The organism is Pseudoalteromonas sp. Xi13, assembly GCF_003952205.1.
Lineage (GTDB): Bacteria > Pseudomonadota > Gammaproteobacteria > Enterobacterales > Alteromonadaceae > Pseudoalteromonas > Pseudoalteromonas atlantica.
The window spans coordinates 1,984,382-2,042,052 of the sequence record NZ_CP034439.1 but is presented as its reverse complement, the minus strand read 5'-3'; the positions used below and the strand labels follow the sequence as shown (position 1 = coordinate 2,042,052).

Annotated in this window: 56 protein-coding genes and 3 tRNA genes (2 of these 59 running past the window's edge); 23 read left to right on the top strand and 36 right to left on the bottom strand. The window is 40.6% G+C overall.

Annotation, left to right across the window (positions count from 1 at the left end; all coding sequences use genetic code 11):
* Positions 1-720, top strand: the 3' portion of a protein-coding gene (locus EJ103_RS09210; RefSeq protein WP_126007273.1) for a ThuA domain-containing protein. It extends 186 nt beyond the left edge of the window; only the last 720 of its 906 coding nucleotides appear in the window; its start codon lies off the left edge, out of view; the stop codon is at positions 718-720.
* A gap of 229 nt (positions 721-949) precedes the next feature.
* Here EJ103_RS09210 and EJ103_RS09205 read toward each other — a convergent pair whose 3' ends face one another.
* From EJ103_RS09205 to EJ103_RS09195, 3 genes are read right to left on the bottom strand one after another with little or no spacing between them, the layout of a single operon-like run.
* Positions 950-2,878 carry a CRTAC1 family protein gene (locus EJ103_RS09205; protein WP_126007271.1) on the bottom strand — a complete coding sequence of 643 codons (1,929 nt, stop codon included), beginning with the start codon at positions 2,876-2,878 and terminating at the stop codon, positions 950-952.
* 12 nt (positions 2,879-2,890) lie between these two features.
* Positions 2,891-3,106 carry a hypothetical protein gene (locus EJ103_RS09200; protein ID WP_126007269.1) on the bottom strand — a complete coding sequence of 72 codons (216 nt, stop codon included), beginning with the start codon at positions 3,104-3,106 and terminating at the stop codon, positions 2,891-2,893.
* Positions 3,107-3,111: 5 nt separating this feature from the next.
* A complete protein-coding gene (locus EJ103_RS09195; protein WP_126007267.1) occupies positions 3,112-3,816 on the bottom strand; it encodes a hypothetical protein in 705 nt (234 codons plus the stop codon).
* Between the two features lie 406 nt (positions 3,817-4,222).
* Here EJ103_RS09195 and EJ103_RS09190 point away from each other — a divergent pair, with 406 nt between their 5' ends.
* Positions 4,223-6,586, top strand: a complete 2,364-nt coding sequence (locus tag EJ103_RS09190; protein ID WP_126007265.1) for an alkaline phosphatase D family protein — start codon at positions 4,223-4,225, stop codon at positions 6,584-6,586.
* Positions 6,587-6,950: 364 nt separating this feature from the next.
* On the opposite strand, the gene EJ103_RS09185 is transcribed toward EJ103_RS09190, so the two are convergent.
* The 5 genes from EJ103_RS09185 to EJ103_RS09165 form a co-directional block, all read right to left on the bottom strand.
* Positions 6,951-7,035: transfer RNA gene (locus EJ103_RS09185), tRNA-OTHER, on the bottom strand.
* A 45-nt stretch (positions 7,036-7,080) separates the two neighbouring features.
* Positions 7,081-7,157 (bottom strand) — tRNA-Val (locus EJ103_RS09180).
* 45 nt (positions 7,158-7,202) lie between these two features.
* Positions 7,203-7,279: transfer RNA gene (locus tag EJ103_RS09175), tRNA-Val, on the bottom strand.
* A 113-nt stretch (positions 7,280-7,392) separates the two neighbouring features.
* The gene (locus tag EJ103_RS09170; RefSeq protein ID WP_126007263.1) at positions 7,393-8,439 is read right to left on the bottom strand and encodes a DUF3080 family protein; all 1,047 of its coding nucleotides are present in this window, start codon (positions 8,437-8,439) and stop codon (positions 7,393-7,395) included.
* Positions 8,432-9,781: an MATE family efflux transporter gene (locus EJ103_RS09165; RefSeq protein ID WP_024033477.1), complete on the bottom strand. Its 1,350-nt coding sequence runs from the start codon at positions 9,779-9,781 to the stop codon at positions 8,432-8,434. Before EJ103_RS09165 ends, EJ103_RS09170 begins: the two co-directional genes overlap by 8 nt.
* 128 nt (positions 9,782-9,909) lie before the next feature.
* On the opposite strand from EJ103_RS09165, the gene EJ103_RS09160 reads away from it, so the two are divergent.
* The gene (locus EJ103_RS09160) at positions 9,910-10,536 is read left to right on the top strand and encodes a riboflavin synthase subunit alpha (protein ID WP_126007261.1); all 627 of its coding nucleotides are present in this window, start codon (positions 9,910-9,912) and stop codon (positions 10,534-10,536) included.
* Here EJ103_RS09160 and EJ103_RS09155 read toward each other — a convergent pair.
* Positions 10,533-10,736: a CPXCG motif-containing cysteine-rich protein gene (locus tag EJ103_RS09155; RefSeq protein WP_004586763.1), complete on the bottom strand. Its 204-nt coding sequence runs from the start codon at positions 10,734-10,736 to the stop codon at positions 10,533-10,535. The two genes, EJ103_RS09160 and EJ103_RS09155, sit on opposite strands and share 4 nt — an antisense overlap.
* 197 nt (positions 10,737-10,933) lie before the next feature.
* Complete coding sequence (locus EJ103_RS09150; RefSeq protein WP_004586762.1) at positions 10,934-11,797, bottom strand: fructosamine kinase family protein; 864 nt, start codon at positions 11,795-11,797, stop codon at positions 10,934-10,936.
* Positions 11,798-11,906: 109 nt separating this feature from the next.
* On the opposite strand from EJ103_RS09150, the gene EJ103_RS09145 reads away from it, so the two are divergent.
* Positions 11,907-12,599, top strand: coding sequence for a DUF445 domain-containing protein (locus EJ103_RS09145; protein ID WP_126007259.1), 693 nt, complete (start codon positions 11,907-11,909; stop codon positions 12,597-12,599).
* 49 nt (positions 12,600-12,648) lie between these two features.
* Here the strand turns inward: EJ103_RS09145 and EJ103_RS09140 are convergent, their stop codons facing one another.
* On the bottom strand, positions 12,649-13,014 hold the full coding sequence (locus EJ103_RS09140) for a DUF3718 domain-containing protein (RefSeq protein ID WP_054982616.1): 366 nt from the start codon (positions 13,012-13,014) through the stop codon (positions 12,649-12,651).
* A 250-nt stretch (positions 13,015-13,264) separates the two neighbouring features.
* On the opposite strand from EJ103_RS09140, the gene EJ103_RS09135 reads away from it, so the two are divergent.
* The 3 genes from EJ103_RS09135 (at position 13,265) to EJ103_RS09125 (ending at position 16,788) form a co-directional block, all read left to right on the top strand.
* Positions 13,265-14,050, top strand: a complete 786-nt coding sequence (locus tag EJ103_RS09135) for a hypothetical protein (protein WP_126007257.1) — start codon at positions 13,265-13,267, stop codon at positions 14,048-14,050.
* A 100-nt stretch (positions 14,051-14,150) separates the two neighbouring features.
* Positions 14,151-15,533 (top strand): amidohydrolase, encoded by a 1,383-nt coding sequence (locus EJ103_RS09130; protein ID WP_004586758.1) that lies wholly within the window; start codon positions 14,151-14,153, stop codon positions 15,531-15,533.
* Positions 15,534-15,543: 10 nt separating this feature from the next.
* Positions 15,544-16,788 (top strand): amidohydrolase family protein, encoded by a 1,245-nt coding sequence (locus EJ103_RS09125; RefSeq protein WP_126007255.1) that lies wholly within the window; start codon positions 15,544-15,546, stop codon positions 16,786-16,788.
* Between the two features lie 98 nt (positions 16,789-16,886).
* Here EJ103_RS09125 and EJ103_RS09120 read toward each other — a convergent pair whose 3' ends face one another.
* Positions 16,887-19,109, bottom strand: coding sequence for an NADP-dependent isocitrate dehydrogenase (locus tag EJ103_RS09120; protein ID WP_055253781.1), 2,223 nt, complete (start codon positions 19,107-19,109; stop codon positions 16,887-16,889).
* A gap of 449 nt (positions 19,110-19,558) precedes the next feature.
* The gene (gene cspD, locus EJ103_RS09115) at positions 19,559-19,777 is read right to left on the bottom strand and encodes a cold shock domain-containing protein CspD (RefSeq protein ID WP_004586755.1); all 219 of its coding nucleotides are present in this window, start codon (positions 19,775-19,777) and stop codon (positions 19,559-19,561) included.
* A 209-nt stretch (positions 19,778-19,986) separates the two neighbouring features.
* Here cspD and clpS point away from each other — a divergent pair, with 209 nt between their 5' ends.
* Both clpS and clpA read left to right on the top strand, forming a co-directional pair.
* Entirely contained in the window at positions 19,987-20,295 is a 309-nt protein-coding gene (clpS, locus tag EJ103_RS09110) for an ATP-dependent Clp protease adapter ClpS (RefSeq protein WP_004586754.1), read from the top strand.
* A gap of 68 nt (positions 20,296-20,363) precedes the next feature.
* Positions 20,364-22,625, top strand: coding sequence for an ATP-dependent Clp protease ATP-binding subunit ClpA (gene clpA, locus EJ103_RS09105; protein WP_126007253.1), 2,262 nt, complete (start codon positions 20,364-20,366; stop codon positions 22,623-22,625).
* A 244-nt stretch (positions 22,626-22,869) separates the two neighbouring features.
* Here clpA and infA read toward each other — a convergent pair whose 3' ends face one another.
* The 4 genes from infA to trxB form a co-directional block, all read right to left on the bottom strand.
* Positions 22,870-23,088: a translation initiation factor IF-1 gene (gene infA / locus EJ103_RS09100; protein ID WP_002962494.1), complete on the bottom strand. Its 219-nt coding sequence runs from the start codon at positions 23,086-23,088 to the stop codon at positions 22,870-22,872.
* 90 nt (positions 23,089-23,178) lie between these two features.
* Complete coding sequence (locus tag EJ103_RS09095; protein WP_054982611.1) at positions 23,179-23,883, bottom strand: arginyltransferase; 705 nt, start codon at positions 23,881-23,883, stop codon at positions 23,179-23,181.
* Complete coding sequence (gene aat / locus EJ103_RS09090) at positions 23,876-24,592, bottom strand: leucyl/phenylalanyl-tRNA--protein transferase (protein ID WP_004586751.1); 717 nt, start codon at positions 24,590-24,592, stop codon at positions 23,876-23,878. The genes EJ103_RS09095 and aat overlap by 8 nt, the downstream gene beginning before the upstream one ends.
* Before the next feature lie 93 nt (positions 24,593-24,685).
* Positions 24,686-25,636: a thioredoxin-disulfide reductase gene (gene trxB, locus EJ103_RS09085; RefSeq protein ID WP_055253776.1), complete on the bottom strand. Its 951-nt coding sequence runs from the start codon at positions 25,634-25,636 to the stop codon at positions 24,686-24,688.
* A gap of 287 nt (positions 25,637-25,923) precedes the next feature.
* Here trxB and pssA point away from each other — a divergent pair, with 287 nt between their 5' ends.
* Positions 25,924-27,249 (top strand): CDP-diacylglycerol--serine O-phosphatidyltransferase, encoded by a 1,326-nt coding sequence (gene pssA / locus EJ103_RS09080; RefSeq protein WP_004586749.1) that lies wholly within the window; start codon positions 25,924-25,926, stop codon positions 27,247-27,249.
* Positions 27,250-27,364: 115 nt separating this feature from the next.
* On the opposite strand, the gene ald is transcribed toward pssA, so the two are convergent.
* Positions 27,365-28,486 carry an alanine dehydrogenase gene (ald, locus tag EJ103_RS09075; protein ID WP_004586748.1) on the bottom strand — a complete coding sequence of 374 codons (1,122 nt, stop codon included), beginning with the start codon at positions 28,484-28,486 and terminating at the stop codon, positions 27,365-27,367.
* A gap of 142 nt (positions 28,487-28,628) precedes the next feature.
* Here ald and lrp point away from each other — a divergent pair, with 142 nt between their 5' ends.
* The 6 genes from lrp to serS all read left to right on the top strand — a co-directional run bounded on the left by lrp (position 28,629) and on the right by serS (position 35,440).
* Positions 28,629-29,108 (top strand): leucine-responsive transcriptional regulator Lrp, encoded by a 480-nt coding sequence (lrp, locus tag EJ103_RS09070; RefSeq protein ID WP_004586747.1) that lies wholly within the window; start codon positions 28,629-28,631, stop codon positions 29,106-29,108.
* Between the two features lie 154 nt (positions 29,109-29,262).
* Entirely contained in the window at positions 29,263-31,791 is a 2,529-nt protein-coding gene (locus tag EJ103_RS09065) for a DNA translocase FtsK 4TM domain-containing protein (RefSeq protein WP_126007251.1), read from the top strand.
* On the top strand, positions 31,791-32,417 hold the full coding sequence (gene lolA, locus EJ103_RS09060; protein WP_126007249.1) for an outer membrane lipoprotein chaperone LolA: 627 nt from the start codon (positions 31,791-31,793) through the stop codon (positions 32,415-32,417). The genes EJ103_RS09065 and lolA overlap by 1 nt, the downstream gene beginning before the upstream one ends.
* A complete protein-coding gene (locus tag EJ103_RS09055; RefSeq protein ID WP_126007246.1) occupies positions 32,410-33,753 on the top strand; it encodes a replication-associated recombination protein A in 1,344 nt (447 codons plus the stop codon). Before lolA ends, EJ103_RS09055 begins: the two co-directional genes overlap by 8 nt.
* Positions 33,746-34,126: a fluoride efflux transporter CrcB gene (gene crcB, locus EJ103_RS09050; RefSeq protein WP_004586743.1), complete on the top strand. Its 381-nt coding sequence runs from the start codon at positions 33,746-33,748 to the stop codon at positions 34,124-34,126. Before EJ103_RS09055 ends, crcB begins: the two co-directional genes overlap by 8 nt.
* 9 nt (positions 34,127-34,135) lie before the next feature.
* Positions 34,136-35,440, top strand: a complete 1,305-nt coding sequence (gene serS, locus EJ103_RS09045) for a serine--tRNA ligase (protein ID WP_055018482.1) — start codon at positions 34,136-34,138, stop codon at positions 35,438-35,440.
* A 305-nt stretch (positions 35,441-35,745) separates the two neighbouring features.
* On the opposite strand, the gene EJ103_RS09040 is transcribed toward serS, so the two are convergent.
* Entirely contained in the window at positions 35,746-36,426 is a 681-nt protein-coding gene (locus tag EJ103_RS09040; RefSeq protein ID WP_126007244.1) for a hypothetical protein, read from the bottom strand.
* A 347-nt stretch (positions 36,427-36,773) separates the two neighbouring features.
* On the bottom strand, positions 36,774-37,961 hold the full coding sequence (locus tag EJ103_RS09035) for a PQQ-dependent sugar dehydrogenase (RefSeq protein WP_126007242.1): 1,188 nt from the start codon (positions 37,959-37,961) through the stop codon (positions 36,774-36,776).
* On the opposite strand from EJ103_RS09035, the gene EJ103_RS09030 reads away from it, so the two are divergent.
* The gene (locus EJ103_RS09030; protein ID WP_126007240.1) at positions 37,946-38,392 is read left to right on the top strand and encodes a hypothetical protein; all 447 of its coding nucleotides are present in this window, start codon (positions 37,946-37,948) and stop codon (positions 38,390-38,392) included. The two genes, EJ103_RS09035 and EJ103_RS09030, sit on opposite strands and share 16 nt — an antisense overlap.
* Positions 38,393-38,470: 78 nt before the next feature.
* Here the strand turns inward: EJ103_RS09030 and EJ103_RS09025 are convergent, their stop codons facing one another.
* Entirely contained in the window at positions 38,471-39,733 is a 1,263-nt protein-coding gene (locus tag EJ103_RS09025; RefSeq protein WP_126008747.1) for a valine--pyruvate transaminase, read from the bottom strand.
* Positions 39,734-39,972: 239 nt separating this feature from the next.
* Between EJ103_RS09025 and EJ103_RS09020 the strand changes: the two genes are divergently transcribed.
* Together EJ103_RS09020 and EJ103_RS09015 are read left to right on the top strand one after the other, a co-directional pair.
* Complete coding sequence (locus tag EJ103_RS09020) at positions 39,973-41,067, top strand: endonuclease/exonuclease/phosphatase family protein (protein ID WP_126007238.1); 1,095 nt, start codon at positions 39,973-39,975, stop codon at positions 41,065-41,067.
* Between the two features lie 144 nt (positions 41,068-41,211).
* Complete coding sequence (locus EJ103_RS09015) at positions 41,212-41,631, top strand: MAPEG family protein (RefSeq protein WP_029772660.1); 420 nt, start codon at positions 41,212-41,214, stop codon at positions 41,629-41,631.
* Positions 41,632-41,721: 90 nt separating this feature from the next.
* On the opposite strand, the gene EJ103_RS09010 is transcribed toward EJ103_RS09015, so the two are convergent.
* Both EJ103_RS09010 and EJ103_RS09005 read right to left on the bottom strand, forming a co-directional pair.
* Complete coding sequence (locus EJ103_RS09010; RefSeq protein WP_126007235.1) at positions 41,722-43,569, bottom strand: ABC transporter ATP-binding protein; 1,848 nt, start codon at positions 43,567-43,569, stop codon at positions 41,722-41,724.
* Between the two features lie 90 nt (positions 43,570-43,659).
* Positions 43,660-44,499, bottom strand: a complete 840-nt coding sequence (locus EJ103_RS09005) for a hypothetical protein (RefSeq protein WP_126007233.1) — start codon at positions 44,497-44,499, stop codon at positions 43,660-43,662.
* A gap of 198 nt (positions 44,500-44,697) precedes the next feature.
* Between EJ103_RS09005 and EJ103_RS09000 the strand changes: the two genes are divergently transcribed.
* Positions 44,698-45,102: a GFA family protein gene (locus EJ103_RS09000; RefSeq protein ID WP_126007231.1), complete on the top strand. Its 405-nt coding sequence runs from the start codon at positions 44,698-44,700 to the stop codon at positions 45,100-45,102.
* 1 nt (position 45,103) lies between these two features.
* Here the strand turns inward: EJ103_RS09000 and EJ103_RS08995 are convergent, their stop codons facing one another.
* Positions 45,104-45,901: a hypothetical protein gene (locus EJ103_RS08995; protein WP_126007229.1), complete on the bottom strand. Its 798-nt coding sequence runs from the start codon at positions 45,899-45,901 to the stop codon at positions 45,104-45,106.
* 228 nt (positions 45,902-46,129) lie between these two features.
* Between EJ103_RS08995 and EJ103_RS08990 the strand changes: the two genes are divergently transcribed.
* Together EJ103_RS08990 and EJ103_RS08985 are read left to right on the top strand one after the other, a co-directional pair.
* Positions 46,130-47,533, top strand: a complete 1,404-nt coding sequence (locus EJ103_RS08990; protein ID WP_126007227.1) for a M28 family metallopeptidase — start codon at positions 46,130-46,132, stop codon at positions 47,531-47,533.
* 143 nt (positions 47,534-47,676) lie between these two features.
* Positions 47,677-48,123 carry a DUF4826 family protein gene (locus EJ103_RS08985; protein WP_029772653.1) on the top strand — a complete coding sequence of 149 codons (447 nt, stop codon included), beginning with the start codon at positions 47,677-47,679 and terminating at the stop codon, positions 48,121-48,123.
* Positions 48,124-48,169: 46 nt separating this feature from the next.
* Here the strand turns inward: EJ103_RS08985 and EJ103_RS08980 are convergent, their stop codons facing one another.
* The 5 genes from EJ103_RS08980 to mnmA all read right to left on the bottom strand — a co-directional run bounded on the left by EJ103_RS08980 (position 48,170) and on the right by mnmA (position 52,966).
* On the bottom strand, positions 48,170-48,628 hold the full coding sequence (locus EJ103_RS08980) for a GNAT family N-acetyltransferase (RefSeq protein ID WP_121637558.1): 459 nt from the start codon (positions 48,626-48,628) through the stop codon (positions 48,170-48,172).
* A 9-nt stretch (positions 48,629-48,637) separates the two neighbouring features.
* Positions 48,638-49,783 (bottom strand): cupin domain-containing protein, encoded by a 1,146-nt coding sequence (locus tag EJ103_RS08975; RefSeq protein ID WP_126007225.1) that lies wholly within the window; start codon positions 49,781-49,783, stop codon positions 48,638-48,640.
* Positions 49,784-49,860: 77 nt separating this feature from the next.
* The gene (gene purB / locus EJ103_RS08970) at positions 49,861-51,231 is read right to left on the bottom strand and encodes an adenylosuccinate lyase (RefSeq protein WP_024033516.1); all 1,371 of its coding nucleotides are present in this window, start codon (positions 51,229-51,231) and stop codon (positions 49,861-49,863) included.
* Positions 51,232-51,263: 32 nt separating this feature from the next.
* The gene (hflD, locus tag EJ103_RS08965) at positions 51,264-51,866 is read right to left on the bottom strand and encodes a high frequency lysogenization protein HflD (RefSeq protein WP_004586725.1); all 603 of its coding nucleotides are present in this window, start codon (positions 51,864-51,866) and stop codon (positions 51,264-51,266) included.
* The gene (gene mnmA, locus EJ103_RS08960; RefSeq protein ID WP_004586724.1) at positions 51,866-52,966 is read right to left on the bottom strand and encodes a tRNA 2-thiouridine(34) synthase MnmA; all 1,101 of its coding nucleotides are present in this window, start codon (positions 52,964-52,966) and stop codon (positions 51,866-51,868) included. Before mnmA ends, hflD begins: the two co-directional genes overlap by 1 nt.
* A gap of 339 nt (positions 52,967-53,305) precedes the next feature.
* On the opposite strand from mnmA, the gene EJ103_RS08955 reads away from it, so the two are divergent.
* Complete coding sequence (locus EJ103_RS08955) at positions 53,306-54,574, top strand: diguanylate cyclase (RefSeq protein WP_126007223.1); 1,269 nt, start codon at positions 53,306-53,308, stop codon at positions 54,572-54,574.
* Positions 54,575-54,628: 54 nt separating this feature from the next.
* Here the strand turns inward: EJ103_RS08955 and EJ103_RS08950 are convergent, their stop codons facing one another.
* The 7 genes in view from EJ103_RS08950 to EJ103_RS08920 are tightly spaced (at most 55 nt apart) and all read right to left on the bottom strand, a layout consistent with a single transcriptional unit that may run on beyond the window.
* The gene (locus EJ103_RS08950) at positions 54,629-55,072 is read right to left on the bottom strand and encodes an NUDIX domain-containing protein (protein WP_126007221.1); all 444 of its coding nucleotides are present in this window, start codon (positions 55,070-55,072) and stop codon (positions 54,629-54,631) included.
* Positions 55,065-55,751: a pseudouridine synthase gene (locus EJ103_RS08945; RefSeq protein WP_126007219.1), complete on the bottom strand. Its 687-nt coding sequence runs from the start codon at positions 55,749-55,751 to the stop codon at positions 55,065-55,067. Before EJ103_RS08945 ends, EJ103_RS08950 begins: the two co-directional genes overlap by 8 nt.
* A complete protein-coding gene (locus EJ103_RS08940) occupies positions 55,751-56,080 on the bottom strand; it encodes a TusE/DsrC/DsvC family sulfur relay protein (RefSeq protein ID WP_126007217.1) in 330 nt (109 codons plus the stop codon). Before EJ103_RS08940 ends, EJ103_RS08945 begins: the two co-directional genes overlap by 1 nt.
* A gap of 3 nt (positions 56,081-56,083) precedes the next feature.
* Complete coding sequence (gene tusB / locus EJ103_RS08935; RefSeq protein WP_054982589.1) at positions 56,084-56,350, bottom strand: sulfurtransferase complex subunit TusB; 267 nt, start codon at positions 56,348-56,350, stop codon at positions 56,084-56,086.
* Entirely contained in the window at positions 56,347-56,703 is a 357-nt protein-coding gene (locus EJ103_RS08930) for a DsrE family protein (RefSeq protein ID WP_126007215.1), read from the bottom strand. The genes tusB and EJ103_RS08930 overlap by 4 nt, the downstream gene beginning before the upstream one ends.
* Positions 56,700-57,053 (bottom strand): sulfurtransferase complex subunit TusD, encoded by a 354-nt coding sequence (gene tusD, locus EJ103_RS08925; RefSeq protein WP_004586717.1) that lies wholly within the window; start codon positions 57,051-57,053, stop codon positions 56,700-56,702. Before tusD ends, EJ103_RS08930 begins: the two co-directional genes overlap by 4 nt.
* A 55-nt stretch (positions 57,054-57,108) precedes the next feature.
* Positions 57,109-57,671, bottom strand: the 3' portion of a protein-coding gene (locus EJ103_RS08920) for a Bax inhibitor-1/YccA family protein (protein WP_004586716.1). It continues 103 nt past the right edge of the window; the window shows 563 of its 666 coding nt (coding positions 104-666); the start codon falls outside the window, past its right edge — the gene reads right to left on this strand; it ends in the stop codon at positions 57,109-57,111.

Sequence of the window (57,671 nt, the reverse complement as noted above, 5' to 3'; positions counted from 1 at the left end):
CGAACCGCAAAAACGTGGAATGGTGGCAAGTTGCAGGAGCAATTTCCTGCTAATGATGGAAGAAAGCATCAAGATTTCGAACAGCCTGTAACAGACGAAACATTTTCACCTAACTTTGCTGATTATGATGTAGTGATTTCTAACTTTGGTTGGAAAGCGGCACCTTGGCCGAAACAAACAAGATTAGCGTTCGACAAATTTATGAAAAATGGTGGTGGTTTTGTATCTGTTCACGCTGCTAACAACTCGTTTCCTGAATGGTTTGAATACAATCAAATGATTGGACTGGGTGGTTGGGGCGGTCGTAACGAGAAGAGTGGCCCTTACATTTATTTTGATGAACAAGGACTATTAAAGCGTGATACATCAAAAGGACAAGGCGGTGGACACGGTAAAGAGCATGCATTTGAAATCGTTTTAAGGCAGCCGCACCCGATCACAAAATTACTTCCTCAAAACTGGACTCATAGCAAAGACGAATTATACAACCGCCTACGCGGCCCAGCACAAAATTTAACAGTGTTAGCAAGTGCATTTGACGATAAAAAATTCAATGGATTTGGACGCCATGAGCCTGTGCTGATGACGGTCAAGTATCACCAAGGTCGAGTGTTTCACACAACGCTAGGGCATGGCATTGAAGTATTCGAAGATGAGCACTTTATAAATGTTATGCGCCGTGGGGTAGAATGGGCAGCGACAGGCAAGGTAAAAGATTAAACCAATGCATTAATTATGAAATCCAAACTAAAATATTTGATGGTATTTACCTTGTTGTATTAACAAAGGCTCAGCGTAATTTTTATTGGATTAATAGAGACTTAACTATTATCAATAATCGACATCATTGCTTTGAAGGTACTTCAAATTTAAGTTTGAAAACGTGATAACTCTTTATGAGAAAAAACAGTTGTTAAATATTAAAAAGCCCCAAAACTGGGGCTTTTTATCAGTATTTGATATTACCTATATCGATTAAACGGTCTGCGGATTGATTACGCAATACTTGATTGCTGCCATCACGCCAAGTGACATTAATCGCCTTGATGTTAGCATCATTCCCTAAGCCAAAATGGGCAATGTTCATTAAACTTTGTGAGTGGTTTGCACTGTGCGAACCGACAACTTGATATTGGATCGTTTGGGCCGTTTTTATTTCAACCTTTGCCCCTATTGCATCAATCCCTGATGGCGAATATCCGATACGCACTAAGCTGTAATGGTTATTAAGCATCGCTGAGGTGTTTTTATACAAGTGCCAACGACCGTTGTCGTCATCGCCACTGAGCAGATCAAGCTTACCGTCATGGTTGTAATCAAATGCTGCGCCCATATCACCATGAGAATCTTGATTTAACTCGCTGGTGGCTGAATTTAATAGCTGGCTAGTAAATTGGTTATTGCCTTGGTTAATAAGCATCACATCAGCCACGCGTTGCTTTAAATGGCCAAATCGATACACCACGAAATCAATTAAAGTGTCATTATTAAAATCACCCGGCACCACGCCCCAGTTATTATCAATAGTTTGTTTTGGTAATTGCGCTGATATATCCGTAAGTTGACCTTTATCGTTACGTAGTAAAATATCACTTAATGCCAGATTTTGTGGTGTCCAATCTGTGTTATAGCTAGTGACATTTTTGAACGAAGCGCGCACATCCCATGCTAAATTATCCGCTAAATACCATTCTACCCGCCATTTGTTGTTACCTAAATGACCAATATACCAGCCTGTTTTATTGATATTTTTTGCAAATCCTTGGGCTTGATCTGCAGCGATGCTTTGCTCTGAAACTGGCGTGTTTATGGGTACCTGTTCGGCACCTAAAAAGACCGGCATAGCTTTCATTTTTTTGCCCCGAGGAAAATGATAAAAATCACTTAGAATCAAATCCCCCTGTGTTGTTAGGCTCAAGCCATCATGACTTTTATTGCCTTCGTCTCGTAAGTCTAAACGCTTTAGTTGGTCATTGTATGAAATACTATTATTGGCGATGGTGTAATGTAATTTGCCCCTAGCAAGGTAGTAGTCCATATCTCCATCATTATCGATATCGGCATGGGCGAGAGTTAAAGTACCCGTTGTATCGAGTGATTGTGGCAACACCTTAGCTGTGATATCGGTAAAATTAAAATCATTGTTACCTTGTAAAATTACTAACGGGCTGTAACCATTAAAGCCGAAAATATCAGGAATGTTATCGTTATTAAAATCAGTGATCAGCACACGCTCGCTATTTAAATTTTCAAAGACGGGGGAAGGGTGATAATCGAATGTACCATTGCCGTTATTTTCAAATAAAATGTTACGGGGGCTTTGCTCTGTCACCATTTTTTCAGCGTTAACTTGCATAAAGTCCAAGTCGCCATCGTTATCTAGATCAATCCACCGCACAGAACGTCCTCGCGCTCCCATTTCTGATAAGCCAGCTTGCGCTGTAGCATCAGTAAATTGACCTTGGTTGTTTTGTAATAACCGCTGTGGTTGCGGGCTAAGGCCATTACCGCCGCCTAATGATAATAAAATGTCATTATCGCCATCATTATCGTAATCGCCACTGGCCATGCCGTGTAAGTCAACTCGTGGGTAAATATCAGCTTGCTTGGTAAAACTAAAATCACTATTTGATAAGAATAACTGAACAGGCGTAGAGTCATGATTAGTTAGTAATAAATCATAGAGGCCATCATTATTTAAATCAGATAGGGATGGGCCGCCGTACTTCCAGTTTTTATCAGTTGTTAATCCCACTTCAACAGAGACATCGTCGAACATTATTTTAGGTTTAGCTTGCATGCTGGTGTGTTGATTACTGCAAGCTGTGATGCTAAGTGCAATAGATATAGCACTGAGTTTAAATACTGTATTGCTCATAGAAAATACTCCTTATAAGGTGTTGGTTGTGGGCTTAACCAAAGTAAACTCATTAATGTAGCTTTCTAAGTTTTCAACAATATCAGCTAAGTTATCGACCGTTTGTTGGTTACTTTGGATAGTACTTGTTACAGATTGAGCGTAAGTGTTGATTAAGGTTATTTGCTCATTGATGAAATTAGACACTGATGTTTGTTCTTCTGTGGCTGTGGCAATTTGCAGGGCCATGTCGATCAGCTCTTTAAGTACATTTCAATGGTGCGCTGTTGTATGGCTGACACATTTTTAACAACCTCTGGCCAATAAGTGCCAGCGATATTTAGCGGTTTATTGATTGTTTGATAGATGTTTTCACGGGTTTGTAGCGTCACTTCTTCAGACTTTAAATAGCTCACGTTTTGCGTCATTTGAATAAACGCACATTGTGTATTTTCAGTGGCAAAATTATAAAATAGGCCATTATAAGTTTGCACTGCGGTCGCGCTTCTGAAAATTTCGCCGTATATGTATACATCTAATTGTGTATTGCTTGCAGTATTTATAACGCTATCGTGAAATGAGCGTTCGACACTACTGGTGATGACCACAATTTCACTCAATGTCATTAATAGTTTGCGGATGAGATTGTTAATTTCATACATCGTGTTAACTTCTCGACCAAATTGAGCTATGTATGCTTTACTTAGGTGATTTTTTTCATCAGCTACTTGTCTGACTATTTGCAGATCGCTTAATTGTTTATCGATTATTTCTACGTGGTTATTCAAGGTCGGAAATTGCTTAACTGGCTGCTGGTTCTCAGTAATGAATTGTTTAAACTGATTAGTATTTGTTAGCGCGTTTTGTCGATAAGCGAGCCTCTGCTGCTGCGCCAAAGAAGATCGTACTTTTTTAACTGATATAAGCCCTGTAATTAGTAATGGAATAAGCACTAGCATTAAAATTCGTGTCTTTATTTTATAGTTATTTAGGAATGACATAACAAGTTAAGTTTAATGTTAATTGTCAACAATTAACTCAGGTTACATTTTTTTGTGATCAAATAGCAACCATTAATTAGTGCAATAATAAAGCAAAGCATAAAGTTGGGTGCTCAGCGTTTAGTTAAATGTTTTATCTTGGTGCGTGAGTAAATGCCAAACGTTTTAAATATAAGGGACTAAATCAATGTTGAACCGTGTGTTATTGCGGGTGAAATAGGGTCTTCAAAACATGTAATCTTACATTTGAATGAAGTTTTTATAATTTCTTAATGTTTTTCTGAAAACAAATGCTGATATTTTTAACGAAAACATATATTGTTTGTTTACTGTTAACAATATTCAATGTGTGAGATTGAAAATTATGAATAAAAATATATCTCGTCGCTCAGTTCTTAAAATGTTTGCTGCTGGGGTTGTTGCCACTGGCGTCTCTGGCTGTACTCGTCATTTAGGTGCTATGACTTCAACCGTTACTCGCGGTAACAAGGCTCACCGTGATAACTGGTATAAAACGTATAATAGAGTTTGGCTTGGCAAACAGTATTGGGCTAATCCGATGGAAGATTGGCGTGTGAATAACGGTGCGGCTGAATGTATAACTCGTGGGGGGAATCGCAGTGTTCACTCTTTAACTCATCAAATAACGAATATTGACCAAGCTTTTTCCATGTCAGTGGAGGTTACGCGTTTAAAGCAAAATAACAACGATGGTGGCGCGGGTATTCGTCTTGGCGCTAAAAGTGAACTCAATGAATACCGCAGTAACTGTTTTGTTCAACAGGGATATGACCTCGGTATTAAAAATAATGATTTAGTGTTGGGTAGCAACACTGTGCCTTTAAAAATTCCGTTAGAGAATCAAGCCGTTACTTTAACACTTATTGGGACTCCTCAATCAGGTGCTATGGCGTTAGAGCTAACTGCTCGTTTAACATCAACTGAAAATATAATCGGTACGGTTACCCATTTGGTACCTGCATCAGAGCTATTAGGTAATGTCGCGCTAGTGAGTAATTTCTCAATTCCATCTGTTACTTATGAAAATGTGCCTGAAGACAAATTAGGCGCACGTTATAAATTTAGCCACTGGGCTATGCAAGGTGAAGCGTTCTCTGTTACTGATGAACAGTCATTTGGCCCTATTCTTTGGACTATGTATTCATTAAGCGATACATTAAGTCATGACGGTTTTGTGATGAAATTGAGTGCTTACACAGGACCAATAGGTGGGCAAGACAATCAACAATTAGAGCTGCAAGTACAACGTGACAATCAATGGATTGCTATCGACTCACAGCGTATTGACCATGATGGCTGGTTGGCGACTTTTCGTATTGCCAATTGGGATGAGAAACAAGATACGCCTTATCGAGTTGTATATCATGAGAAATTCAGCGATGGTACACACACACCAGATATATATTCAGGGATTATAAAAGCAAACCCAAGCAATAATACGCTACGAATGGCTGCATTGACCTGTCAAAATGATTATGGCTTTCCGTACCAACCTGTTGCGCAAAATGTCGAAAAATTAAACCCCGATTTAGTGTTTTTCTCTGGCGATCAAATTTATGAAAGCCATGGGGGATTTGGTGTTATTCGTACGCCGGATGATTTGGCAATTTTAAACTATTTACGCAAATTTTATCAATTTGGTTGGGCTTTTAAAGAAGTCATGCGTAATCAACCGACAATTTGTTTACCTGATGATCACGATGTACTGCAAGGGAATTTGTGGGGGGAGGGAGGCGCAAAAATGCAAAATATTGCAAAAGACCCTTCAGCAAGTGTTTTAGGCGGTTACATAGATTCTGCGCGGGTGGTTAATATGGTACATAAAACAACGCTTAACCATCACCCAGATCCTTATGACTCTACACCAACTAATGGCATTAGTTCGTATTATGGGGCGATGCTATACGGCGGTGTTGGTTTTGCCATTCTTGCCGATAGGCAATGGAAAAGTGGCCCGGAGCGTATTAATGTTGCTGTGGGAGAAACAGGGCAAGACGAAGATCCGCTTTATTATAACCCGCTATTCAATCCTCTAGGTTTGGATCTGCTAGGAAGTCGCCAAGAGAATTTTCTTAAAGCGTGGGGTAATGACTGGCGCGGGCATAAATTAAAAGCGGTATTAAGCCAAACCGTATTCGCTGCTATTTCTACACATCAGCCTTTGCCAGATCGTTTCTTAAAATATGATTTTGACTCAAGTGGTTGGCCTGCCTCTGCGCGTAACCGTGCAATTGATGCAATGCGTGACTCTATGGCGTTACATATTTGTGGCGATACCCATTTAGGTTCTTTATCGCAATATGGTGTAAATCAACAAAGAGATAGTAATTGGGCTTTTTGTACGCCTGCTATTTCAGCAGGTTGGCCAAGGTGGTGGAAACCTGACTCGATGAATATGCCTTATCAAAACCGCCCTGCACATGGACTTGCCGAAACAGGCGAATATAATGACACCTTTGGCAACAAGATTTATGTCTATGCGGTTGGTAATCCAGAGGTTGGAAAATCAAATAACCGCTATGTGAAAGCACATGAAAAAGGCAGTGGTTTTGGGTTTATTACGTTTGATTGTGACAACCTCACTTACACAATGGATGCCTATCGATTTTTAGTCGATGTTAACGATGGTAAAGCAAGTAATCAGTTCCCGGGCTGGCCTGTAACAATTCATCAGCAAGAGAACAAAGGTAACAACCTGTTAAGTTAATTCAGGTTAAAATTACTCGTGTACTTTTTAAAACGGCGGTTGATATATTCAACCGCCGTTTTTATTGACGCAATTTTAAGTAAAAAATAATGTCTTAACTCTTTCAGTAATGCGGTTCTGAATTCGGCGCGGGGCATAAAGATTAGGAAGCGCGCTAACCAACTGAGTGATGGTTTAACTATTTATAGGAATAGGTTAATTAAATTGATTCAGTGGAATGAATAATTTTGTTACGACTGAGTGGATTCGAACCACCGATTTCGGCGTGGGCATAGAGAGTAGGTAGCGCGCTAACCAATTGAGTTATGGTTTAACTATTAATAGGAATAGGTTAATTAAATTGATTCAGTGGGATGAATAATTTTGGTACGACTGAGTGGATTCGAACCACCGATTTCGGCGTGGGCATAGAGAGTAGGTAGCGCTGTACCCAAATGAGCTACAGTCGTACAAATAGTATCTTAATCATATTTATTCAGAGGGGAGAATAGTTTTGGTACGACTGAGTGGATTCGAACCACCGACCTCTACCATGTCAAGGTAGCGCTCTAACCAACTGAGCTACAGTCGTACAAATAGTATCTTAATTATATTTATTCAAAGGGAAGAATAAATTTGGTACGACCGAGTGGATTCGAACCACCGACCTCTACCATGTCAAGGTAGCGCTCTAACCAACTGAGCTACGGTCGTATTGCTTAATTAAGATGCGATAAATTTAATTATCAGCGGCCGCTAATATATAGCGTGGTGAGTGGTGAATCAAGCAAGTTTGTTGCTTTTACGTTTATTTGCCGTTTTTTTATTCATATTGGGCTAATTTCACACGTTTTATAAAAGTTTTGCCACCAGGTAACATGTTTTTTGGCTGAGCCTTTAAGCTGGTTTAGTAGATTGTTTTGTGAATCCAGCGCTATCAAAGTATTTATTTGCTTATTTGTTATGGCTTGGTCAAACCACAGTTGGTTATACAAAGGTAAAAGTGTTTCAAGGTAGCCTGCTAAATTAGCCTGATAAGGCTGTATTTCTTTGAGGAAATACTTTTGAAACACGTTACTGACGATAGTGGCTATTTTTTTATTTTTTCCTGCTGGGCATATTTCATCGATGGATTGCGATTCGATAAATCGCGTGGCTGAATTATTAAACGCTATTTGCAGCCGTGCAGAATAAATGAGTAATTGGTTAAAACGGTACTTATTAAGCTGCTCTAACGCGTTAAAAATGTCTGCGGAGTTAATTTTTAAGTAGTGTTTATTGAGTATGTGTTGTTTTATGAGTGCAAGCTGCTGCATGGCCGCTACCGTGTCGCTAAACCCTGCAGGGGAAGCAGAAAGCTCTGAGCTGCTAGCTTGCCACGTGTTTTTTAGCTCAAATTCGTTATACAACATTAAATTAAAGTAGTGGTTTAGTGTTTGCTCTTTATGTGTTTTTGCTTTTAATAGGGTTTTATAAACTGCTGAGTTAGGCTCAAGCGTGCTTAAGCACTGCTGTGCATTTTGCACAAACTCTATTTGATACTTTAAAACACCGGCATGTCCGGCCGTTTTACCAAGCTGATTGTTGTGCTCACTAATAAGTAAGCTGAGCTTACAATGGCTTAAGCTGGCAAGTTCAATCAAGCTAATGGTGGTGGTGTTTAAAAGCGTGTTAGGGGGTAAAAGCGGGCTAATTGCTTCAGGTTTACTTAAACCGGGGGCTTGGGTTTCAAGGGGATTACTTAAGCGTGCTGTGTATGTTTGATAAGTGTTGCTAGGCGCTTTTGAACACCCAGCAAACACGGCGCAACACACCGCTAATAAACAACTTAACCATGTTTTGCTTGGTATTAATGTTAGTGCTTTTTTATACAAATGGCGCCTGCTTTAATCGCTTATTAACGGTGAACATAAGCCATACAGCAGCAACGGTTAAGCCAAAAATAATACCTATCCAAAAACCGTGCGGCCCCATGGCGGGCACAATTAAATCTGTTCTTCCCAATACGTAGCCTAAAGCAAACCCGATTAACCAGTAAGATATAAAGGTTATATACGATATAGGCTGCGTATGTTTTAAACCTCTTAAAATGCCGTTCGCAGCGACTTGGAGTGCATCAGGAATTTGATAAATACATGCCAAAATCATAATTGAGGTCGCTAATGCAATAACAGCTGGGCTGTCGGTGTATAGTTGGCTTATTAAATCGCGGCCAATAAAGGTTATAAAAGCTAAAAATAAGGCAATAGCAATGGCTAATATGTAGCTGGTTGATATAGCAGTTTTTAATTGGCTTAAATGGTTTTGACCAAATAAATTACCAATACGAATACTAATGGCGATAGATAAGCTCAGTGGCATCATAAATAATAACGCGGTCACGCTTCCCGCAATTTGATGACCCGACACAGCAACAGCACCTAAGTGTGCAATAAATAATGGTATACACGCAAATAGCGTAATTTCAAAAAAGGTGGCCAACGAAATAGGTATACCTAATTTAGTAATAATTCCAATGGTTTTAATATTGGGCTTTTCAAAATTTGCCAGCAGGGCTTTTGCATCGATTTTTTTACTAAACTGGCAATACGTCACTTGTGCAACAGCCATTACAGTCAGTACCAATGCCGTAGCAATACCACAACCTGCACCGCCGTAGGCTGGTAAGCCAAATAAACCATTTATAAAAATATAGTTAGCCGGAATATTAACGCCAAGGCCCAGTAAGCTGATATAAAAAGCGGGTTTTGTCATCCCCATGCCTTCGGTCATATTGCGATAAACGGTAAAAATTAAAAAACCAAAGGCTCCCCATTTCACAAAATGGATATAGTCGTACGCAAGGCTTGCGATAGCGGGGGTTGTATCGAGTTTTAAAATCACTATATCGGCTAGGTTGGCTATACCAAAACCAATTGCGCTTAAAATAGCGGTTAAATACAGAGCTTGCTGAAAATAATGGCTAATACCTTTTTTATCGTTAGCGCCCGCAAATTGGGCAATAATACCGGTTAACGCGAGCAAAATACCTTGCAGCGCCAGTAATAACGGGTTCCATATACCGGTTGCAATCGACAGCGCAGCCAAATCTGTTGGGCTTACTTGGCCTGCCATAATGGTGTCGACCACCGACATTAAAACGAGTGTTACTTGTGCTAAAAATACAGGTACGGCAAGGGTGATTAAACGTTTGGCTTCCCAGCTACTAAAGGTCATAAAAACAGCTATTTGATAAAACAGGGCGCAATTGTAATCGATTGTGTTTCAAATAAAAATCACTGTAGTGAATGATTTTACGAGTTGATACGTTAAACTAGCACTTTGTAATAATTTTAAGTGATTTTATGTTTACAGGAATCGTTCAAACTCAAGCTACTGTTGTATCTACCACGCATACCGAAGGGGTTTTACGTTTGGTTGTATCGGTAGGTGATGAATACGTTAAACATTTAGATTTAGGCGCGAGCATTGCAATTAATGGCTGTTGTTTAACGGTGGTTAAAGTTGAATTAAGTAACCACGATGTAGTGGCGCAAGTACATTTTGATGTAATTGATGAAACACTATTACTAACGAATTTAGGCAAGCTTGCACTAGGTAGCTTAGTTAATTATGAGCGCTCAGTAACCTTTGGTACTGAATTAGGTGGGCATATTGTGTCGGGGCACATACACTGCACTGCCCGAATTGGGCAAATAGTTAAGCAACAAAATAACTGTAAAATTCAGTTAAGCTTACCTACTAAATGGCAAAAGTATGTTTTGTACAAAGGCTTTGTAGCAATAAATGGCGCAAGTTTAACCGTGGGCGAAATTGACGAGCAGGGGTTTTGGTTACACCTGATCCCCGAAACGCTGGCCATTACAAATTTAGGCAACGCTCAAGTGGGTGATGAACTAAATATAGAAGTTGATCAGCAAACTTATACCATTATTAACACAGTAGAAAATTACTTACGCCACCAAGGCTAAAAAATTTGTTCATCGTCGCTGTCTATGTGTAACTCTAATTTTTTATGAGCATGGTCTATGTGCATGTTTAAATGAATAGGGTTACAACAGGCACTGCATTCTTCTACGTAGTCTTGATCCCCCATACTTGCGTCAATGTCTAGGTGTATGTGGTTGCCACAGTGTGGACACGTGATACGTTGTGATAAAAAATCTTTCATAATCACTCCAATAGTACCAAGGTAAGAATTAACTTGTTGATACGCGTTAATTAAGTTGTGCAGTTATACTAGCAACAAATTGATGGCTCAAAACTGAACTAAACAACAAGGTATTGAGCCTAAATAACATCCTTTTTAAATATAGTGCTGAAGCAACGATTATGACAGTTATTTTACGTCTTATGAGGCGTTATTATTTAAAGCGATAGCAGCTCATCAATATGCTGCTTAGCCTGAGTAAGATAGTGCCCTGCAAATATATTTGCGTGATTTAAAATAGGGTAGAGTTGGTATATTGCTTTGCGCTTTTTATAGTTTTCGCTTAATGGGTATTGCGCGTTATAGGCGTTATAAAAATCATCAGGTAAGGGGGCAAATAGCTCGCTCATTGCAATATCTACCTCGCGGTCTCCGTAATAACATGCGGGATTAAATAAGGTCGGTACATTTTTAATAAAGCCCATATTTCCTCGCCAAAAGTCGCCATGTACTAAAGAGGGCTCCACAATATGGCTGTGCAATTGCTCTTTTACCAGATTAATTAATAGCTCAGGCTCTACAAGCTGGATGCCTTTTTCGGCTAATAGTTGCAGTTGCCAGCCTATGCGCTCTTCTGCGTAAAATAAGTCCCATTTTTTATGCCATTGGTTTGGTTGCACAGTAGTGGCTAGGTAATTATCTACATCAAAGCCAAACATTGCTTGGTCGTGCTTTTGGTGCAGCATAGCCAGTTGTTTACCCATATCGTGCCAATGCGTGTGGGGCTGTTTATCAAGTACTAACCACTCTAGTACAATAAACGAAAATTCAATATTAGCACCTGTTACAATGCAGTCGGGCACCATAAAAACACTATTTTGGGTGAGCTGCTTAAGTCCTATCGCTTCGCTTTCTAGACGATCTAGTTCGCTTTTAAGGGCAATTTTAACCAGGTAATTGTGCTTTCCATCGGTGAGTTGATAGAGTTTATCGGTATTTGTACTTTGCAGCTGACGTTTGTAAGTATGTTTAAAGTCATAATGAATGGCTTGGCTAATGTGCTCGTTTACTGTTTTCCACATATCAATTGCTCGCCTTTTAAACAGATACTTAAACTATGGCAAAAAAGTATTAATTTAACAAACTAATCGTTGTAAAATTAACGATATAAAAAATGCTAATGGAGTAACAATGAACAAAAGTTTTATCACCAATTTGCTCGCTGTCTTGTGCGTAGTTATAGGCTACCTTTTTAACCACGCTATTGTGTTATCGGTGGGGTTATTTGCGCTATCAGGTGCTGTCACAAACTTATTGGCTGTTCATATGTTATTTGAAAAAGTACCTTTGTTATATGGCTCGGGTGTTATTGCTCTAAAATTTGAAAGTTTTAAAGTGGCTATTCGTAATTTAATTTTGACTGAGTTTTTCTCCGAACAAAAAATTAATAACCTACTTAGCAAAGCACAACCTAATATCGACTTTGAGGGCATTATTACTAAGGTTGATTTAAACCCTGCATTCGACAACCTACTTCAAGTAATAGAGCAATCTCAGTTTGGCAGTATGTTAGGTATGTTTGGTGGCACAGCGGCTATAGAGCCAATGCGAGAAAAGTTTATTGAAAAAATGCAGCTATCACTTGCACAAATTAGCCAAACAGACGATTTTAAAGCGCTAGTAAACGATACGTTATCGCAAGGGAATAGCGCACAAAGCTTGCATGCTACGGTACTTAAATTAGTTGATGAGCGTTTAAATGAACTCACCCCTAAAATGGTTAAAGACATTATTCAAACTATGATACGTGAGCATTTAGGCTGGCTAGTAGTATGGGGCGGTGTGTTTGGCGGTTTATTTGGATTAATTGCGGCCATTATTTAATAAATTAAGCCTGCTTACAAAGCAGGCTTAATTTTGTGTTAACTCCATACTATTTTGGCCCTGTGATGATTACTTTTTCTGGGTTGTACGATTTAGCTAAATCTTTAATTGATGTGCGAGTACTGGTATCAATATTTAAATAATTTGCGCTTTTATCAAGGTTATACAAAGTAACAAAATCGCCCATTGATAAGTTATTACAGTGCAGCTTTTTGCTCATTACCGCTTTGCTTATATTTAAATCGCGTGACGCTTTACGTACTACGTACGATTTATTTGCTGCAACAGCCATACAAGCCTGTGTACCTGGCGATGAATCGGCCGCGACAAATTGGGTGGCTAATGCTGGTTTTGCAATTAGTAAAGTTGCGCCTAGTACCATAGTTGTGCATAAAGTAGCTTTTAACGTGTTCATAATTAGTCCTCATTGTTTGTGGTTCAGCTTTATTATTGAGCGATTTAAACTAAAAAGCTGTTAACCAAACGCAACAAGGTGTAAGCAGGTATGTTTAAAAATACACACTTAAGCTAGGTGACTGAATTTAAGCCCTAATAAATGTGTTTTTTGACACACTTAGGCAAAATTATTTTATAGCTACTGACATATTTTCTCAGCCTGCTATTATCGCCCCCATTATTTACGCGCTTAATTTTTAGGAGAACCAGTGAGCAAAACGTTAGCCAGCTATTACCAGCAAGCGTATGCCTGCGAGCACAAGCATTTTAATCAATGTTTTTATTGTGGATGCGAAGCCACAGAGCGCGATCATTGCCCGCCGTTACATATGCTACAGAGCATTATTGATTTAGGCGAAGAGGCCGACTTTGTCTCTATTGCCGCGTGTTATGAGTGCCATGCCTTATTGCATAATGAAAGGCTAATGACGATAGATGAGCGTTTTACAAAACTTAAAAAAAAGCTCTCTAATAAGTACGCTAAGGCGCTGCGTGTTTATAACATGTGGGAAGAAAACGAATTAAGTGAAATGAGTGACGAATTTGCGCACAGCATTCAAGCGGGCATGAAATTAGGTAAAGAGGCATCTGAGCGTTTAGCGTTTACAGGCTTTACATATGCCACCGAAGAAGCCCGCGTGACCGTACGTGAAAAAACCAAAGAGTTTGATGTAGAAGGCACCGTTTTTACAGACTTCAAAGACGCGTTAAATTACTGTATTAACGTACTTAAAGTTCAAAAAAGTGACTTTTATAAAATATTGGTAGAGGATTATAACGGCGACTTTAATAGAGCTCTTAGCCAGTATCGTCATCGCCATGATAAAGTAACAGCAGCAAGCGATGGCAATACATTAATTAAGGATTTTGCTAAGCAACATAAGCAAAACTCAGACTTTGTAACTCGCACCGTAAAACACTTTATAAACAAAGATCCATCGCTTACAACCGAAGGCGCACTTGAAAAGCTGTATAACAATTATATAAAAAAATAATTACAGCCGTTTAACTCATTTAATCGCTTTTTTACCTGTTTTTTTAGCTTTATTACGCCGCTTTAGCTAAAGTAGCAAAAAAACAGGAGAACCTAACAACATGCAAAAATTTGCTCCCTCATTGTTAGCAGTTGGTTTAGCTGCTGCCCTTGTTGGCTGCCAAGAAAACGGCCCACAAGATGCAAAAATCACCATTAATAAAAACCCATACCCAAGCACCTACACACCGCTTGCAAGTAAAAGCACACTAATTACCAATGCAACAGTACTAACTGGCACTGGCGAGCGCTTAGATGACGCCGATGTGTTACTTGTTGATGGTAAAGTACAACAAGTAGGTAAAGACTTATCGGCCAATGCAGATGCAACCATTGATGCACAGGGCAAATGGGTTACCCCAGGTATTATTGACGTACATTCTCATTTAGGTGCTTACCCAAGCCCATCAGTTGAGTCTCATCAAGACGGAAACGAAATGACCAGCCCAAATACTGCTGAGGTGTGGGTAGAGCATTCGGTATGGCCTCAAGATCCTGGCTTTAACCGCGCGCGCGAAGGCGGTATTACTTCATTACAAATTTTACCAGGCTCAGCTAACTTATTTGGTGGCCGTGGCGTAACACTTAAAAACATTCCTGCGCATACCATGCAAGCAATGAAATTCCCTGATGCGCCTAATGGTTTAAAAATGGCCTGTGGTGAAAACCCAAAACGCGTATATGGTCGCCAAGGTACTTTGCCTTCAACCCGTATGGGTAACATGGCCGGTTACCGTATGGCATGGGCAGAAGCACAAGAGTACAAACGTGCATGGGATAAGTACGACGCCGATTATGAAGCAGGTTTAAACCCAGAAGCACCAGTTCGCGATATTAAGCACGATACTCTTCGCGCGGTCATTGAAGGTGAAGTGTTAATTCATAATCACTGTTATAAAGCTGAAGAAATGGCGATGATGATCGACCTTTCAAAAGAATTTGGCTATCACGCAGGTACGTTCCATCACGGTGTAGAAGCTTATAAAATTGCAGATTTATTGGCTGAAAATGGCTCGTGTGCTGCACTTTGGCCAGATTGGTGGGGCTTTAAAATGGAAGCCTACGACATGGTTCAAGAAAACGTAGCTATTGTTGATGCGGTAAAAAATTCGTGTGCCATTGTGCATTCTGACTCAGACACCACTATTCAGCGCTTAAACCAAGAAGCGGGTAAAGTAATGTACCGTGCAAACGAAAATGGCTTTGATATTTCGGAGCAGCACGCGATTAAGTGGATCACCTCAAACGCGGCTAAATCATTAGGTATTGAAGATAAAACTGGTTCGCTTGAAGCAGGTAAGCAAGGTGATGTGGTTATTTGGAACCAAAACCCATTTAGCGTTTACGCAAAAGCTGAACAAGTATTTATTGATGGCGCAAAAGTTTACGATAGAAACGATAGCGCATTTCAAGCACAAAGTGATTTTATGTTAGGTCAACAATAAGGAGCCCAGAATGAAAAATTTATCACGTTCGTTTTCGCTATCTCTGGTTGCTGCCGGACTATTAGCCTCAGGTGCAGCCAATGCACAATCGCTTGCTATTATTAATGCTACGCTGCATACGGCAACCGAGCAAGGCGTTTTAGAAAACGCCAGCATTGTTATGGATAACGGTAAAATTACCGCTATTAATCCACAGCAAGTACAAGCAGATAAAGTTATTGATGCAAATGGGCAAATTGTAACCCCAGGTTTTATTGCTAGCATTAATCAACTTGGCTTAGTGGAAGTAAGTGCAGTTGCAGGCTCACGCGATGCAGGCGAAGAAAAAGCAGGCATTGATTTTGATGTAAGCCTTGCTTATAACGCTCACTCAAGCCTTATCCCGTATGCACGTAAAGGCGGTGTAACCCGCGATGTAATTACCCCGCATGGTGGCGATAGTATTTTTTCGGGCTTAGCAAGCGTTGTTGATTTAAGCGGTGATTTACAAGGCGACATACAAAAACAAGCTGCATTAGTGGTTTATTTAGGTGAGCGCAGTAAGGGCTCGCGCGCATTTACATTGCAAACGCTAATTAATAAGCTTGAAGAGCACCAAACAAAAGCAGCTAAAAAGCCTAAAAAAGACGACGACAGCACCCCAAGTACTGAAGATAAAGTAATGGTTAAAGTACTTAGCGGCAATATGCCACTTGTAGTGGGTGTATCTCGTGCGGCTGATATTATTGAGCTACTTAAAGTTAAAGAGCAATTTGGTATTAATTTAGTGCTCAATGGCGCACAAGATGCTGTTGTTGTTAAAGAGCAGATTGCTAAAGCGCAGGTACCAGTAATTATGAGTGCTATGGATAGCTTACCTTCAAGCTTTGACTCTTTACATGCCAGTTTAGATAACGCAGCCGCGCTTGAAAAAGCTGGGGTAAAAGTTATTTTAACTGTGGGTGGCGATGCCAGTCATAATATTTATCAACTTCGATTTGATGCAGGCAATGCCGTATCATATGGGATGAGCCAACAAGGCGCATTAGAGGCCGTTACATCTAATGTGGCGAGTGTGTTTAATATTAATGCCGGCAGCATTGAAGTTGGTAAAGCCGCTGATGTAGTGATGTGGAGCAACGACCCGTTTGAGCTAAGCTCGCACGTTAGTAAAATGATTATTAACGGTGAAGAAGTATCTACGCAGTCGCGCCAAGATAAACTGCGTGAGCGCTATACCACTGAATCATCTATGCCGCGTGCATATACAAAATAATTAATATAGCTTTAATTATCCAAAATTCAGGTTAATTATTAAAGGCACAAAAAAACCGCTTACTTTAAACGTAAGCGGTTTTTTAATTTAATCTAAAATTATACTAATTTAGATAAAATTTCGTTAAACGTTGCACTTGGGCGCATTGCTTTAAACGCTGCATCATCATTTGGTTGGAAGTAACCACCAATATCCATTGAAGGACCTTGTGCATCGTTAAGCTCGCTTACGATTTGCTCTTTTTGCGTTTCTAAATCGCTCGCAATTTGTGTAAATTGCGCTTTAAGCTCGCTGTCTTCGTCTTGCTTAGCCAGCTCTTGTGCCCAGAATAAAGATAAGAAGAAGTGAGAACCACGGTTATCAATTTCTTTTACTTTACGTGAAGGCGACTTGTTTTCAGCTAAGAACGTACCTGTTGCTTTATCTAGTGTGTCAGCAAGTACTTGTGCTTTTTTGTTGCCTGTATTCACGCTTAGGTGCTCAAGCGAAGCCGCTAGTGCTAAAAACTCGCCTAACGAATCCCAACGTAAGTGGTTTTCTTTTTCGAACTGTTGAACATGCTTAGGTGCTGAACCACCTGCGCCAGTTTCAAATAAGCCACCACCGTTCATTAGTGGCACAATAGAAAGCATTTTAGCACTGGTACCCAGCTCTAAAATTGGGAATAAATCTGTTAGGTAGTCACGTAATACGTTACCCGTTACAGAGATAGTGTCTTTACCTTCTTTAATACGCGCTAATGAGAACAAAGTTGCTTCAAGCGGTGCTAAAATTTGAATGTCTAGGCCATCAGTATCGTGATCTGGTAAGTATTTGTTTACCTTTTTAATAAGCTCTGCATCGTGAGCACGGTTTTCATCTAACCAGAAAATAGCAGGCACGCCCGTAGCACGTGCGCGGTTTACAGCAAGCTTAACCCAATCTTGGATTGGTGCGTCTTTAACCTGACACATTCTCCAAATATCGCCTTGCTCAACAGTGTGCTCAAGTAATGTTGTGCCATTTGCATCAACAACACGAATAGAACCATCCGCTTTTGCTTCAAACGTTTTGTCGTGAGAACCGTATTCTTCTGCTTTTTGAGCCATTAGGCCTACGTTTGGTACGCTACCCATAGTGGTAGGATCGAACGCGCCGTTTTCTTTACAAAAATCAATTGTAGCTTGGTAAACGCTTGAGTAGCTACGATCTGGGATCACAAAGCTAGTGTCTTGTAGTTTACCGTCGTTGTTCCACATTTGACCGCTTGAACGAATGGCAGCAGGCATAGACGCATCAATGATCACATCGCTTGGAACGTGTAAGTTAGTAATACCACGGTCAGAATCAACCATTGCAATAGCAGGACGCTCAGCGTAAACCGCTTGAATGTCTGCTTCAATTTCTTCGCGCTTAGCATCATCTAATGTTTGAATTTTAGAATAAACGTCGCCTAAACCGTTATTTACATCAACACCTAGCTCTTCAAAAAGCTCGCCGTGTTTAGCAAATACGTCTTTGTAGAAAACTTTTACCGCATGACCAAAAATAATAGGGTCAGATACTTTCATCATTGTCGCTTTCATGTGAAGCGAAAATAATACGCCTTTTTCTTTAGCTGCATCAATTTCTGCTGCTAAAAACGCTTGTAGTTTAGCTGCGCTAATGCGCGATGCATCGATTACTTCGCCAGCAATTAGCGGCGTGCTTTGTTTAAGTACAGTCACATCGCCATTAGTCGCTACGTGCTCAATACGTACATCAGTTGCTGCATCAACAGTTACAGATTGCTCAGAACCAAAGAAGTCACCTTCGCTCATGCTTGCAACGTATGATTGTGAGTCTTTGCTCCACGCACCCATTGAATGAGGGTTATTGCGTGCATATTCTTTAACAGAACCTGGTGCACGACGATCTGAATTACCTTCACGCAATACCGGGTTTACAGCACTGCCTTTAATTTTGTCGTAAGTGGCTTTAATTTTAGCTTCTTCATCATTTTTAGGCTCAGCCGGGTACTCTGGCAGTGCGTAGCCTTTTTCTTGAAGCTCTTTAATGACAGCGCGTAATTGCGGTACAGACGCACTGATATTTGGTAATTTGATGATGTTTGCTTCTGGTGTTTTTGCAAGTTCGCCAAGCTCTGCAAGCGCATCGCCGATGCGTTGCTCTTCAGTAAGGTAATCAGCGAAGTTTGCAATTACACGACCTGCTAATGAGATATCGCGAGTTTCAACTTCAACACCTGCCGCATTTGTATAGGCTTGGATAATTGGTAGCAACGAGTAGGTTGCTAGCGCCGGAGCTTCGTCCGTTTTAGTGTAGATAATTTTTGATGTCATCATCATTCCTAGATAGTAGGCCGCAGTGGCCGTATTCAACAATGCAAAGAAACTCATTAGCGCATGGTTGCGTTAACAAGCAGTTTGTTAGGTGTCGGTACTCTTAATATGCCAAAAGGCAGAATAGTCACACCTGACTAACTGATTTTTATAGGTTGCAAAGTACACGTATTTTAGCCGCGTAAAAGCATAAGCTAAAATGTAACCGCGTAATTTAGCAACAAGAGTGTAACAAGCTTGTTTAAAAAGGGCTAGCGCTTGCGCTTTTGAACAGCCTTAATTAGCAGGTAACTGTTAGAACATTGGGGTATATAAAATAAAATCAAGGAAAAGGGTTGAATTTAGCGTGTACAGGAGCAATTTAGTAATAAGAAGAGAGTTGAATGGTAAGTGGGGAATTAAGCGAGGATCTAAATTAGGTCGCTCGCTTTAGTCGAACAAATTTTTGATCACTCTAAAATATCGCCGTTAGGCGCAATGTTTTTAGCGTGTAAGCCCTTAGGGCCTTGCTCTAGCTCGAATGTTACATCCTGACCAGCTTTAAGTGTCTTATAACCGTCCATTACAATCGTTGAGTAATGAGCGAAAATATCATTCTCGCAGCCGTCTTCTACGATGAAACCAAAACCTTTGGCGTTGTTGAACCATTTGACTTTACCACAAGCCATACTTCTACATCCTTCTATAAGTTGACTAATTTAGTTATTCTAAACCGTATAATTTGCTAGACTGACTAAGGATTAATCAATCTACTTCTGACTGTAGTTTATTTGGCCAGTCAGTCAAGTGTTTTGTGGTATTTTTTTAACATTTAATTTATTTTTTATTCAAGTTTGCTTGAGTTCTAAAGACAAGACTATATTTAATTATGAGTGGTATGAAAGATTCAGGTGTCATCGACACAGTTCGCGATAGTGAAAAGCAAAAGCTGCAGCCACCGCGAAAATACAAAGTTGTTTTAAATAACGACGACTACACGCCAATGGACTTTGTAATAGAAGTTCTAATGACGTTTTTCAATATGGATAGCGATAGAGCAACTGATGTGATGCTACAAGTTCACGAAAAAGGTAAAGGGATATGCGGTGTATTTAGCGCCGATGTAGCCCATACCAAAGCGGAACAAGTTAACCGTTATGCACGGGATAACGAGCATCCACTGCTTTGTAGTTGTGAGCAGGAATAAATACCAATTAGGTGATCAATCATCTCATTGTTGTGGTATAAAATAATTATCTCAGTAAGGGGTTGCCAATGCTAAACAAAGACTTAGAACTAACGTTAAATGCCGCGTTTCGTGAAGCGCGTACACGCCGCCATGAGTTTATGACGGTAGAACACCTTTTACTTGCGCTTTTAGATAACCCTTCAGCAGGCGAAGCGCTAAACGCCTGCGGTGTTGATATTTCTGGTTTAAAAACCGAACTATTAGAATTCATAGACGAAACCACACCGGTTATTCCCGATTTAGAAGAAGAACGCGAAACCCAACCAACACTGGGCTTTCAGCGCGTGCTTCAACGTGCGGTTTTTCATGTTCAATCATCTGGTAAAAACGAAGTTACAGGCGTTAACGTGCTCGTTGCTATTTTTTCTGAACAAGAAAGCCAAGCGGTTTATTTACTTAAGAAAAGCGATATTTCTCGCTTAGATATAGTGAATTTTATTTCTCATGGTATTTCTAAAACGGATGATGAGTTAGGAGATGACACTGACGATATTCATGAAGAAGTACAAGAGGTTCAAAACGAAGAGGCAAGTAAGTTAGATAGCTTTACCACTAATTTAAATGCCCAAGCCAAAGACGGTAACATTGACCCATTAGTAGGGCGCGACAGCGAAGTAGAGCGCACCGTGCAGGTTTTATGTCGCCGTAAAAAGAATAACCCACTGCTTGTTGGTGAAGCAGGGGTAGGTAAAACAGCCATTGCAGAGGGCCTTGCGTACCGCATTGTTAATGAACAAGTGCCTGAAGTAATTGCCGATGCTGTTGTTTACTCGCTTGATATGGGCGCATTGCTTGCCGGTACTAAGTACCGCGGCGACTTTGAAAAACGCTTTAAGAGCTTATTAAAAGAGTTACAAGCAAAACCTAACTCAATTTTATTTATTGATGAAATACAAACTATTATTGGTGCAGGTGCTGCATCGGGTGGTGTTATGGATGCCTCTAACTTACTTAAACCGCTGCTTTCAAGCGGGCAGTTACGTTGTATGGGCTCAACCACTTACAATGAATACAAAAATATATTTGAAAAAGACCGTGCGTTAGTGCGTCGTTTCCAAAAAATTGATGTACTTGAACCAAGTGTGGCCGATACCACTAAAATTTTAAATGGTTTAAAAGAGCGTTATGAAGAACACCATGGTATTCGTTACACGCAAAAAGCATTAAAAGCAGCTGCTGAGCTAAGCGCTAAATACATTAATGAGCGTCACTTACCTGATAAAGCCATTGATGTAATAGATGAAGCCGGTGCCAACCAACGTTTGCAGCCAAGCTCTAAGCGCAAAAAAACCATTGGTGTATCAGATATTGAATCGATTATTGCTAAAATGGCACGTATCCCAGCTCAAAGCGTGTCATCGACCGATAAAGAAACGCTTAAAAATCTTGATCGTAATCTTAAAATGTTGGTGTTTGGGCAAGATCAGTCTATCGACGCGTTAACATCTGCGATTCGTTTATCTCGCTCTGGGCTTGCAAACGAAGATAAGCCAGTGGGCTCGTTCTTATTTGCGGGGCCAACGGGTGTAGGTAAAACCGAGGTTACTAAACAGCTCGCTAAATGTATGGGCGTTGAGTTTATCCGCTTTGATATGTCAGAGTACGTTGAGCGCCATGCAGTAAGCCGTTTAATTGGTGCGCCTCCGGGGTATGTTGGTTTTGAACAAGGCGGCTTACTTACCGAAGCCGTTATTAAAAACCCGCATGCAGTTGTATTATTGGATGAAATTGAAAAAGCCCATCCAGATATTTACAACATATTACTGCAAGTAATGGATCACGGTACGTTAACCGATAACAATGGTCGTAAAGCTGACTTTAGAAACGTAGTGGTGGTTATGACAACCAATGCCGGCGTGCAAGAAACTACACGTAAATCGATTGGCTTTACCGAGCAAGATCATACGCACGATGCAATGAGTGAAATTAACAAGGTATTTTCACCTGAGTTTAGAAACCGCTTAGATAATATTATTTGGTTTAACCACCTTGAAAAAGACGTTATCTTGCAAGTGGTCGATAAATTTGTAGTTGAGCTGCAAGCACAATTAGATAAGAAGTCAGTTAACCTTGAGCTGACCTCCAAGGCTCGAGAGTGGTTAGCAGATAAAGGCTACGATAAAGCAATGGGTGCACGTCCAATGGCACGTGTTATTCAAGATGAGCTTAAAAAGCCATTGGCTAACGAAATACTCTTTGGTGAACTGGTTGATGGCGGTACAGTTAAAGTATCAGTTAAAGATAAGAAAATTAACTTTGACTATGAAAGTAATTTAACACCCGCTTAAATAAGTGTATTCACTTATAGTACCCATCCGCAAAATAAATAACTTAATTATGCGGATGGGTATATAAACTAGCCTGCGCGATACGCGTGGGCTTTTTTGTGCTTTTTTATAGGCAACAAAAAACCCAGCAAAAGCTGGGTTTTTTGTTTATTAAATGTAATTGCTAGTCAGTACCATCAATTACATTTAATAAACGCTTTAAGCTAGTTATTCACTAGCCAAAAACTAAATCTCGTTTACGCACTTAGCGAGCACGGAATACGATACGTCCTTTCGATAAATCGTAAGGAGTCATTTCTACCGTTACTTTATCGCCGGTTAAAATACGGATATAGTTTTTGCGCATTTTACCTGAAATATGAGCCACAACTACGTGACCATTTTCTAGCTCAACTCGGAACATTGTATTTGGTAAAGTATCAAGGACTGTCCCTTGCATTTCGATTACGTCTTCTTTCGCCATGTTTAGCGTAACACCTCTTTAATAGTTAAACGCTGCAGATTTTGCCCAAAATACGCCAATAAGTAAAGGCGCAGCGGGCATTTTTGCAAATTAAATAGCCAACCACTGGTCATTAACGTGTTTTTGCGCGGGTAAAAACTGAGTTTTGTATTTCATTTTGGTGCATTCATCGATTTGGTAGCCCAAATACACAAATTCTTTATTTTGCTGTTTGGCAAATTCGAGCTGCTGTAAAATCATCACAGTCCCTAAACTGTAGTGCTCAAAGTCGGGATCGAAAAACGTATAAATAGCCGAAACAGCGTTATCCATGCAATCTGTTACGGCCACTGCAACTAAAGTGTCTTGGTGCCAAAGCTCAATAAACGTTATTTCTAACCAGCTACAAAATAAAAAACTTTGAAACTGTTCTAAATTAGGCGGAAACATAGTGCCATCGCTGTGGCGCATTGAAATGTATTTACTATAAAGTGGGTAATATTCTTCGCGCTTAGCTTGTGTGTATTTAACTTCAAAGTTTGCTTTTACTTTATTTAGTTTTCTTTTTTGTGACTTTGAAGGGGTAAACTCTTGGGCTAACACGCGCACCGAGTTACAGGCGCTACACGAAGGGCAGTGCGGTCGATAAATTTGATTACCACTGCGCCTAAAACCGAGCGATAAAAGCATCTCAAATTTATGCGTGCTGTAACAGGTTGGGTCAAGTATTACCAATAATTGCTCTTGCCTGTCAGGTAAATAGCTACAAGCAAACTCTTGGCTAAGGCCAACGCGTGCAGGAATGTGTTCACTCATAAATTGCTGTTAACTCCTGTGGTTGCCACATGGTTGAGTTGAGGGTGTAAGCATTTGCTCGTTTAAGTTTAGTCAAAAATTCTGAGCGAGGGATCACTTTTGCGCCTAAAGAGGTTAAATATGGGTTTTCTAGTTGGCAGTCAATAAAATGTGCGTTATGGCGTTTTAACCAATTAACTAACGCCCACATGGCCAGTTTTGAGCAATTAGTTTGATGATGAAACATCGACTCGCCACAAAAAACGCCATTTTGCATAATGCCATACAGCCCACCGGCAAGTTCGCCGTCTTGCCATACCTCAACACTATGCGCAATATTAGCGTCATGTGCAGCAATATAAGCGCTTAACATGTCGTTTGTTATCCATGTACCTTCGGTGTCTATACGTTGCTCACAGCATGCTTCTATCACCTCAGCAAAGGCATTGTTAACAGTTACTTTAACAGGGTGTTTTTTTAAATGTTTACGTAAGCTTTTACTTATATGAAAGTCATTTAGCTCTACAATGCCGCGTTCACTTGGCGACCACCACATAATGGGCTCACCTTCGCTAAACCATGGGAAAATACCCATTTTATAGGCATTACTTAAGCGTTTTACAGATAAATCGCCGCCTATGGCAAGCAGTCCATCGGGGGAGGTAAGTGCATATTCGGGATTTGGAAATGCTATATCGGTTTCACTTAGTTGGTATAGCTGGTTTCTCATAGAGGGCTTAACTTATTAATTATTATAAAAGTGTAACTATATTTTAGGCATAAAAAAAGGCTGAACTAACAGCCTTTATTAATTTTGTAGCGTTTATAGGTTATCTAAGAAACGCTCTGCATCTAGGGCTGCCATACAGCCTGTACCTGCAGATGTAATTGCTTGACGGTAAATGTGGTCAGACACATCACCTGCGGCAAATACGCCAGGTACGCTTGTTTGTGTAGCGTTACCGTTAAGACCAGACTCAACCACTAAATAGCCGTCTTTCATTTCTAGTTGGCCTTCAAACATGTCGGTGTTTGGCTTATGGCCGATAGCAATAAACACACCCGCTAAATCAAGCTCTTCGGTAGCATCAGATTGTGTATCTTTAATGCGTACACCAGTTACACCCATCTCATCGCCAAGTACTTCGTCTAGCGTTCGGTTGTAGTGCATTACTACGTTACCATTTTGCGCTTTTTCGTTAAGGCGATCAGCAAGAATTTTTTCACTGCGGAAGCTATCACGACGGTGAATAACGTGTACTTCATCCGCAATGTTAGATAAGTAAAGCGCTTCTTCTACAGCAGTGTTACCACCACCTACAACGGCAACTTTACGCCCTTTATAGAAAAAACCATCACACGTAGCACATGCAGATACACCACGACCTTGAAAATTAGTTTCAGACTCTAAGCCTAAGTATTTAGCCGATGCACCAGTGGCAATAATTAATGCATCACACGTATAAGTACCTTGGTCGCCAGTAAGCGTGAACGGGCGCTTAGACACATCTACTTTATTAATGTGGTCAAACACAATTTCCGTTTCAAAGCGCTCAGCGTGCTCTTTCATACGGTCCATTAATGCAGGGCCTGTTAAACCGTGCGCATCGCCTGGCCAGTTTTCAACTTCAGTTGTGGTCGTTAATTGGCCACCTTGTTGAATGCCGGTAATTAAAACAGGGTTTAAATTTGCACGTGCTGCGTATACTGCGGCAGTGTAACCCGCAGGGCCAGAGCCTAAAATTAGTAACTTAGAGTGTTTTGCTTCAGTCATGATCTTTTCCTAAACGTTTAATACTGAACTTAATGGCTTCGATTCTAAGAAAAACAAGGCACAAGTAAACAAATTATGTGAATATTTTTTTCTGACAAAATTAAAAGCTGTGCAATATTATGTACTGACTTTGCCTTGAATGATAAAAAAGCCCGCGTAAAGGCTAAAAAACAAACAGATGAGCAACAAAGCTTCGTTAATTCATGACCCGTTAGTATTTTTTTGATATGTTTTACCTAATTTTATTTGTCACTGATAGATTATGTGACCTTAGTGAATAGGCAACTATGTTATTTTGGCAGGAAAAACCCGCATTTGGGTTGACTTCAAAAGACGTTAACGTCTTAACCAACGCACAAGAGTACCGTACGCAATTGCTACGTTTAATTAGCAATGCAAAAAAAAGAATCTACATTACGGCACTTTATTTACAAGATGACGAAGCAGGGCGCGAAATACTTGAAGCGCTGCATCGTGTGTCGTTGGCAAACCCCAACCTTGAAATAAAAGTGTTGGTTGATTTTCATCGTGCTCAACGTGGTCTTATTGGTGCGGAAAAGTCAGACGGTAACGCAAGTTTATATTGTGACTATTTAGAAAAATTTAAATCAAACGTACAAGTTTACGGTGTACCGGTTAAAGCCAAAGAGTTGTTTGGTGTGTTACACCTTAAAGGCTTTGTTGTAGATGATACTTTATTATACAGCGGCGCCAGCTTAAATAACGTGTACTTACAATACAACGAACGCTACAGGCTCGACCGTTACTTTTTAGTTGACCAAGCAGCACTGTGCGACTCTGTGGTTGATTTTATCGAGTCTAAGCTAATAGGCTCGCAAGCCGTGCCACGTATTGATACACGCCCGCTTAAGCGCTTAATAGACTTTAAATTTGAACAAAAGCAATTAATGCGCGAGCTCAAGTCGGCCAGTTATGCAAACCCAACTACGCCCAATACCGACCCACTCGGTGTGCGTTTGTTTTTAGGTTTAGGGCGTCGTAATAATAGCCTTAACCGATTAATTAAAAACTTGTTTGATACCACAGAGCAAGAGCTTGTACTTTACACACCGTATTTTAATTTTCCGGCGCCGCTTATGCGCTCACTACGTCGATTATTAAAACAAGGTAAGCAAGTAACCATTGTAGTAGGTGATAAAACCGCAAACGATTTTTATCTGCCGCCAAGTGAGCCATTTAGTAAAATTGGTGCACTCCCGTATTTATACGAAACTATTTTGCATAAATTTGTAAAATCGCAAAAGCGCCATATAGATAACGGCAATTTAAACGTGTATTTATGGAAGCACGAGAGTAACTCGTTTCACTTAAAAGGTATTTGCGCCGACCGACAACGCCACTTATTAAGCGGCCATAACCTTAATCCACGAGCGTGGGGCCTTGATATCGAAAACGGTATTTTAATTGAAGACCCACAGCAAAGTATTATGCAAGCCATAGATAACGAAAAGCAGGAAATTTTAAAACACTGCCGCCGTCTAACTGGGCCAAATGATTTAGAAACAGTAGAAAATTACCCGCAACCGGTTAAAAAGCTACTTGGTCAGGCTAAACGCGTAAAAGTTGATTTTATAATTAAGCGTTTTATATAAATTAATTTATATAGTCAAAATTTAGATACAAAAAAAGCAGCTAATTAGCTGCTTTTTTATTGTTTGTAGTTAGGTAACTATTTTGTTTAATAACACCTAACGACTAAACGCAAAATTACGCGTTTTCTACTGCAGTACGAGGGTCAACATATTCCATGTTGAACGCTTCAGCTACTTCTTTGTAAGTTACTTGGCCTTTAATTACGTTTAAGCCTTTTAAGAAGTGCGCGTCATCTAGTAGTGCCTTTTTGTAACCTTTGTTTGCAAGGTTAATAATAAACGGCAATGTTGCATTGTTAAGTGCAAAGGTAGAAGTACGCGGTACTGCACCTGGCATGTTAGCAACACAGTAGTGAACAACTTCATCAACAATGTATGTAGGATCAGCGTGTGTTGTTGCTTTAGAAGTTGCAATACAACCACCTTGGTCAATAGCAACATCAACAATTGCAGAGCCTGGCTTCATTGCTTTAATGTGATCGGCTGTTACTAGTTTAGGTGCTGCAGCACCTGGAATTAGTACGCCACCAATTACTAAGTCAGCTTCTAGTACGTGTTTTTCAAGTGCGTCAGCTGTTGAGTAAATCGCTTTAACTTTGTTACCAAATTGCGCGTCTAGTGCACGAAGTACATCGATGTTGCGGTCAAGTACTACAACGTCTGCGCCCATGCCAACAGCCATTTGCGCTGCGCTACGACCCACCATGCCGCCGCCAATAACAACTACTTTAGCTGCTTCAACGCCTGGTACGCCACCAAGTAACATGCCACGGCCGTGGTTAGATTTTTCAAGCGCTTGTGCACCGGCCTGAATAGACATACGACCTGCTACTTCACTCATTGGTGCAAGAAGCGGTAAACCGCCGCGTGCATCAGTCACTGTTTCGTAAGCAATACAAATCGCTTTGCTTTTAACAAGGTCTTCAGTTTGTGGAAGATCAGGTGCAAGGTGAAGGTAAGTAAATAAAATTTGGTCTTCGCGTAGCATTGCACGCTCAACAGCTTGTGGCTCTTTTACTTTTACGATCATGTCTGCTTTTGCAAAAACATCAGCTGCAGTTGCTAAAATTTCAGCGCCAGCTTGTGTGTAATCTTCGTTAGTAAAACCAATGCCCATACCTGCATCTGTTTCAACAATCACTTGGTGGCCGTGATTTACTAATTCACGAACACTCGCAGGAACCATACCTACACGGTATTCATGGTTTTTAATTTCTTTAGGTACACCAATAATCATAAAATTTGCCTTATTAAGAACGGATTAACATTTTTCACTATTATATTCATCATAAGGCAGTGTGTCTCACCTTTTTTAAAAGGCTAACCAGTGTTATCATCTAAATAATAAAAATAAACAGAATATTAAACTAGTTGGGTGTATGCATCAGTTATTAGATAGAATTGACCGTAAAATTTTAATGGAATTACAGCACGATGGCCGCCTTTCTAATGTAGAACTGGCCCGACGAGTTGGCCTGAGCGCCACGCCCTGTCTGGAACGCGTAAAAAAGTTAGAACGTGAAGGTTATATACTTGGCTACAAAGCTGTGGTTGATCCAGCAAAGCTTGGCCAAGGCTTATCTGTGTATGTTGAGGTAACCATTACCAAAACATCGCCCGACGTATTTGATGAGTTTAGTGCGGCGGTTAAACAGCACGAAGAGATAATAGAGTGTCACTTGGTATCGGGTAATTTTGATTTTTTATTAAAAACACGCGTAAACGATATGTCAGAATACCGAGGTGTACTAGGCGACATTCTTTTAAAGCTGCCAAACGTGAGTGAGAGCCGCACCTATGTAGTAATGGAAGAAGTAAAAGGTGAAGACGGCGTAATAATTCGCCCTTACATTGCCTAAATTTAACCGCAAAAGATAAACACACTCTAATTTATAAAAACTTGTTCATAATCAGGCCATACACATTAAGATAAAGTGCATCAAATTGCATTTCCTGCTAAGGTATTTGATTGCAAGCAAGTGCCAATAGAACAATAAAGAGGGATAGGAAGTTATGCGCCTAAACGGTGTGCAAAGACTATTAGAAACAGGGCTGATCATCAGTACCTTTGCGGCAATATTCATTTTATGTGCTTTAATCAGCTTTGATCCCGCTGACCCTGCGTGGTCGCAAACGGGTGAATTTAGAAACGTTAAAAATATTACAGGCACTGCCGGTGCTTGGGTAGCCGATATATTATTACTGTCATTTGGTTGGCTTGCTTATTTAGTGCCGGCCGCTATTCAGCTGTTTGGCTATTTATTATTTAAACAACCTCATCGTATTTTACAGCTCGACTACACCACACTTGCCTTGCGTGTTATTGGCTTTGCTTTATTTATTACCTCAGCAACGGCAATCAGCAGCATTAACTTTGATGATATTTATAACTTTTCATCCGGTGGGGTAGTGGGCGATGTGATTGCATCGGCCATGATGCCGGCATTTAACTTTACCGGTACCTCTATACTATTATTGTGCTTCTTTTTTGCTGGGCTTACTTTATTAACCGGTGTGTCGTGGGTTGAATTTGTAGACTACCTCGGCGATTTAGTGGTTAGAGGCTACCGTTACATTGCTAATTACGCCCAAGGTTGGATGCAACGAGAGCGTATTGCGGCAAATCCGGTGCAAGCCGATGCGCAATTTAATGATGACGTTGACGTTTATGAAAAAAGCGATACCACACTCGAGCAATCATCAGAATTTGAACAAGAGCCTGCTAAAAGTAAAAAACCAGCTAAACAAAAAACTATTACTAAAGAGCAACCTACCTTTAGCGAGCCGCAAATTAGTGATGACTACAGCCCATTTGATGAGCTAGACGATATACTCGACCAAGAAATTGGCTTTAGCGCCATAGACGATGAGCCAATGGATACAGCGGCTGCACTTAATGCGCTTGATCAAAGCCAAGTTGTTGAGCCTGAAAAACCGGTTACAACGGTGGTATCGCCAGCAAGGCCTATGCCTAAGCCAAAACCTGCATATCAGCCTCCGCCAACAGCAAAAGAAAAGTTTGAAGAGTTACTTGATAAAGAGCCACCGCCAGGGCCATTACCGTCGCTTGATTTACTCGACAGACCGGATAAAGCAAAGAACCCGATATCGGAAGAAGAGCTTGAAAGTGTATCGCGTCTTGTTGAAACAAAATTACTCGACTTTAACGTACAAGCAAAAGTGGTTGGCGTATACCCAGGCCCAGTTGTAACACGTTTTGAGCTTGATTTAGCACCGGGTATAAAGGTGTCTAAAATTACTGGTTTATCAAAAGATTTAGCCCGTTCGTTATCGGCAATTAGTGTACGTGTGGTTGAGGTGATCCCAGGTAAAACTTACATAGGGATAGAGCTGCCTAACAAATACCGCGAAATTGTACGTTTATCTGAGGTAATTAACGCCCCTAAATTTGAGCAAAATCCATCGCCACTAACCATGGTGTTAGGTAAAGATATTGCAGGGCAACCTGTGTGTGCCGATTTAGGTAAAATGCCCCATTTACTGGTAGCGGGTACCACAGGTTCAGGTAAGTCAGTGGGCGTTAATGTAATGATATTAAGCTTACTGTACAAATCGGGCCCTGATGATGTCCGTATGATCATGATTGACCCGAAAATGCTTGAGCTTTCGGTTTACGAAGGTATTCCGCACCTATTGTGTGAAGTTGTTACCGACATGAAAGAAGCCGCTAACGCGCTGCGTTGGTGTGTAGGCGAAATGGAACGCCGTTATAAATTAATGTCGGCGTTGGGTGTACGTAACTTAAAAGGTTACAACCAAAAAGTACTTGAGGCCAAAGAAGCGGGTTACCCAATTCTTGACCCATTATTTAAAGACACCGACGGCATGAAAGAAGGCCCAGACGAGTTAGATAAACTACCGAGCATAGTGGTAGTAATAGACGAATTTGCCGACATGATGATGATTGTAGGCAAAAAAGTAGAAGAGCTTATTGCCCGTATTGCGCAAAAAGCACGTGCCGCAGGTATACATTTAGTGCTTGCAACACAGCGCCCATCGGTAGATGTAATTACCGGCTTAATTAAAGCCAATATACCTACGCGTATGGCGTTTCAGGTATCAAGTAAAATAGACTCGCGTACCATATTGGATCAACAAGGCGCAGAAAACTTACTCGGTATGGGTGATATGCTTTACTTACCGCCTGGCACAAGCGTACCAGAGCGTGTGCATGGCGCATTTGTAGACGACCATGAAGTACATGCGGTAGTAAACGATTGGAAAGCACGCGGTAAACCTAATTACATTGATGAAATTTTAAATGGTGATGCAACAGAAGATGTTTTATTACCAGGTGAAACCAGTGAAAACGCAGATGAAGAGTCAGACCCTTTATATGACGAAGCCGTTGCGTTTGTAATCGAAACCGGCAAAGTATCGGTATCGTCAGTACAACGTAAATTACGTGTTGGCTATAACCGCGCAGCACGACTAGTAGAACAAATGGAAACATCGGGTATCGTGAGTTCACCAGGCCATAACGGCGCTCGCGATGTATTAGTACCTAATGGAGCAAATTAATGAAAAAGTTAAACAGTTTATTATTAGTGCTTGGCAGTTTAATTGCCACGCCTAGCTTTGCTGATGACAGCCAAGCACTGCAAGACAAACTCGCAACCCTTAAAAGTTTTAAAGCGCAGTTTTCTCAAAACGTAACCGATCCGCAAGGCCAAGCGGTTATGCAAGGCGAGGGCACAATTGCCCTTAAACAACCTATGATGATCCGCTGGCAGCAAACAAACCCAGACGATACCTTATTTGTATCAAATGGTGACAAAACCTATTACTTCGACAGCTTTACTGAGCAAGTAACTATTATGGATACCCATAGCCTTATAGATTCAACACCGTTTGTACTGCTTACTTCAAAAGATCCCGCACAATGGGAAAAATACAGTGTTCAAGCCACAGACTCTGGCTTTAGTGTAACGCCAAATAAAGGCGTAGAAAGCCAAGTAGAGCAACTTGATATTACCTTTGCAGGTAACGAGCAAGGCCTTGCTAAGTTAGTTGTGACGGATAATTCTGGTCAGCTTTCATCGTTTAGTTTTAACAATGCACAAGTAAATACCTCGCTTGATACAAGCACCTTTGAATTTACCCCACCAGAGGGTGTAGAAATAGACGATCAGAGTAACGGTGAATAATTTAGGCTTTAACTTTGGGCCCGATGTACGCCCACTTGCGGCGCGCATGCGCCCAACAACGCTTGACGAATACATAGGTCAGCAGCATTTACTAAGTAGCGACAAGCCCTTGCACCAAGCCATTGTTGCAGGGCGTTGCCACAGCTTAATTTTGTGGGGGCCGCCTGGGGTAGGTAAAACCACCCTTGCGCAAATTATTGCAAACCACGCCGATGCCGAACTTATACAAATGTCGGCTGTGACCGCAGGCGTAAAAGATATTCGCGACAGCGTAACGCAAGCGCACGATAACCTACAAAGCCGCGGGCAACGCACCTTAATGTTTGTGGATGAAGTACACCGTTTTAATAAATCGCAGCAAGATGCATTTTTACCTCACATAGAAGACGGCACTTTTATATTTGTAGGTGCGACAACCGAAAACCCTTCATTTGCACTTAATAATGCGATTTTATCGCGTGCACGCGTGTATGTTTTAAAGTCGCTAGCCGATACCGACCTATACACAGTGATAGAGCGCGCACTTAAGCAAGATGAGCAACTAAACCAAAAAAATATTGTTATTGCCGATAACGCCAAACAGGCGCTTTGCCAAGCAAGCGGCGGCGATGCCCGTAAAGTGTTAAACCTGCTTGAGCAAGCGGTTGATTTAACGAGTGAGCAAAACGGCACATACGACGTAGATGAGCACGTATTAAGCCAAGTACTGCCAACCCATTTAGCTAAATACGATAAAGGCGGCGATGAATTTTACGATTTAATATCGGCTTTTCATAAATCAGTACGAGGCAGCTCACCCGATGGCGCGCTGTATTGGTATTGCCGTATTTTAGCCGGCGGCGGCGACCCACTTTATGTAGCAAGGCGTTTACTTGCCATTGCCACAGAAGACATAGGTAATGCCGACCCACGGGCAATGGAAGTGGCGTTAAACGCATGGGATATATTTCAGCGTGTAGGCCCAAGCGAGGGCGAACGCGCCATTGCTCAAGCCACTTTATATTTAGCCAGCGCACCTAAAAGTAATGCCGTTTATATGGCATTTAACCAAGCAAAGGCTGATGCCAAAAACGAGCCAAGCTACCCAGTGCCAGAGCATTTACGCAATGCACCAACCAACCTAATGAAAGATTTAGGCTATGGTGCCGAGTATCGCTACGCACACAATGAAGAGGGCGCCTTTGCCGCTGGTGAAAAATATTTACCGCCAGAAATTCAAGACAAACACTATTATTTACCGAGCGATCGTGGCCTTGAGCAAAAAATTAAGCAAAAGCTTGATTACTTAAAAGAACGCGACGCGCAAAGCCCGCTTAAACGATACGAAAATGATTAAACTTTATATGATGATCGCCCTTGGTGGCGCCTCAGGGGCCTGTTTACGTTTTTTTATTAGCGAAACCATGCTAAAACTCCTTGGTAGGGGATTCCCTTTTGGCACGTTGACGGTTAATATTCTGGGTTCATTGTTAATGGGCATTTTGTACGGTTTGATAGAGAAAGAAATTATCGCCACAAGCCCCGCTAAAACCCTTATTGGTATTGGCTTTTTAGGTGCGTTAACCACCTTTTCAACATTCTCAATGGACTCGTTGTTGTTATTACAACAAGGTCACTTTATTAAAATGGCCCTCAATATCATCTTAAATGTGATGATCTGTATTTTTATGGCTTGGCTGGGCCTTCAGCTGGTAATGCAAAAAGGTTAAAAAACTAACATGTTAGATTCTAAATATTTACGACAAGACGTTGAGCAAACTGCAGCACGCTTAGCGGCTCGTGGCTACGAGCTTGATGTTGCAAAAGTGACAGAACTTGAAGAACAACGCAAAACATTACAAGTAAAAACGCAAGAGCTTCAAAGTCAACGTAACGCCAGTGCTAAAGCTATTGGCCAAGCAAAAGCAAAAGGCGAAGACGCACAACCACTACTAGACGCAGTGGCAAATTTAGGCAGCGAATTAGACGCAACTAAAAAAGCGCAAGACGAAGTACTCAACGCCATTAACGACATTGCTTTAGCAATTCCAAACTTGCCAGATGAATCAGTACCAGAAGGCGCTGATGAAGACGACAACGTTGAAATACTTACCTGGGGCACGCCTAAAAAGTACGACTTTGAAGTAAAAGATCACGTGGACGTAGGCCAAGACCTAAACGGCCTAGACTTTGAAATGGGCGTTAAAATTAGTGGCGCACGTTTTACAGTAATGCGCGGCCAAGTAGCGCGTATGCACCGTGCACTTACGCAATACATGCTAGATACCCACACAGATAAAAACGGCTATACAGAAATGTATGTACCGTACTTAGTTAATAGCGCAAGCCTTTACGGTACAAGCCAATTACCTAAGTTTGCAGGCGATTTATTCCATACATTAGGCCTAGTAAACGACGACGGTGAACAACAAGCTGGCTTTAGCTTAATCCCAACAGCAGAAGTACCGCTGACTAATAGCGCACGCGACGAAATTTACGAAGAAAGCGATTTACCGATTCGCTTAACTGCGCACACGCCGTGTTTTCGAAGTGAAGCGGGCAGCTACGGTCGCGATACACGCGGCTTAATTCGCCAGCATCAGTTTGATAAAGTTGAACTAGTTCAACTAGTAAAACCAGAAGATTCAATGCAAGCGCTTGAAGAGTTAACAGGTCACGCAGAGCAAATTTTACAAGCGCTAGAACTACCATACCGTAAAGTAATTTTATGTATGGGCGACATGGGCTTTGGCGCAGCTAAAACATACGACTTAGAAGTATGGTTACCGGCGCAAGATACCTACCGCGAAATTTCGTCTTGTTCAAATATGGTCGATTTCCAAGCGCGCCGTATGCAAGCACGTTTTCGCCGTGAAGGTGCTAAAAAGCCAGAGTTACTACATACACTAAATGGCTCAGGTTTAGCCGTTGGCCGTACACTCGTAGCCATACTAGAGAACTACCAACAAGCCGATGGTTCAGTAGTAGTACCAGAAGTATTACGCCCATACATGGGTGGACTTGAAGTGATTGGGAAAGTTTAAGGTTTAGCTATTAGTTTTTAGCTTTAAGTAAAAAAGCCGCTGTTTTAAATGAACAGCGGCTTTTTTATTGAGTAAAAATTAGTATGATTGCTCAAGGTTTCAAATATGAGATGGGTTTCTTCACATATAGGAATAATAAATTTGAATTAATAAAGATTTTAAGAGAGGTAATGTATAACGATTTTGTTTAATTGAAGCGAGTTAAGATTTGTTAATTATAAAATTGAATTCTTAGTAATGATGCAAAAAAGTTTCCAAGAAGAATAGGGCTTAACAAAGCCCCATTTAAATAATTAATACTTTGATTAATTATTAGCTGTTAAAGCTTTTGTATCATCAGCAAAGAGGCCTTTCCACTTACTTGGTATGTAACTATCAATAACCTTTACCTGAGCTTTTAAGTTAGCTATCGAATCTTTTATCTTAACCATAGTAGTAGGTATACTTTGACTTGTATCGCCTGCAATAGAACGAACTAGACTTTGGCTTAGAGCATTAACTGATACGCCGCCAGATTGCTGCTCAAATGTCGTGTATACATCAACTTGAAAGCCTTTTTGATATTGAACTACACATATAAAAAATGTCGTTCTTTCACTCCAGCCACTTGCAGATTTATCGGATTTCATCGTCAACAGAGGATCTTTACACTGAGGGATTTTCATAGTTGCCCCACCGGAAGCTTGTGATAAAGCAGAAAATCCATTTACTAACCCGCCTAGTTGGGTATTTTCAAATGGGCTTACTAGCTCAAATCTTGAAGCATTTTCGGGAATTGATGAAGGTGGGATTCCTCGATTAACTGATAGGCTAGTCATACTACTTTGAGCTGTTTCAATGATAGTATCTAATAGCTCATCTCTTATTGTTGCATCAGCTTTAACGTCTATTACCATATATGCTTGTTCGGTTGTTCTTGTAGGTGTTGTAGCAGCGCAACCAGCTAAAGCTAAAATGCTCAAAGCTAAAAATATTTGATTTCTCATAAAAACTTTCCTTTTTATTTTATTGTATTCTTAAGTGATATCCTTAAGAAGGGCGATACTTTACAATAAGTTAAAGGTAAATCAACATATTACTATTAGATCTGATTTGTTTGCTATAAAAGTGGTCAGATGAGTCGTAATTTAATCAGTTTTTACTCTTTATGCATGTTACTTTACTTAAATTGAAAGCAGTTGGATGTATCAAGCTTATTGGGTGAATTAAGTAAGTATTTAAACGATAAGAGTCAATTCTAGACTTCGTACATCAGAACTTAAATTAAAGAAATCCGTTTATTTAAGCCGCTATCATTCTCTAAAAGCGAAGCGCATCTAATCCCCTTTGTGAACTACTCTGGCTTTACCAACATCAGCTCAGCATATTTCCCATCCATTAATATTGCTACATTACCCGCAGTGGTTACATACACACCCCTTAATCGTCCTGTTGCTTCTGGAAGTATGTGTGACTGGGTAAACTTTCCATTAGCTAAATTAACGCTGTAGAGTTTTTTATCAACAAGCGTGGTGATGAGCACATGTTTTTGAAGTGAAGGGAAAGCTGCATGTTTAGAGCCGTAATATGCCATGCCTGACGGGGCAATTGATGGCGTCCAATCTACGCTTGGCTTTTGCATGCCGGGGTAATCTCTAAAAGGAGAAATACGTGCTTGTGAATAATCGTCACCGTAGGTGATCACCGGCCAGCCGTAGTTGGTAGCTGGCGTTAAGTAATTTAGCTCATCGCCACCGGCGGGGCCGTGCTCGTGGCTAACAATTTGCTCGGTATCGTAATCATACACTAAGCCCTGTGGGTTTCGGTGACCGAGCGAGTAAACAGCGTGTGCATTGGGGTTTTTGTGATTAATAAATGGGTTATCTTTTGGAATAGTGCCATCTAGGTTTATACGTAATAGTTTGCCAAGTTGGCTGGTTATTACTTGTGCTTGCTCTCTAAAATCAAAGCCATCACCAGTTGAAAACAGTAGAGTGTTATCGGGTAAAAAGAGGGCGCGACCAGCGTAGTGTTGTGGGGTATTTTTATCAGTCACTACTGTGTAAATAATAACAGGCGTTGAAAAGCCGGTGCCATTAAAGGTAGCTTTTGCAATTACCAGGCGATTAGCCTCAGCTGTGCCTTGTGCGTAGGTAAAAATGAGTTCTTTGCTGGTGTTAAAATTAGGCGAGAGCACTATATCGAGTAAGCCGCCTTGGCCTGCAACGTATAAACCTTCAAGGTTTAAATTTACTCTAGTTTGCTGATTGTTTTTTACAATAACAACGTGGCCGTCGCGCTCTGTAATTAGCCATGTATCATTTGGCAGTTTAACCATGCTCCACGGCGAATTTAATTGTGCTGCGAGTGTGTGGGTGCTGTATTGCTCTTTAGGTAATTCAGCAGCACTGGCTGCAGAAGCAAATAGCCCTACAAACAGCCATAGCGCTAATTGAGAGAGTCGTTGTTTACATTGCAAGCCTTTGCTACTGTAAGAAAAAAGCTTTATTTTAAGTTGAGATAACCATGCCATTTTTAACACGTTTACTCCCTATATTTTTAGTTTCTTGGTTATTTACCTTTACGCTTGCTAGCTTGTTTCATAGCCAATACGTTGTCAATCAATTAGTTGATGTGGGCGTTGTGGTCAGCTTAAGCGACCGTATTAATTTAACGCTAGATGATTGGTTAGGGCTATTACCTACCTATGGCGCCATTATTGCCATTGCTTTGGCTATCGCTTTTTTTGCTGTTGTGTTACTTGTTAAAAAGTTTGAAAAATACAGCATGGTGTTATTTGTAGGATCGGGTATCACTGCTTTTGCCTTGGTGCTAGCGGCCATTGAGTCGATTATGAATATTCATATTATAGCGGGCGCACGTGGATGGGGATTTTATTTGCAATTACTAGCAGGTGCTTTTGGTGGCTTGTTGTTTGCCTTGTTAACCAAGGCGTTAGCCCTTAAACAGTAGGTTAAATAAAAAAATCAGTGGCTAATGCTAAGCGTTAACCACCTCGTTAAAGTACGATGTATAACGTTAATTAAAGCGCTACATAATAAGCGCCTTAATAGCCTCTAAGCCTTTTCTGAGTGTGGCTTCATCGTTGGCGTAGTTAATGCGTACGCACTGGTGTTTGTGCTCCCAGCTATCTTCAATGCCAATAAAAAAGTTATGCCCAGGAATTATATATACATCTTGCTCTTTGAGTTTTTGATAAAGCATTTCGCTGGTTATTTTTGAGTCTTTAAACCATAGCCACATAAAAAACGCGCCTTCGAGTTTATGTAAATAGACAGGCAAGTCTTCAAAAATTTCATCAAACAGGTTTATGGCTATCTCTGCTTTATTTTTATAAAAAGGCAATACAGTATTTTTACACAAAGGCAGTAATTCGCCTTCGTTAATTAAGCGGGTTACTAAGCTTGGGCCAATAGCGTTAGGCGATAACACCATAGAGCCGTTAACACGGCCAATGGCTTTAATTATTTCATTATTGGCAACCACAATACCAGTGCGCAGGCCTGGCAAGCCCAGTTTTGAAAGCGACATACACAATATAATGTTTGAGTTCCACGTAAGGTTTGCTTCGGTGTAAATACAACCTGGGAAAGGGTCGCCGTAGGCGTTATCAATAATTAGGGGAATATTGTACTTGTGTGCAAGGGCATCTAGATGGCGTACTTCCTCATCGGTAATGACATTACCAGTTGGGTTGGTAGGGCGCGATACGCACAGTGCACTAATACTGGTATCGTTGGTTAATACGTTTTCTACCGCGTCAAAATCAATGACATATTTAAAGTGCTTAGAGCCATTGAAGGTATTTAAAATTTCGATGTCGGGCTTTATTGCCACAAACATATCATCAGATAAACCTTGGTCGGCGTAACCTACGTATTCAGGCGCAAGCGGAAACAATATACGCTTATTAGTGCCATCGCTCATTTTGCCCGCAAGCATATTAAACAATACAAAAAAGTTAGCTTGGCTGCCGTTACCCAGTGCTATGTTTTGTGGTGTTAAGCCCCAGTCAAACTCGCTATTGAGCTGTTTAGCAAGGGCCGCTCTAAATTCGTCATTGCCAGTTGGCCCGTCGTACAAACCAAATACTTGCGATACTTTATTACTGGCTACTAGCTTTTGTAATTCATCTAAAAATACGGCATTAACCTGTGGTACGTGTGCGGGGTTACCGCCACCTAGCATAACAATATTTGGATTATTGCTTGCGTTAGCGCTGCCTAAATCTTCCATAAGCTGCGTTATTCCGTTGGGTTGTGTAAATTTAGTACCAAAATTTGAGTAGTTCATAATACCTATGTGTGCGCTAATAACGAGGAGGGCAGTATAGCGTAAATAAAGGGCTTTATTTGCATGTTGAGAATAATTCACGGTTTAGAACTTTAAACCCTTTAGGGTATAATTAATGCACTTTTATTCGCTAGGCTATTGTTATCAGTAATTTTGAATCGACTTTACATCACACTACGCTTGAGGCTGAATCTGCCGCTGATTTAAACGAGCCTGTAGTAAAAAACACGCAATTTAAAATAGCCACGTTTAATTTATTTAACTACCTTGAGCCGCCTAATGCGTATTACGATTTTGAAAAAATTTATACCGCAGAGCAATGGGCACGCAAAAAGCGTTGGATTGTAGATTATTTAAATGAGTACGCGCCTGATGTAGTAGGTTTTCAAGAAGTATTTAGTATTGAATCGCTAAAAGCGTTAATGGCGCAGCAAGGCTATACATATTTTGCTGTGGTTGATACGCCAGAGGTGATTGATGATTTTATTTTTAAGCGCCCGGTCGTGGCAATAGCGTCTAAATTTGAGATTGTTGATGTTGCTGCGGTTAAGCACAATACGGAGCTTGTTGAAATGCTTGGCCTTAATAGTAATTTTACGTTTAGCCGTAAGGTGTTAAGAGCCACCATTAGATTACCCCATGTAGGTAATACCGACTGTTATGTGGTTCATTTTAAGTCAAAACGAGCCATGATTGAGAGTGATGAAAGTACTACTAGCTCAGCCAAAACCGAGCCACCCTCAAGCGAAAAAAACATAATAGACACTCTTAAAGCAAATGTGGCCGGCTCGTGGGGCTCAACCATTCAGCGCGGCAGTGAAGCCACTTTACTAATGATAGAAATGATTGCCCGACGCGAAGCTACACAACAGCCTATGGTGTTAATGGGCGATTTTAATAACGACCTAGCTGATGGGGTGTTGAGCCATTTACTAACGAATACATTGCGATTTGCCCCAGCGTTTGATGTTAAAACATACCTTGCTAAATATTGTTTAAATGACGCGTGGCAGTTATTTAAAACACTAAAAATGAGCCAATTTACGGCGCACAACACCCTGCAAAACGCTGGCAGCCATGCAGATGCTCAACAAAGTAATGCCCCCGCTGCGCCGCTATTAAATCGAAGCCCTACCCATTACTATGGAACGAGTAGTACGGTACTTGATTATATTTTACTCTCGTGTGAATTTGACCCAAGTTACGATGATAGCTTTTATGAAGTGAGTGATTATCATACTTACGACAGGCATTTAATAAACCCAGAATACGAACGAGACGATTTAACAACCGATCACGCAGTGGTATCAATTACGCTAACGTTAAGGAGTTAATACGTGGGTAACATTTATAAATAGGTTTGCAGCTTTTACATTATTATTGAACCTATAAATTATAAGTTACTAATTATAATAAACTTATTTTAGGCTTAAAACTTGCTGTAAGTACTAAGTTAAAACAATTTTAAGGACATAAAAATGACTGAAGTTGCGCTTTCTGCCTATATGGCATTTTACGTTTACTTAATAATGTTAGTGGTACAGTGGTCGGTAGCTACCTTTAGCAAAGCTAAACAGCCTAATGCTGTACCGGGTAAAATTAGCGATGATTTATCGCACGACAGTTTTATATTTAGAGCCCATCGTACTTTTCATAACACACTAGAAAACAGCGCGTTATTTATTGGTACTGTGTTGTTTGCATTTGTTATAAATTACCAAAGCCCTATATTTGCCATGTGTGTTTGGGTGTATGTAATAGCGCGATTAATTCATATGGCGCTGTATTACGTTATAGCCACAGAGAAAAACCCAAGCCCACGCACGTACTTCTTTTTAATCAGTTTTATAGCCAATATTGTTATGCTAATTTTAATTGGCTTAAGATTAATGGCTTAATATCACGTGATTAAAGGCTATTTAGCCATTAGTATAAAAAAAGCGAAAGGGCTGTAATTAGCCCTTTTGCTTTTTAGTTTTTAGCTGAGATTAATTTACACCAATAAACCCACCGGTTTGATGGGCCCAAAGCCCAGCATAAATACCATTTTGCGCAATGAGCGCTTCGTGGCTGCCTTGCTCTACAACGCGTCCTTCATCAAGTACAATAAGTCTGTCCATTTGCGCAATGGTCGATAGCCTGTGAGCAATAGCAATCACAGTTTTATCTGTCATTAAATCATCTAGGCTTGCTTGTATTGCGGCTTCTACTTCTGAGTCGAGCGCGCTGGTGGCTTCATCGAGTATTAAAATAGGTGCATTTTTCAGTAATACCCGCGCTATAGCGATACGCTGGCGTTGCCCACCGGAGAGGGTTACACCGCGCTCGCCTACTTGAGCATCAAACCCTTTATTGCCTTTGCTATCTTCTAAATCGCTTATAAACTCGAGTGCTTTAGCTTGCTTGGCAGCGCTGAGCATTTCGGCTTCTGAGGCATCGGGTCGGCCGTATAAAATATTATCTTTTACAGAGCGGTGAAGCAGGGAGGTGTCTTGCGTAACCATGGCTATATAGCGGCGAAGGCTTTCTTGGCTTACATCGGTAATGTTTTGGCCATCAATTTTAATTGTCCCAGAATCGGTATCGTAAAAGCGCAGGAGTAAATTAACTAATGTTGATTTACCAGCGCCAGAGCGACCCACTAAGCCAATTTTTTCACCGGGTTTGATATGTAGGTTTAGGCCGTTCATTACCGGGCCGCGATTAGTTTCGTTAGCGGCTTTGCCGTAGTTAAAGTGAACATTTGAAAACGCTATATCGCCCTTAGAAACGTTAAGCGTTTTTGCATCGGGTTTGTCATCTACTTTAATGGGCGTAGATAAGGTTTTCATGCCATCGGTGGCGGTACCAATGTTTTCAAACAAGCTGCTTATTTCCCACATGATCCACTGCGCCATGCCATTTAATCTAAGCGATAAACTAACAGCAACAGCAATGGCACCTGCGCTAATTGCACTTAGCGACCATAAATAAAGGGATAGTGCGGCCACACTAAATACTAATAAGTAATTTAGGCTATTTATGGCAAAGTTAAGGCTGGTTACTAAACGCATTTGCTTATAAACAGGCTGTAAAAATACATCCATACTTTGTTTAGCGTATTGCTCTTCACGTTGTGTGTACGAAAAAAGCTTAATGGTTGATATATTTGTATAGCTATCGACTATACGGCCGGTCATTTCAGAGCGCGCATCGGCCTGCGAGCTGGCAATTTTTTTAAGTTTTGGCACAAAGTACATTTGAATGGCGGCATAAATAATTACCCAGACTAAAAGCGGTAGCATTAAACGCCAGTCAGCTTCAGCAACTAAAAACACCATAGCGCCAAAATAAACCACAATATACATTAGTACATCGAGCAGTTTCATTACGGCTTCTCGTACGGCCAATGATGTTTGCATTACTTTTGTGGCAATACGCCCTGCAAACTCGTTTTGATAAAAGCTAACACTTTGGCGTAATAAGTATCTATGCGCCGACCAACGAATCGACATAGGGTAATTACCCAGTAATGCTTGGTGCAAAATAGCCGAGTGAAAAAACACCACTATAGGCAATATCACTAAAAGCACTACCGCCATTTTTATAAGTTCGGCTTTTTGCTCTTCAAATAGGGTTTGCGGTGTGTAGGTGCTCAACCAATCAACCAATTGGCCCATATAGCTAAATAACGATACTTCTAAAATGGCAAGCAGGGCAGCACTAACAGACATTAAAACTAACGACAGCTCCATACCTTTAGTGTAATGACGACAAAACGCAAATAAGGTAGAGGGCGGCTGCGTTGGCTTTTGCTCAGGAAATGCGTTGGTCATTTTTTCGAATAATCGATACATTTTATAAACTTAAATGACAAAAATAGAAAAGGATCATACCATTTAAGTGGCGCGCTGTAGATCTTTAGCGACTAATTTACACTGCTACTTTTATCGAATAGGGTTTGTGAGGTTTACGCCTTTAATCATGTAAATGTCGTCATAGCGTAAACCGCCATTTCCGTAGGGCTTTTTATGTGGGCCCGTATTACAGTTAGCTAAAAAATAGCTAAGTGGGCGTTCGCGTTTCATTCTAAAGGTGGCATTTTTATACACTAAGGTTTGGTTTTTAAATTCGCCGCCTTGTACATATACACTGTATTGCTGGCCTTGCATTTTTACCGATGCATTATTAACAACGTACCAAATGTTGTACCAACTGTTTGTATCAAGTGGTTTAGCCGATTGCGCTTGTGCATAGTTTTGGATATTACTATAGCCTTTATCAGTTTTGACCATTAGCGCCCCGGTATTGACTAAGCCGTTTGATTCGGTTTTATCGGTTACTCGTAGAGTGGCTTCAAAGGCGTCGTAGCCGTGAACGTTTATTTGCTCTGGCTCTAAGTTACTTAATCCAAAAGCATGGTTATTTGGAAAAGAGGCGACGTTAATACGGGTAAAAAAAGTGTAGGTTTCGCCAACGGGCACTGTTTTTGGAAGCTTTTTATAGCTGAGGGCTTTGCGGTTGCCGACAATACCCTTTTCGGCAGGCTTTTTAATTAAAAAGTGGTTAATACCTTTGGCTGTGTCCTCAACTTCTATTTTAGTTACTTGTGGGTTAGCGACATAAGGTTGAGTTTGGTTGTCTGTGTCAGCCTTTGTCCAGCCTTTTAGCGGTTGTTCAAAGTTATCTACTAATAGCCACTTTGCAGAGGGGGCATTTTGATTGTTTTGGCTACAGGCTAATAATCCTGAGCAGGCCACTAACAGTAAGCTGTATTTAACGCGCATAATCCCTCTTTTACTAATGTAAGTATATAAATTGGTAAACCAATGTGTGGAATTTAATTTTTAAAACCAAAAATCCATATAACCAATTTAGCGTAAATTAGTCAACCAATATTGTATTTTATCTATTTTACTGACGTTAATATTTTAAACGCGTAAAATACCTAACTACACGCAATTAAAAATAATAAAAGGGATTATATGTATACTGGAACGTGCCTATGTAAAGCGGTAAGCATTGAAATTAAAGGGGCTATTTCTCAAATTATTCATTGTCACTGCTCACTATGCAGAAAAAACAGCGGGACTGCTTTTGCGACTAATGGCTTTGTAAATACCCACGAATTTACACTTACCAAAGGTGAAGATAATTTAACTGAATTTAATTTCAAACCTGGGCGTGCGCGCTTTTTTTGTAAAACATGTGGCTCACCTATTTACAGTGCTAATGCAGAGGATAAATCTCGCTTGCGAATACGCCTAGGGTTGATAGATGACGATATTACTGAACAGGTAATATCGCATAATTTTGTTACCTCTAAAGCCAATTGGGAGCAATTAGAAACCCATTTGCCGTGCTATGAAAAACACGAACCAGGTCGCTAAATTACTCTATGTGGTAAATGCTGTTTATGTCGCTGTGAAGGCTGGGCGCCCACGTTTTAAATAATGGCGAATGGGCTATTTCTTCTTTATTAATGTGCACTAAGCTTTGCTGAGAAAGCATCACGACAATATTTTTGTATTCGTTAAACTCTATAAGGGCAATACAGCTAAAGTGTTGCCTAAACAAGACGAGTAAAGCTTGGAGCTCTTTCCCTGTTTTAGGGTTTAAATTTATAATAATTTGCGCATTTAGCCCGCTGCAGCGACGTATGTTTTGCCAAAATACGCTGTTAGATAAAAAGTCTTGATGTACATCGCCACTAAAAATATCAATTGTAATGACATTGTATGTGCGCGTGCACGTTGCAACAAACAGCTCTGCATTTTGTAAGTGCACCATATGATTAGCGGGCAAGTTAAAATGGTGCTTAGCAACGCTTATCATCGCGGGGTTTATTTCTACACTGTCAAACACAGCTAAGTTATTTATATAAGCCGTTTTGTTATGTAAATAATGAATGGCTCGTTCAATGCCCGCAGTACCTAAACCTAAATTTAAAACCCGTAGTGGCTCAGCTGCTTTGAGTAAAAATAACAGCATACATTGATTAACCGCAATCAGTAATTGTTCATTCTCATTAAGGCTCATCACCCCTTGAATAGTGATATCGCTTTGCGCATTTTGGGCAAGTGTTAACCAGCGATAGGACGTATTTTGATAAACACAAATAGGCCCATATTGGTTGTTACTAGTGGCTATTAAATTGGCAGAGACAGTGTCGGCTTTAAGCTGGCGCATAGGTTACAAATACAAATAAAACACCCCATTAGTTTGCCACGAAAACACGCTATGTATATAGCGTATTTATGTAACAAGGTTTGTAATGCGCTCGGTTTCTTAAAAGAGGGGAGTACTTAAGTGTGGTTAATTTTTACAGTTGAGCTTACTTGTATAAAGCTTTAACTCAAAATAGTTGCACTATATAGGTTGTTGAGTAATGGTAAGGTAAAAAATAAGGAGCTTATAATGCGCAAAACCCCTTTTTCTATTACCACTAAACTTATTAAATTGAGTACGTTAGCCTTTGCTTGTACGGCAGGCTTATCAGCACAGGCTCATGCCAGCATAAAATATGAAGAACAACAAAAGCTACATGATATTGCAGCGCAGGTATCAGCTAAACGTATCGAGAGCGACATACAAACGCTGGTGGATTTTGGTACCCGCCATACGCTTTCTGAAACTAAGTCAGATACACGGGGCATAGGTGCTGCACGGCGCTGGATCAAAAAAGAGTTTGAAAAAATATCAGCGCAATGTGGTGGTTGCCTAGAAGTTATTGAAGTTAAAGACACTATATCAGGTGAAAAACGAATTCCTAATCCTGTTGAAGTGGTGAATATAGTGGCCATTCAGCGTGGTAGTACTGAGCCAAACCGAATGGTTATTATGTCGGGCGATATTGATTCGCGGGTGAGCGATGTAATGGACTTTACCAGTGATTCAACGGGTGCTAATGATAACGCTTCAGGCGTGGCAGGGGTTATTGAAGCTGCACGTGTACTAAGCAAGCATAAATTTAATGGCTCAGTTGTGTATGCAGCGTTGTCTGGCGAAGAGCAAGGTTTATTTGGCGGTAAAATACTCACAGCGTATGCGCAAGAGCACAATTGGCAAGTACATGGCGTTTTAAATAACGACATGATTGGCAATATTACCGGTATTAATGGCGTTACCGACAATACAACGGCGCGTATTTTCTCAGAAGGCACGCGTGTAGTAGAAACGAAACAACAAGCAAGAACGCGCCGTTTTACAGGTGGTGAAGTCGATTCGGCGAGTCGTAATTTAGCGCGCTATATAGATACAATTGCCGATAGGTACATTCCAAATTTAGATACAATGTTAGTTTACAGGTTAGATAGATTTGGCCGGGGCGGGCACCATAGACCGTTTAACGATGCGGGTTTTGCAGCAGTCAGAATTATGGAAACTAATGAGCATTACGACCGACAACATCAAGATTTACGTACAGAAAATGGGGTGGTTTATGGCGATACCATAGATGGCGTTGATTTTGACTACACAGCAAAGCTTACGTCACTGAACGCAGTAACAATGGCTTCAATGGCTTGGGCGCCAGCTCCCCCTAAACAGGTAAAAATTGAAGGCGCGGTTAAGGCCGACACTACGCTTTCGTGGCAAAGTTCAGATGATGATAATATTGCCGGTTATCGTATTTATTGGCGCTATACCAGTGAGCCGCAATGGCAATTTAGCCAAGATGTGGGCAATGTAAGTAAAGCTACACTTAAAAACGTTGTTATAGATAATTACTATTTCGGTGTTGCAGCGATAAGCAAAGACGGGATTGAATCGCCAGTGGTGTTCCCAGGTGATGTAGGCTCGTTTGATCACAATATAAAATAACAGCGATTTACTATTGCTTAAGTGCAATTGTGATTAAAAACAAATCAAATGGTGTATTTAAGGTGCAAAGCAGGTGTTTTATGCTTGCACCTTATTTGTTATGCACTTAGAGTGTAGAAAAAAAAGCAGTAAAGGTTAATAAAATGCAGCAAGAAGAAAAAAAACCATTAACAGCGCAAGAGCAAGCACAAATAGAGCAACAACGGGTTGCTTGGCAACGCGAGTGTTTTCAAAACGCCCAAAAATATTTAGCAGAAAAAGGCATTATGCCTAAATCAGTAATAGACAAAGACAGCCGCTTTTTAGCGCCATTGTGTGCTATGTGGAAATTTAAAGCGCAAAATGGCAAGAGCTACTGGGTAATAACAGGGCGCTTACCTACTGATCATGCAGAAGTAAGTGCAGCAAAAGATGCGCGCGATGCTATGCGTTATTTTTCATTACAATGGCAGTTAAAAGCAGATCAAATAATGAGTGTTGGCGCACGCGATAAAACCCAAGTCGACTTTGCTAACTTACTTATAAACCGTGCTCACGGCTTATACGAAATGCATGAAAACGAGCAACTTTGGGCTAATGAACCAAAATAAGGTATCGCTTGTATAAACGTAAAAAAGGGCTATTAACGGCCCTTTTTTAATGTACTAATGTAAATGGTTTAGTGACAAACTCAGACACTTGGCATTGCATTCGCTGCCTAGGTATACCTGCTTCCATAAAAACACCGCCTTGTTGTATAAAGCCGTTTCGTTTAAAGCGTTCAACTTCGTTTAAAATACAATTAATACTAATAACTTGGTGCCCATCGTTAGCGGCAAGATTAACAATAAAAGTAAGTAATGAAGTATAAACGTGGCGATTACGGTGTGCGGGTAAAACGGCTATTCGGCCTATTAAGCCATCTGTACACAGCCTACCTGTGGCTACGGGTGCGTTACTGTTGTGAGTAACTAGCACATGGTGTGCTAGTTTGTCTTGGCTATCAAATTCTACTCGTTTGGGTATGTGTAGCTCATACACAAATACTTTTTCACGTATTTGTTGTAGCTGGTCTTTTTGCCTATCCCACTCGACCTTATTAATTTGATAGCCCATAGCGCACCTCTAATTAAACCACATCCCCTCATTAACTAGTGTAGTAAAGGTTTGAATAAAAACTAGGCTGGGCTGCGCTGCGTTTAAATCGTCGGTATTAACATAATCATGATCTGTTAATAGTTTAACGGCATTTAAGTCGCAAAGTGGTAACGGGTAGTTTTCGCCATTAATACTTAATAATAGGGTGTCTTCTAGCTGCTGATAGATAGCACGTACGCCGCCTAAACGCTCAAATTCTTCTGCATTGTTTGCTATAAAATCACTAATTTGCTCGCAGGTTATTAGCTCTTCAAGCGGTGCTAAGTCCATTTCGTGCTTGGCTTGGCTTAAGGTATTACCAAGCCAATGCTTAAATAGCTCATCGTTATTAAGTAGCGCTTGCATAAGGGTTTTAACTTTATCGGTTTCGCTCTGTAAAAGCTCACCTTTAGAGTCCCTAAGGGCTAAAGTGTGATCGGTATAGCGTTTTTGGCCGCTGTCGGTATCAATAACATGATCGGCAAAACTAGAAAATAAGTCTTGTTGATTAGGCGCTCTAAATCCAACCGAGTAGTTAAGGGCGTTTTCTATTGCATAGCCTTCGTGAGGGCACCCAGGTGGTATGTATAAAATATCGCCGGGCTCTAAAATACAATCTATAACGGCTTCAAATTGCTCAACTTGCAGTAGTTTTTTATTTTGCGCAAATTGTTTAAGTGTGGGATCAGGCAGGCCAACACGCCAATGACGCTTACCCTGGCCTTGAATAATAAATACATCGTACTGATCTAGGTGCGGACCTACGCCACCTTTAGGGGTTGAGTAGCTGATCATTAAATCATCTATTCGCCAGTTAGGTATAAACCTAAAAGGGTGAAGCAGTTGTGCTGCATCGCTATGCCAATGATCAACCGCTTGTACCAATAAAGTAGCGTGTTGCTCAGTTAATTTTTCAAAGTCTTCAAATGGGCCTTGGTATGCTTGCCAATCGTTATTGTGGTTAGTAACAATTCGCGACTCTATACTTTCTTCCATAGCAAGACCGGCAAGCTCTTCTGCCTCTATTGGGTCTTGAAAGTCTGTAAAGCCTTGTTTAATTAATAGCGGTTTTTTTTGCCAGTATTGGTTTAAAAATTCTTGCTCACAGAGGTTGTTTATTTTTAATTGGTACATAGAGTTGGCCTATAATTTTTAGTACAAAAAAAGCGAAAGGGATTATCCTTTCGCTTTTTATATGCGCAATTTAGTATTTAAACTAAATCGTCAATAAACTCAACAGCGCGGCCAATGTAGTTGGCAGGTGTTAGTTTTTTCATTTCTACTTTAGCGTGCTCTGGCAGGTCTAAACCATCGATAAAGTCGGCCATAATCTCTTGATTTACACGTTTACCACGCGTTAAATCTTTAAGTTTTTCGTATGGTTTTTCAATACCGTATTTACGCATAACCGTTTGAATTGGCTCAGCAAGTAATTCCCAGTTTTGATCAAGCTCATCAAGTAAACGTTGCTCATTTACTTCAAGCTTGCTTACGCCTTTAAGTGTAGATTGATACGCAATAAGCGTGTAGCCCATACCCACACCTAAGTTACGTAAAACGGTTGAGTCGGTAAGGTCACGCTGCCAACGAGAAACAGGCAGTTTTTGTGCAAGGTGAGCAAATATAGCATTTGCTAAGCCTAGGTTACCTTCTGAGTTTTCAAAGTCGATAGGGTTTACTTTATGCGGCATTGTTGAAGAGCCGATTTCGCCAGCAATGGTTTTTTGCTTAAAGTGGTTTAGGGCAATGTAACCCCAAACGTCACGATCAAAATCAAGTAAAATAGTGTTAAAGCGAGCAATAGCATCAAATAGCTCGGCAATGTAGTCATGCGGCTCTATTTGTGTAGTGAACGGGTTAAAGGTTAAACCAAGGCTAGTTACAAAGTTGCTTGCGTGGGTATGCCAATCGTAATCTGGGTAAGCACTCAGGTGAGCATTGTAGTTACCTACAGCACCGTTAATTTTACCTAGCATTTCTACCTGTGCGATTTGGTCGCGTTGGCGTTTTAAACGCATGTATACGTTAGCAAACTCTTTACCCATTGTTGAAGGCGTAGCTGGTTGGCCGTGGGTACGCGTCATCATAGGTACTGCTTTGTACTCAATGGCTTTTTCTTTTATAGCGTTAAGTAGTTGGTCGCAGTATGGAAGGAGCACATTATCACGAGCTTCGCTTAGCATTAAACCATGAGATAGGTTATTAATATCTTCTGATGTACAGGCAAAATGGATGAACTCGTTAATAGCGTTAATTTCGCTGTTATCGGCTACTTTTTCTTTTAGTAAATATTCTACCGCTTTAACATCGTGGTTTGTGGTGCGTTCAATGTCTTTAACACGCTGTGCGTCAGCTTCGCTGAAGTTATCAACAATGGCATTTAAAAGTGCATTGGCTTGTTCGCTAAATGCAGGTACTTCTTTAATATCACTTGCTGCAGCTAAGGCTTGCAACCAACGCACTTCAACGGTTACGCGGTATTTGATTAAGCCAAATTCGCTGAAAATACTGCGTAGTTCAGTGGTTTTGCTGCCGTAGCGACCATCCACTGGAGAGATAGCGGTTAACGCTGAAAGCTCCATAATAACTCCTAAATTTTAGTTTTGAACGATAATTAAATGTTTGTTTTTGCAATAGCGAGAATTTTTCTTTTTGCAAAGAAAAAGTGACGGCGTTTACCGCCCATTTGTCGCCATAATACAGCACTGCGAATTCCTGCTAATAAAAGGGCACGAATTTTATTTTGCGTTTGCTGCTGTTTTAATAACTCGGGTTTACCATAAACCTGAATTCGGTGCCCAAGGGGGCTCAGCACCGACGAGTATATATCTGCTAAACCGGCAACTACGGTGTCATCGGTTATGGCAAAGTGATCTAAGCGACGATGAATGTCGTCGATACGACGGCCAAGTTCAGCTAAGCTTTTTGGCTCGTTATTTAAAATACGTTCAAGCTGCATTAAACCACCTACGTACTTAACTATTTCAACATCTTTTTGAGCGCCAGCAGTAAGCTGCGCCATTAATGTTTTATAGCCGTCGCGCAAGTTATGCGTACCTTGATAAACATCAACCGGCGATGCGGGTGATGTTTGTACAATACTTGTAAATAGCACGTCTAAGTCTGAATCGTTTGCGCTGCCGTATTGCGCAATTTTTTGTACTTGTTTAGCCACTTGGCACATGGCGGCAAGCGCCATGACTTGGTGTTGATTCATTACTTAATCACCGAATCTATAATACCGCCACCTAAACACACATCATCGGCATAAAATACAGCTGATTGACCCGGTGTAACGGCTTTTTGTGGTTCATCAAACAATACGCGTGCCATACCATCTTCCCCAACGAGAAGGGTACAATTAATATCTTCTTGGCGGTAACGGGTTTTAACGGTGCAGCGCGTCGTGCCTTGAGGGCCAACACGGTCTACCCAATGTAATTGATTGGCGTTTAGGCCATTGCTGTATAGGCGAGGGTGGTCTTTACCTTGTCCGACAACGAGCACATTGCGCTCAACGTCTTTATCTACCACGTACCATGGCTCGCCAGAGCCTTCTTTCATGCCACCAATTAACAAGCCTTTACGCTGGCCAAGTGTATGATACATAAGCCCTTCATGCTCACCTACGTTGTTGCCGTCAGTATCTTCAATCACACCTGGTTGAGCAGGTAGAAACTTTTGTAAAAAGTCTTTAAATTTACGCTCACCAATAAAACAAATACCGGTGCTATCTTTTTTGTCATGGGTGATTAAGTCTTGCTCTTCTGCAATACGGCGTACGTCTGGTTTAGCTATATCGCCTACTGGGAAAAGCGTTTGGCCTATGTGTTCATGGCTTAAGGTATATAAGAAATAGCTTTGATCTTTGTTATCGTCTAAGCCTCGGCACATAACGTATTTGTCGTCTCGTAGTTCACGACGAACATAATGGCCTGTTGCAATATAATCGGCGCCAAGTGCTTGTGCTGCAAATTCTAAAAATGCTTTAAATTTAATTTCTTTGTTACACATAATATCTGGGTTTGGCGTACGGCCCGCTTTGTACTCTTCTAAAAAGTACTCAAAAACGTTATCCCAGTATTCGGCTGCAAAGTTAACGGTATGAAGCTCGATGCCTAATTTGTCACACACTGCTTGTGCATCTTTTAAATCTTCAGCGGCTGCACAGTATTCGTCATTGTCGTCTTCTTCCCAGTTCTTCATAAACAGGCCTTCTACTTGGTAGCCCTGTTGTTGTAATAAATATGCAGATACAGAAGAATCAACACCGCCGGACATACCAACGATGACTTTAATGTGACTATTTTCGCTCATGAATAATTTCGCTTATACAGATTGCTGTTAACTTGGAAAGGCCGCGATTATAGCACGCATTTTGTTTTTGCTTAAAGGGAGGAGTGGTGCAAACACACGATTTTGTAGTTATTTTATTCATATAATAAATAGCAAATAAGACTGAAACGCATTTAACATAAAAAATGATGAAAAATTTAAATAAGCCATTGTAAAAAGATATTTCGGTGCCATTATTGTCTGAGCGCATAATAATAGCGTCCGTATTACCTTGTGTTTGTTGTACAATTAAGGAACAGGCAAGATTTTTGTATTAAATTTGCATTTTTATTGCCTTAATATTTTCAACGGAATGAATATATGAATTACGCCTTTCAGGTAAAAAAACTTACGACCCTAATTACGTTTTATACGACTAACTCAAGCTTTCATGTAAAGCAGTTACTTGAAAACCCGACGAGTGAGTTTAAGCAATCTGCCTACAAACTTTTTCATGAAATATTTAAACACAGCGTACCCGTAGACTCTCAACAGACTAGCCCCGTTGATGCTATTTTTGATTCAGTTACTGCATCTTTAGATTTAATTAACCAATCTGAAGTGGCGTTAGTTGAAACAACACAAAAATGGTGGAACGAGTGGTACTTTGTATTAACTATGGAGCATTCGCTTTCTCACGAAAAAGAAGATGTGCCATACAGTTTCCTATCTAAAAAAATGCATCATCCTATGAAGCGCCACGAGATGAGCCACTACGCCCATTTATTTACTATTTTGCCTATGCCTATCTCTAATGTGTGTGCTAAAACCGGCGATATTATTAGAGTTAATCAGCGCTTTATAGATGTATTTGGTTATACCGTTGATGACTTACCTAACTTAGAGCAGTGGTGGGTTAATGCATACCCAGATCCTCACTATCGAGTGGCCGTGAAAAAAACGTGGCAATCGGCGTTAGAAATTGGCAATGAAACAGGGCAAGACATCCCCGCGCATGATTACCATGTTACTTGTAAAAACGGTAATACAATTACTATGGAAGTATCTGGAATCAATTTGGGCGATGAATATATTGCTGTATTTAATGATGCGACCAAGCGTTTAGAAGATCAAAATATTTTACGCGACATGGCATTTTTAGATTCGCTAACACAAATAGCAAATAGACGTCGTTTTGATGAAAAGCTAAGTAAAGAGTTCGAAAAAGCCGTTGAGTGTGGTGACGATTTGGCAATTATTTTAATCGATATTGATCACTTTAAACTCTTTAACGACCGCTACGGGCATGTTGAAGGTGATTTATGTTTGTATAACGTGGCGCAAGCAATAGCGTGTACGGTAAGCCGCACAGAGGACTTTGTGGCGCGTTATGGCGGAGAAGAATTTGTTGTATTGCTGCCTCAAACCGATAAACAAGGGGCCTTATTTATTGCTGAGCATATTCAAAAGGCAATTGAAGAGCTGCACATCCCTCATGAAGACAGCTTTACCGGTTACTTAACCCTGAGCATGGGTATTCACGCAATTAATAAAGAGGATAGTTGCGATCAAAAAGAGTTTATTAAGGCCGCCGACAGCGCACTTTATTATTCAAAAAGGCAAGGACGAAATTGTTTAGCATTAAGTTAATTTATAGCCTTGGACTATTTATATAGCTTTGAGAATTATATAAAGCGCAGATGTTTAATTATCGTCGTAAATAAAGTCTATGTCTTGAATATGGCGGTTTAGGCTGTCTTCAATACATTTTAACACTAAATGGCTTCTTAGAGGCAGTGCTTTAATGTCCCCTAAACTGTGCCAGTTAGCACTAATTATATCTGCATCTTTTGGGCAGGGCTCAGTGGTGATTTGAGTGCCATCAAACATAAAACAAAAGCGTAAGTAATGCACCCCATTAGCCGCATGTAAGTTATAAATACCGATTAAGCCAGTGGGCGTTAGGGACAAACCTGCTTCTTCAAAAAGCTCTCTGCTGGCTGCTTGAGCCAGTGTTTCGTTTACTTCTAAATGGCCAGCAGGTTGGTTATAACAAATATTAGAAGTAAATTTATCTCGCTCTTTTACCAGTAAAAAACGCTCTCCTTTTTTTACTACAGCAGCCACCGTTACATGGGGTTTATGCATTTACCTCACCTTTTATAACACTGTACTGTGCGCTGTTTATGCCATCTAGCGTGTAATTGCCAATACTGTAGCGAATAAGCCTTAATGTAGGGTGCCCAACATGGGCGGTCATACGGCGAACTTGCCTATTACGTCCTTCATTAATTGTAATACTTAACCACGTTGTAGGAATCGATTTTCGCTCTCTTACCGGCGGCACGCGAGGCCAAAGTTTTGGCTCGTCAATAATTTTTACGTTTGCGGGTAAGGTCATCCCATCTTTTAGTTCAACACCTTTACACAGGGCATTAATGGCCTCTGCGCTAGGCTCACCTTCAACTTGCACCCAATAGGTTTTATTGGTTTTTTTACTCGGTGCGGTAAGGGTATTTTGAAGCTTTCCGCAGTTTGTTAAAAGTAACAAGCCTTCACTGTCACGGTCGAGTCTGCCTGCAGCGTATACATCTTTAATGGGAATAAATTCAGCCAAGGTTTTTCTATTGGCATCGTCTGTAAATTGGCAAAGCACATCGTAAGGCTTGTTAAATAAAACAATTTTTCTATCTTTAGGCGCTATAGCGGGTTTAACTTCACGCGAAGTTGTGCTTTTTTTAGTGAGCGAATTGCGTGAGTAAGTTCTACCCGTGGTTCGTTTAGTGGTACTTTTACTTGCGCGATTATGCATTGGTTTGTTCGCCATTAAATACACCTAGCGGGCTTGGGTAAGCCGGCAATTTTTGTGGCTTGTTTTGCAGGCCCCTTGGGAAATAATTTATACAAATAAATACTATTGCCTTTGTCCTCGCCAAGCGCTTTAGCCATGGCTTTAACAAGCATTCTTATTGCTGGGCTGGTGTTATATTCTAAGTAAAAATTGCGCACAAAATTAATCACTTCCCAGTGTTGTTCGCTCAAGATAATGTTTTCTTGCTCGGCGATAATGGAGGCTAACTCTTTTGTCCACAAGGTGTAATCTAGCAAGTAGCCTTGTTTATCAGTGTCGATTTGTTGATTATTAAATTCAAGCATGGATTACCAGGTAATAGATTGGTTAGTAGATAGAGTAAGGGCAACAAACTCATCGTAATTAATAAGTGTTTGGCCTGGGCTTAGTTTAACTGCGCGTGCCTGCGCATCCTCTAAAAGCAACAATAATGAATCGTTTAATTGAAAATACTGCTTAGCGGCATAACAGGCATCACCAACAAGGAGTACTTTATCGGTGTCTTTAATTAAGTTTTCAAGCTGAGTAGAGTCGTAATAAGCCAGTGGCTTTGAAAAAATGTGTAATGTACTCATAGGTTCACCACAAAATCTTGCTGGCCGATCAGCTGCTGTTGATCAGTGTAATTGAGGCTTGTTGAACCAATAATTAATTGAGATTTGTTTAAGTTATAATCTAGTAACGATTTTTCACATACATATATGTTTTCTACTTCATAGATTTCAAGCGTTTTGATGTTTTTAAAAAAATCTTTTATACCAAGTTGCTGTGTTGATTGATTATGTTTTAAAGCAAGCACAGCAGGGCCGCTAAATAGCCAGCTAATATTTTGCTCAACTGCGGCAAATATCAGTGACATGTCTAGGGCATCGCGGGTATTAAGCTCATCAAAGGGGCTGGATTGGCTCATTACTAAAACGTTTTTCATTTAAACTGTATCCATTTATCTGCATCACTCGCTAGCATGGCAAATTCTGCAAGCCCGGCTACAGTAAATACACCTGTTTGGCTTGTGTTTAAGCCACGTTTTTCTGCTGCAGTAATACATAGCATTAAGTTGACGTTTTTATCTGCAAGTTGTTGCCATTGCGTAGGAATTTGCAGCTCGTCAGAGGCTAGCTCAAAGTGAGCTGACGCGTGATAAATCCCATTTTGATACAAAAATATCGCATCTATGGTGTGGCCTTGTGCTAAACATGCATTCGCAAACTTTATAATACGTTGCGTTGAGTCATGATCTGAAGGAGGAGTATGTAAAGAAAGAACAAATCGCGCCAAAACAATTCCAATAAAAAAGCCCCAATAAAGGGGCTATTTTAACAGAACTATTTAATTAGTCATCACTTGCGCCAAGAAGGTGCAGTAAAGAAGTAAATAGGTTATATACGTTTAAGTATAGAGCGACCGTCGCGCGAATGTAGTTAGTTTCGCCGCCATTAATAATACGGCTAGTATCAAATAAGATTAAGCCAGACATGATTAACACAACAGCAGCGTTAAGCACCATAAACATTAGCGAGCTGCCAATGAAGATGTTAACTATGCTTGCAACAATAACCACTAGTAAGCCTACTGTTAAAAAACCACCCATAAATGAGAAGTCTTTTTTAGTGTTTAATGCATAAGCCGATAGACCAAAAAATATTAATGCAGTAGAACCAAGCGCCTGCATAATAAGCATAGGGCCATTAGGCATAGCTGCATAATAGTTAAGTAGTGGGCCAAGGCCTGCGCCCATACAGCCTGTAAAAGCAAACACCCAAAACACGCCTGAGGCTGAGTCTGCTTTTTTGTTTACAACAAATAATAAACCAAACGAAACCAGTGTGAACACAATTCCCATAAAGTAAGGTAATTGTAATGCCATTGAAATACCCGCCGTAACAGCACTAAATG

Bases quoted from the DNA above. Each gene is read 5' to 3' on its own strand.
- EJ103_RS09160 (WP_126007261.1), top strand. From the start codon at position 9,910: ATGTTTACAGGAATCGTTCAAACTCAAGCTACTGTTGTATCTACCACG.
- EJ103_RS09190 (WP_126007265.1), top strand. From the start codon at position 4,223: ATGAATAAAAATATATCTCGTCGCTCAGTTCTTAAAATGTTTGCTGCT.
- EJ103_RS08945 (WP_126007219.1), bottom strand. From the start codon at position 55,751: ATGGCGAACAAACCAATGCATAATCGCGCAAGTAAAAGTACCACTAAA.
- crcB (WP_004586743.1), top strand. From the start codon at position 33,746: ATGATTAAACTTTATATGATGATCGCCCTTGGTGGCGCCTCAGGGGCC.
- EJ103_RS08990 (WP_126007227.1), top strand. From the start codon at position 46,130: ATGCGCAAAACCCCTTTTTCTATTACCACTAAACTTATTAAATTGAGT.
- serS (WP_055018482.1), top strand. From the start codon at position 34,136: ATGTTAGATTCTAAATATTTACGACAAGACGTTGAGCAAACTGCAGCA.
- clpA (WP_126007253.1), top strand. From the start codon at position 20,364: ATGCTAAACAAAGACTTAGAACTAACGTTAAATGCCGCGTTTCGTGAA.
- EJ103_RS08985 (WP_029772653.1), top strand. From the start codon at position 47,677: ATGCAGCAAGAAGAAAAAAAACCATTAACAGCGCAAGAGCAAGCACAA.
- EJ103_RS09165 (WP_024033477.1), bottom strand. From the start codon at position 9,781: ATGACCTTTAGTAGCTGGGAAGCCAAACGTTTAATCACCCTTGCCGTA.
- EJ103_RS09065 (WP_126007251.1), top strand. From the start codon at position 29,263: ATGCGCCTAAACGGTGTGCAAAGACTATTAGAAACAGGGCTGATCATC.
- EJ103_RS09200 (WP_126007269.1), bottom strand. From the start codon at position 3,106: ATGGCCCTGCAAATTGCCACAGCCACAGAAGAACAAACATCAGTGTCT.
- pssA (WP_004586749.1), top strand. From the start codon at position 25,924: ATGTTATTTTGGCAGGAAAAACCCGCATTTGGGTTGACTTCAAAAGAC.
- EJ103_RS09030 (WP_126007240.1), top strand. From the start codon at position 37,946: ATGCCATTTTTAACACGTTTACTCCCTATATTTTTAGTTTCTTGGTTA.
- purB (WP_024033516.1), bottom strand. From the start codon at position 51,231: ATGGAGCTTTCAGCGTTAACCGCTATCTCTCCAGTGGATGGTCGCTAC.
- EJ103_RS09025 (WP_126008747.1), bottom strand. From the start codon at position 39,733: ATGAACTACTCAAATTTTGGTACTAAATTTACACAACCCAACGGAATA.
- EJ103_RS09205 (WP_126007271.1), bottom strand. From the start codon at position 2,878: ATGAGCAATACAGTATTTAAACTCAGTGCTATATCTATTGCACTTAGC.
- EJ103_RS08995 (WP_126007229.1), bottom strand. From the start codon at position 45,901: ATGCGCCAGCTTAAAGCCGACACTGTCTCTGCCAATTTAATAGCCACT.
- EJ103_RS09040 (WP_126007244.1), bottom strand. From the start codon at position 36,426: ATGAGAAATCAAATATTTTTAGCTTTGAGCATTTTAGCTTTAGCTGGT.
- EJ103_RS09150 (WP_004586762.1), bottom strand. From the start codon at position 11,797: ATGTGGAAAACAGTAAACGAGCACATTAGCCAAGCCATTCATTATGAC.
- EJ103_RS09155 (WP_004586763.1), bottom strand. From the start codon at position 10,736: ATGAAAGATTTTTTATCACAACGTATCACGTGTCCACACTGTGGCAAC.
- lrp (WP_004586747.1), top strand. From the start codon at position 28,629: ATGCATCAGTTATTAGATAGAATTGACCGTAAAATTTTAATGGAATTA.
- EJ103_RS09195 (WP_126007267.1), bottom strand. From the start codon at position 3,816: ATGCTAGTGCTTATTCCATTACTAATTACAGGGCTTATATCAGTTAAA.
- EJ103_RS08980 (WP_121637558.1), bottom strand. From the start codon at position 48,628: ATGGGCTATCAAATTAATAAGGTCGAGTGGGATAGGCAAAAAGACCAG.
- EJ103_RS09000 (WP_126007231.1), top strand. From the start codon at position 44,698: ATGTATACTGGAACGTGCCTATGTAAAGCGGTAAGCATTGAAATTAAA.
- hflD (WP_004586725.1), bottom strand. From the start codon at position 51,866: ATGAATCAACACCAAGTCATGGCGCTTGCCGCCATGTGCCAAGTGGCT.
- EJ103_RS08955 (WP_126007223.1), top strand. From the start codon at position 53,306: ATGAATTACGCCTTTCAGGTAAAAAAACTTACGACCCTAATTACGTTT.
- aat (WP_004586751.1), bottom strand. From the start codon at position 24,592: ATGAGAAACCAGCTATACCAACTAAGTGAAACCGATATAGCATTTCCA.
- EJ103_RS08950 (WP_126007221.1), bottom strand. From the start codon at position 55,072: ATGCATAAACCCCATGTAACGGTGGCTGCTGTAGTAAAAAAAGGAGAG.
- EJ103_RS09095 (WP_054982611.1), bottom strand. From the start codon at position 23,883: ATGAGTGAACACATTCCTGCACGCGTTGGCCTTAGCCAAGAGTTTGCT.
- EJ103_RS09130 (WP_004586758.1), top strand. From the start codon at position 14,151: ATGCAAAAATTTGCTCCCTCATTGTTAGCAGTTGGTTTAGCTGCTGCC.
- EJ103_RS09145 (WP_126007259.1), top strand. From the start codon at position 11,907: ATGAACAAAAGTTTTATCACCAATTTGCTCGCTGTCTTGTGCGTAGTT.
- lolA (WP_126007249.1), top strand. From the start codon at position 31,791: ATGAAAAAGTTAAACAGTTTATTATTAGTGCTTGGCAGTTTAATTGCC.
- EJ103_RS08940 (WP_126007217.1), bottom strand. From the start codon at position 56,080: ATGCTTGAATTTAATAATCAACAAATCGACACTGATAAACAAGGCTAC.
- EJ103_RS08930 (WP_126007215.1), bottom strand. From the start codon at position 56,703: ATGAAAAACGTTTTAGTAATGAGCCAATCCAGCCCCTTTGATGAGCTT.
- clpS (WP_004586754.1), top strand. From the start codon at position 19,987: ATGAAAGATTCAGGTGTCATCGACACAGTTCGCGATAGTGAAAAGCAA.
- EJ103_RS09015 (WP_029772660.1), top strand. From the start codon at position 41,212: ATGACTGAAGTTGCGCTTTCTGCCTATATGGCATTTTACGTTTACTTA.
- EJ103_RS09120 (WP_055253781.1), bottom strand. From the start codon at position 19,109: ATGACATCAAAAATTATCTACACTAAAACGGACGAAGCTCCGGCGCTA.
- EJ103_RS09005 (WP_126007233.1), bottom strand. From the start codon at position 44,499: ATGCGCGTTAAATACAGCTTACTGTTAGTGGCCTGCTCAGGATTATTA.
- tusB (WP_054982589.1), bottom strand. From the start codon at position 56,350: ATGAGTACATTACACATTTTTTCAAAGCCACTGGCTTATTACGACTCT.
- cspD (WP_004586755.1), bottom strand. From the start codon at position 19,777: ATGGCTTGTGGTAAAGTCAAATGGTTCAACAACGCCAAAGGTTTTGGT.
- EJ103_RS09140 (WP_054982616.1), bottom strand. From the start codon at position 13,014: ATGAACACGTTAAAAGCTACTTTATGCACAACTATGGTACTAGGCGCA.
- ald (WP_004586748.1), bottom strand. From the start codon at position 28,486: ATGATTATTGGTGTACCTAAAGAAATTAAAAACCATGAATACCGTGTA.
- mnmA (WP_004586724.1), bottom strand. From the start codon at position 52,966: ATGAGCGAAAATAGTCACATTAAAGTCATCGTTGGTATGTCCGGCGGT.
- EJ103_RS08975 (WP_126007225.1), bottom strand. From the start codon at position 49,783: ATGTACCAATTAAAAATAAACAACCTCTGTGAGCAAGAATTTTTAAAC.
- EJ103_RS09010 (WP_126007235.1), bottom strand. From the start codon at position 43,569: ATGTATCGATTATTCGAAAAAATGACCAACGCATTTCCTGAGCAAAAG.
- infA (WP_002962494.1), bottom strand. From the start codon at position 23,088: ATGGCGAAAGAAGACGTAATCGAAATGCAAGGGACAGTCCTTGATACT.
- EJ103_RS09125 (WP_126007255.1), top strand. From the start codon at position 15,544: ATGAAAAATTTATCACGTTCGTTTTCGCTATCTCTGGTTGCTGCCGGA.
- trxB (WP_055253776.1), bottom strand. From the start codon at position 25,636: ATGACTGAAGCAAAACACTCTAAGTTACTAATTTTAGGCTCTGGCCCT.